The sequence below is a fragment of the Pseudoalteromonas lipolytica genome (assembly GCF_900116435.1).
Classification (GTDB): domain Bacteria; phylum Pseudomonadota; class Gammaproteobacteria; order Enterobacterales; family Alteromonadaceae; genus Pseudoalteromonas; species Pseudoalteromonas lipolytica.
Window position 1 is genome coordinate 1 of sequence record NZ_FPAZ01000004.1, and the last position, 57,671, is coordinate 57,671.

Below are 57,671 nucleotides of genomic sequence, written 5' to 3' on the forward strand. Positions count from 1 at the left end.
CTACTAATTTGTTTTTTCCAGGCAAGGATATGTCGAGTCTGTTAGCAATATCCCACACAGTTTCGTTTCGGAATAAACTCATTCCAATTACAGACCACATAATAGCTTCTAGCGGTAACCGCCTTCTGCGAACAGTGGCAACTCCCGCATGTTCAAATGCTTGTTCAAGAATATCTGGGTCAAGAACCTGCTTAAGTTTGTCGAGTGTATGTACATCATCTAAAAAGGAGGACATATCATCGAAGTGTTGAATTAGAGACATAAAAAAATCCGATACTATTTCTAATATCGGATTGTGAAGCTATGAAAAGATCAGTCAAGTGATCATAAAAATATGCTTAACTGATCTGCATTACGCGCAAAGCGGGCTTTTAAGTGGGGTATTAACCTTTATTACTCAGGTAATGTGAATGACACTGTTAGGTCTTCACCCGATGTAACGGTAACAGGTTTAATTTGATGAAGCGTAAATGCTTGGTCTTCTGCCTCTGCATCATCAATGTGTGCAGCGCATGTGTAAGCAAGTTGGTAATCACCAGGTTGAATGAATGCAAGTTCGAACTCGTATTGATTATCTTCACTATCAAAAACCACATTAGCCGTTGCGAGTGGTGCATCAGCCGGTGTTTCGTTCTCATTTACTTCGTAGTTGTCCATTGGCGTTTCTACGTCACTGCTGTATAGGTAAACCGCGTGGCCAAACGAGCCATCTTCAGCAGCAATAGCAATATTATCGGTTTCGCAGTTAGCAATTAATACGTCGCTTACTGTGCCTTCAATATCTTGCGATTCAGCCAAGTTCTCTAAACGAACACCACGAGGCTTAAGCACAATTTCAGAACTATTTTGCGGGTCAACTAATGATTTTTTAAGGTCAAATTCAATAACAAATTCGTTACCAGCTTGATTAAGTGTGAAGCCATCAAGTTGAATTTCACCCACACCGTCGTTGCCTTTACGTTTAACGATTAATGGTTCAATGCTGTCATCTTCATACACAACATGTGATGTCATTGTTAAGTCGTTTGTATCACCATTGATAACATCAGCACGGATCCACTGATACTCGCCTGCAGGCACTTCTTCATCTTCTAAAAGAGCGAAAACATCGTCGCCTGTGTAGTCAAGTAAGTTGACCATTTCAGGTTTTGTTTCATCATCGTCTTCACGCGTTTCAAAAGTGAATTCTTCACCGCCTTGCGTTCTCAGTGTGATTGAATCAAATACGACATTGACAGCTTTTAAGCCTGTTACTGGCGCATCAGATACACCAAGAGTGAATTTAGCCATTTGCGGCTGGGCTATGTTGTCATTTTTGTCGTTGTCTGAGCCACAACCAACGAGAGCAAGTAAGATAGCGCTGCTAAGCATTGTTGACTTAAAGTTCATGATTCATTCCTTTAGTGTGTTATGTGTATGCTAGGAAGTATAAGTAACAAAAACTTAATAGAACTTGAATTGTTATTAACTCGTTGCGTTTATCAAAAAAGCAGGATGAAATATGCAGCTATCTTACATATACAGTATATTAATTTAACAACTTATAATGGCTTTTCTGCTTTCGCTAAACTCATAGTGTGCGTATTTTTTACTATTATTGAAAAAAAGTGAATGTTCTCACCCAGGATAACAATGAAAAATTATGTCATTAGCGATTGAATTCGGCCCCATCAACGAGAGCCGATTTGCTTATAGAAATACACTGTTGCATCAAACGTACCCGCGGAACTTTTTGCAAAACCTGGGATTGAGCCCGCTTCAATGTAGTTAAGCTTACGATATAGAGTGGATGCGATATCCCCCATACGGGTATCAAGTACTAATAAACTAATCCCCATTGCGTTAGCATCGGTTTCTAGGGTGTTCATTAATTGTTTTGCAATGCCTTGGCCTTGATAGTCGGTGTGCACCATCAGTTTTTCTACTTCACCTCGGTGCATTCCGTTTGCTTTTGAACACAAAGATAATTGAACAGAGCCAATCACTTGCTCATCCTCCATAGCTAAATAAAGGCGTCGATATGGCGTGGCTAAGTCAGTATTAACGCCCTGCCAATAGTCATGAGCTGCGTGTAATGATAACGGTGCAATAAACCCGATGGATGCACCACTTTCTACACTATTAATGAGCAGGGTATTTAACGAACTGGCGACCCCTTTTATTGAATGTACTGCTTTAATTTTCATGACGTTATTGTTGTTGAAATGGATAAACAGAGCCTAAATTAAGTAATGAGGTAAGCTCATCAAGTGCCTGATAGCTCTCAGTTAAAAGCTGAGGATCAGCAAAGTCATTGCTCGTTAATGAATCGCGATAATGTGTGTTAGCCCAATTGACTAGTTGGTCATATTTGTCGTGACTAAAGCGCACGGCAGGGTTTACCGCGTTAAGCTCGTTGGCGTTTAATGCAACACGCAAGCGTAAGCACGCAGGGCCTCCGCCATTTTGCATGCTCTGCCGTAAATCAAAAAAACGGACATGTTGTATCGGGTTATCCGACAAAATTAATTCTTGAATATATTGATGCACAGCTAAGTTACGTTGGCATTCTTGTGGAGCGACTAACAGCATGCTGCCATCGGCAAGTGTAATAAGTTGGCTATTAAATAAGTAGCTGCTTACAGCATCGGTAATACTTACTTTTTGGGTCGGTACTTCAATAATATGCAGGGTTTTTTCACCGGTATAGGCTTTTTTTATTTCATCTAAGGCATGCGCTTGGTTTAAAAAAGCTTGCTCATGGCACAGTAAAACATTGCCATTTGCGACTGCAATAACATCGTTATGAAACACACCTTGGTCAATCACAACAGGGTTTTGTTGAATAAATAGCTGGCTGTGGGGTTTTAATTGGTGTAAACGAGCAACAGCCTGTGATGCCTCGAGTGTTTGCCGTGCAGGAAATTTACTTGGTTTGGGGAGTGCATTATTAAAGCTACTCGCACCAAATACAAATACCTCTAACCCCGTATCTGCATGGCTATCGCATAAACGATTATGATTGGCAGCACCTTCATCACCGAAAAAACCTTGGTCAGGCAAGTGACAGTGATGGCTAAAATAGTGGTCGTTGTTAAACATGGCTTTCAACAACGCTGTTGTCGTTGTCGGTTCTAATGAGCGGTGAAATTTGTTGTTTAAGTTTGCAGCTGTAAAATGCACTTTGCCATCAAGCGTATCAGCAGAGGGAGACACGGTTGCTGCGTTTGCAGTCCACATAGCAGACGCACTGTAACAGGCTCGCAATAAAATGGGATCGGCTTTAAATGCTTTTTCAATAATTTGCCTGTCGCTGCCAGTAAATCCCAAACGTTTTAATACGTTGATATCAGGACGAGCATGGGGTGCAAAAATACCTTGTTCTAAGCCGAGCTCATGCATTGCCTTCATTTTTTCTAACCCTTGCAATACGGCTTCTCTAGGGTTTGAATGTGATGAGGCATGACTTAATGAGGCAACATTGCCATACGATAATCCCGCGTAATTGTGTGTTGGCCCCACTAAGCCATCAAAGTTTACTTCTACTGCGTGCATACTCATTCCAATTTGTTAAATGCGTGTTTTTAAACCATACAGACTTTTTTTTAAACGAAGCGAGCCAACTCCATTTCAACATTACGAAGGTGTTGTTTAAGCCGTTTTTGTGTCGCAATTAAATAAGCTTTTTGCTTATTTAATTTTGCGTGCTGTTGCCTTACAGCGTTATAAAGCGTTCTTTTGGGAATGTCATACTGTTCAGCGGCTTCGGTAATTGTAAGATGATGAACAGATACCTTTTGCAGTGCTTCTATAAATTCAGGATCGTTATTTAACATAGCGACGCTCCCTATCTGCAGTGGTATGAGGATCGTTCGGTTCATGCACATGCCATGTGCTAATATCTAAACGCCAAAGTAAGTAAAGAGTGTGATAAAAGTTAGTCACGTTCGTCTCCTTTTAGGTGCAAGTTCCTTTTTCACTATTGGAAGAACTGTGCCACTCTTTATTTTTATTTTAAATTATTTAAAATCAGTGACTTATCTTTTGTGGGAATATTTGTAGCAATCTCTAAGCACTAAAATAGTGAAGCAAGTCTTAAAAACTGCACTTTTATGATGCGGTGGGTTTTATTATGGCAGTGCGTTATGAATATCGACAAAATAAAAAATGAGAAGAACATAATTAGCGCTAACTCGTTAGCGCTAATTAATGGCTATGTTAACGAAAGCTGGTAACGCTAAAATCCTTCAAGCACTAACTTACCGCGTGCTTGATGCGATTCTAAAATAGCATGGGCTTTGAGTATGTTCTCGACATTTATTTTTCCTAAATGCTCACCCAAGGTGGTTTTAATGATGCCTTTATCAACAAGCTCTGAAAGTGTTGTTAGTAGTTGGTGTTGAGCAATCATATCGTCGGTTTGAAACATTGAGCGGGTATACATAAACTCCCAATGAAGCGAAATACTTTTGCGCTTAAGCTTTAAAATATCGAAGCTTGCGGGGTCATCAATCAGTGCTAATTTACCCTGTGGTTTAATTACCTCGACAATACTATCAAGGTGCTTATCGGTATGCGTTAAACTGATTACATAATCAAATTCATCAAGTTCTGCATCAATACGTTGTTGATTGAGATCTTGGCTGTGATCTAGCACATAATCTACGCCTAAGTCGGTTAGCCATTGTACACTTTGCTGACGTGCCGCTGTGCCAACAACCGTTAAGTTTGTTAGCTGTTTAGCCAGTTGCACTAAAATTGAGCCAACCCCACCCGCTGCGCCAATTACCAATACTGAGGCGGGTTTGCTGTCTTTTGATTGCGTAATTTGCAGACGGTCAAATAACAATTCCCATGCTGTAATACTGGTTAGAGGGAGGGCGGCGGCTTCTGCATTGGTTAAGCTTGCGGGTGCTTTACCAACAATGCGTTCGTCAACTAGTTGCAACTGCGCATTACTGCCTTGGCGAGTTAAATCGCCAGCATAATAGACTCGGTCGCCAACGTTAAATAATGACACGTTTTCACCAACGGCTTTTACTGTGCCTACTGCATCCCAGCCAATGACTTTATAGCCGCTTTGGGGAGAAACGTTTGCGCGGATTTTAGTGTCAACAGGGTTGACTGAAATAGCCTCAACAGCAACTAAAATATCGCTGCCCGTTGCAACCGGATCTGGTAATTCAATTGCTTGTAAGGAATGTTCACCAAGCGTTGGGGTGGCTTTGCTATAACCAAATGCTTTCATAATCGTGTCCGTTTTAGTGGGTTTTACCCACTATAACGCATTTAAATCTATTAAAAAGCGGTGTAATCGAAATTCACTTTCAAATAATTTTTGTTAATCAAGATCGCTATTTACCAAATCGAGAAGCTGAATAAGTTGCAAAGCCTGTTGCTCATTGATGCTAGGAAAGCGACAACGAATTTGTTCAGGAATACTGGCAGCGTCATCTTGTAAGGCCTTACCCTTGGCTTCGAGTTGGACTAGGCGTTTACGTTTATCTTGGCTGTCTTGGTAAATACTCAATAACGACTTTTCGCTCATCTTTTTTAAAATTTGCGTCATAGCACCGCCATCAATGGCTGTTTTTTCGAGTAATTCAGCTATGCTGATCTTGTCTTTTTCCCATAATGCCATCATCACGACGTACTGTGGGTAGGTCAAATTTAACTGGTTGAGTGAATCACGGTACGCGCGAGCAATGCTATTCGATGCCATATATAAGCGATGGCAAAGTTGGTTATCGAGTTTTAATTGCGGGTACTTCATAGTGGATTCCTTATGATCAGTGAGTGTATTTTAATTTGCATACAAAATATTTGCAATATTCAAAAAGCTGTTCTAATATATTTTGCATGCAAAATATATTCACTCACAAAGGAGAGTAATCATGAAAGAACTACAAAGCGTTGCCTATACTGCAAAAGCCACAGCAACAGGTGGCCGTGAAGGTACTGCAAAATCAGATGACGGTCGTTTAGATGTCGCATTATCAACACCTAAAGGGTTAGGTGGTGATGACGGTCAAGGCACAAACCCAGAGCAATTATTCGCAGCGGGCTATGCTGCATGCTTTATTGGTGCACTAAAATTAGTGGCAGGCCAAGCTAAAGTTAAACTACCGAGTGATACACATATCAACTCTGAAGTATCAATTGGTCCAATCGAGGGCGGGTTTGGTATTGCTGTTAAATTGGCGGTGTCAGTGGGCGATTTAGACAAAGAAACTGCGCAAACATTAGTCAATAAAGCACACGAAGTGTGCCCTTACTCAAATGCAACGCGCGGCAATATTGCTGTTGAATTATCAGTGATTTAGTATGCTGATAGGTGGGCTTAAATAGCCCACCTCCTTCGTTAAGGCTTTACTATTTCAAACCAATAGTCAAAGTTGTCAATTAAGCTAATTAATAAGGCAAATTTTTGGATATCACCTTTGAAACTGGCTTTATTGCTTTCAAGTAAGCGCTTAAAGTCGACCTGTTTCATTAAAAGTAAATCTAAATCTGCACGATTAAGCGTTAGCGTTAAATCAGCATGCTCACTTTGTGTGTTTGCTAAGTTGTTTAAGTGGGCGTTGTTTAACTCAATAACGAACTGTTCTTGGGTATCGGGCAGCTGAATATTGATAATAAACTGATGTTGAGCCGCTTTTTCGGCATTTAATCTCACACCTAAATAGTCAAAGACGAGTTCAGTACTCATTGCTTTGATGATGTCTGGCCCAATTTCTGTTTTATTTACACTGCTTGGCATGCCATTTCTAAGCTCATAAGCTGCAGATAAGTATGCATTTCTCCAACCTGCATTTTCAGCTTGGTAGCCTAATTGCTCTAATGTGTCAGCTTGTAATGCAATGGCTGCTTGATTCTCAGGTTCCGCATAAACTAAGTGATTTAGCAGTTCTGCTACCCATCTATATTCACCATTATTAAATGCCGTTTGTGCCTCGTTTAGCATTGCCTTGCTACCGCCTGCGAGTTTTACGTATCGTTTTGCAGAATCGGCAGGGCTGAGTTTATTAAGTGTGGCAGGGTTCATATCAAAAAAGCCAAGATACTTATTAATAATGCCTCTTACGTTGTGGCTAACAGAGCCATGATAGCCGCGGTTAAACCATTCGTTCGATAAACTTTCCGGTACTGTAAATTGGGTATGGATTTCGTTTATCGTAACCCCTTGATTGGCTAAATTGAGAGCCTGATCATGCATGTATCCGTACATATCACGTTGTTTTTCAAGGTAATGAACAATATTCTTATTACCCCATCGAGGCCAATGGTGTGAAGCAATTAGTATGTCGGCTTGCTGAGCAAACTGTTGTAAAGTTTGGTTTATTTTTTTGCTCCATTGTGATTCATCCCTCGTTTCTGCCCCACGAATTGTATAAATGTTGTGCATACCTGCGACCGTGTTTTCGGCCATCCATAAAGTTTTAAATTGAGGAAACCAAGTATTCATTTCTGAAGGCGATTCGGTGTGCGGTGTGTTTTTCATTACCATTTCAATGCCGTCGACAACAATGGTTTCTTGAGGCTGTTCAATAATACGGGTAGGCGCGATTAAGCTAACATAGCCAAACGCAATCCCTTTACCTAGCGCACTATCAACTGTAGATAGTTCATTTTTACCAATAATACTTCCATATTGATACCCAGCGCGACGCTGCATTGCGTTGCCAGCCAAAACAGACTCTTTTACAACGTGTTCCATAAAGTGCGCGGGGGCAATTACCTGAACGTCGTTATTATCGACTTGTTGTTGACTAATAATGCCTTTTACCCCGCCAAAGTGATCGGCATGTGCATGGCTGTAAACAATGGCTTTAATGGGTCTATCACCTAGGTGCTTTGTTATTAAATCGTGTGCTGCTTTGGCTGTTTCAGGAACGGTAAGGGGATCAAATATAATCTATCCGGTATCGCCTTTGACATAAGTGACATTCGCTAAATCAAAGCCTCTTACCTGATATATATGCTCAGAAACTTTAAAAAGCCCGTAATTTAGATTAAGTAAAGCCTGGCGATGAAGGCTTGGGTTTATGGAGGGGATAAAGTCGTGTTCTTTTAAAAAATCAAATTGATTGAAGTCCCAAATAACTTCACCATTTGCATTTAATATGTGCTTATTTTGGGGTTTAGCAATGAGTCCTTTACTGGCAAGTGCAAAGTCAGTTTTATCATTAAAAGGGAGTGTTTGTAACAACTGTTGGTTTTTTTGAACGGTGAATTTACTTGCAGGTTTACTCGTTAGGTCACTTTCTGCTTGTGTGTAATGAGTACACATTACACACGCTAATAGGCTGAGATTTATTTATTTTGTTATCATTTTTGTGTCCTTGGTGTTGTTCTTTTTATACATTTTTTATTTGTGCCAATAAATCCCCCGAGCCTGTGAGTGATGATGTTTGACCGGCTAAAGGTTCGCTAAACGAAATGGGCTTGATTGTTTTTGCGCGTTGCTCATCAAAAACAGGTATTTGGCTCATCGCAAACTCAGAGAGGGCAGTAATGGTTAAAGAAGGGTTAACGCCTAAGTTACCCGGAATAATTGAACCGTCGATAACGCGTAGGTTTTTGTAACCGAAAACTTCACCAGAGGTGTCGACCACGCCTGTTTGCGCATCGGCACCCATAGCTACGCCGCTCATGATATGTGCCGTCATGGGGGCTCCAAATAACACTTCGGTTAATGCTGAGCCGGGTACGCCGCCCAATTTCTCCGCATAGCGTTTGGTGGCTTCTTCTGCTTTTGGAAATGAGACTGTCAGTGGGGTATCTTCGGCTTTTTGTACTGCGGTGATACCCTTTTTAAATAATCGATACCATTTTCGACGCCACTCAAGGTGGATAAAAGCTTCTGATTTTTGCATCACTAAGAACAAAATAGAGCTGCGAGCTTTTCCCTTCGGTCTGAGTACTTTGGCGGTTTTAATTGGATGGCGTACTGTGTTTAGTAAAAATTTTGCAATACGTTTAACTCCTGTGCCTGTCACCATTGGCACGTAAGGCAAATAGAGCCAGGTACCATCTGAGCCTTCTCGAAAACGACAAATCTCAATATTGGTGTCTTTATCTACAGAAATAAATGAACTGATTGCAACGCCGTCATCCACTTTTTTAGTTGTATTGTTTGCGGTTGTGAGCGTTTCTGAGTTAGTGCGAATTTGTTGCCCAAGCCATCGCGAAATATGGGGAAGTGTTTTATCTTGGTCGCGCATTTTCAATAGCAACGGTACTGTGCCCATTACGCCTGCACTTAGCACTACTCCGCGGGTTTTTAGGGTGTAGATATGGCTGTTTTTATGGCTCGTATCTTTTATTTTAATTTTATAGCCTGCACTGCCATCGTCATTAAGAGGCGTGATTTTAATGACTTCGGAGCTAGGTCTAATTTCAACCCCGTTTCGCTGTGCAAAAAAGAGGTAGTTTTTCATTAGCGTATTTTTGGCATTGTTACGACAGCCAATCATACAACTGCCACAGTAGTTGCAGGTGTGACGACGTGGGCCATCGCCATTAAAGTAAGGATCGGGTACTTCTTTATTGTACGCTTCACCGGGCTTGGCAAATAGCACTCCCGTATTGACGGTTTTAAATGAGCTGCCTTGGCCCATTTCTTCTGCCACATGTTTGAGTGTGTCATCGGCGACATTGGTGTAGGTGTTTTTGGCACTGCCGAGCATACGCTGAGCAAGCCCATAATAGGGCATTAAGCTTTCTTTCCAGTCTGGCTTTATGCGTGTCCATGCGGGAGATTGAAATACTTCGTCATCCGGTATTAAATGCACATTAGCATAAATTTGCGAACCTCCCCCGACACCCACACCGTGTAACACAGTGACTTTATTGGTAAACGAAAATTGAATACAGCCTTTTAAACCAATTTCGGGTTGCCACATGTAGTTTTTAATATCTAAATTGGTTTTTGGGAATGCTTTATCATCTCGGCGTAGGCCTTTTTCGAGTACTAAAACCCGATTGCCTTTTTCACTTAAACGCAAGGCACTCACGGAGCCACCAAAGCCTGAACCAATAACTATTTGGTCAAAATCAAAATTATCTTGCTGCATTGTTGTCACCTGTTGGGGTTTATTGTTATGAGTTTATTCGGGTTAAAAAGGCTAATAGCCGGTCAGCAAATTTACTGTACGGAGGTGCTAAAAACTTAATGCTAGTAAATCTGGCTTGATAAAACACCGGGCGTAATTTTGAGAACGTTAAAAACCCTTCGTAGCCATGATAATGCCCCATACCACTGGCACCGACTCCGCCAAAAGGTAAGTCATGTTGCCCAACATGAAATAACGCGTCGTTGACGCTAACACCACCAGACATAATGCTATCAATATAGTAGTTGATTAATGACTTGTCGTAGCTAAACGGGTAAAAGGCCAACGGTCTATCTCGTTCGCTGACGTAATCAACCACCTGTTGGGGAGAGTGGTAAGTTTTGAGCATTAAAATAGGGCCGAAAGTTTCGCGAGTATCAATGTGCATATTGTCATTACTATGCATAATGATCGTGAGCGGGAACTTTCGTGTTTTTGCATCGGCAGCTTGTTTACCCAGTGTGATTACTTTGGCACCGAGTTGCTGAGCGTCAGCAACGCAATCAACTAAACGCTTAAATGCGCGGTCATCAATAATGGCTGTGTAGTCTTCACTGTGAATATCGGGTAGGTGTTTTTTTGCCCAATGGGTCGCTGTTTCTATAAAGTGCTCACATTGCGATTGGTGCACGAATACATAATCAACATTAGTGCAAATTTGCCCTGCATTAAGCTGTTTAACATACATTATTCGTTCTACAGCCTTTTGCATTGGGTAATCCTTTGCAATGACAGCAGGCGACTTACCACCTAACTCTAAGGTAACTGGGGTCAAGTTCTTTGCCGCCGCTGCCATTACTTTTTTACCCGTTTCGCCGGAACCGGTAAACATTAAGTGATCAAATGGCAACTTTGAAAAGGCAATCCCTACTTCACCTGTTTCACAAAAAAAGGCTAATTTTTCAGGTTTGAAATAATGACCAACAAGCTCAGCGAGTAGGGCACTTAAATGACGGGAATTCTCTGACATTTTAACCATGGCTTTATTACCCGCGGCAAAGGCTGCTGCCAACTGACTAAATGCCAAATTTATTGGGAAGTTCCAGGGAATGATTAACCCAACCACCCCTAGTGGCTGTGGTATCACTCGGTTTTTAGCTCCAAAGTACATGCGATGATCTACATGACGTTTTTGTACTTTCATCCACTTTTTTAGTTGCTTGAGTGTACTGTTAATATCGGCACAGGCATTGATGATCTCTGCAAGCAGCGTTTCGTGGCGTGAACGATTACCATAGTCGAGATTAATAGCCTTAATAATACGTTCTTGGTTATTGGTAATTAAGGCTTTTAAAGCAAGTAAGTGCTCACGACGTTGTTCATAGCTTTCTATCCCTTGGGCTTTTGCAAAAGCGCGTTGCTTTGCAAGTGTGGTGTGCAGAATGTCGTCGATAATGACTGGATGTTTTGCAATGTTCATGTCGGTGCTCTAATAGCAAAGGTAACTGATAGCTTAAATAAAATACTTGCAGTTAATTTGACTTTTTAGGACACTAAAATGACTCTTTGGGACATATGGTATTTTTTGTGGAAAGTTTAATACGCTCATCAAGCTTGGCGGGCTTTGAAGGTTTAGTCAGGCGTTACGGGGTAAACCCGAATACGCTATTGGAACACGCGGGCATTTTACCTGCACAATTACGTGACCCCGACAGCTTTGTTGTTTATAGCCACTATTTACAGCTTTTAGAACTCGCTGCAGCAGCCTGCGACGAACCATGCTTTGGCTTAAAATTAGGGAGTCAACAAAGTATGAGCACCGTGGGCCTTATTGGGGCGTATATGTCGCGCCAGCCAACGATTCTTGATGCGTTAAACGTAGCCCAAAAATATATTTATCTACATGCAGAGGGCATTGTGCTTAACCTTGCTTTATATGGGCAAAATAGCTGCGAAGTACGATTTGTCCGTTTGTCTGATGAAAAGCAGGAATTTGTTCAAAAAGCGCAACTGGCCGTGTGTTTAGTCAACAAAGTAATGAAAGAGCTGGTGGGTCCCAAGTGGCGTGCCGATAAAGTATGCCTTCGGCAGTCGCCAGTGAGTGAACACACGGCCTTGTTTGCCAAGGTGCTTGGCTGTGAGGTTGAATTTAATGCTGATACTGATGCTATTTATTTTTCGAGTGCGTTTTTAACGTATAAACCAAAACTCAATGATGCCATTCTCGATACCCTCATTGCAGATCAGCTTGAGATGCAGCGTATAAATAAGCTCCCAGATGAAATGCTGCATATTGAAAGCGCCATGAAAATGCTATTGGCAACAGGGGACTGTAGTAAAGAAAACACAGCATTAAGTATGGGTGTTCACCCTAAAAAGTTACAGCGTATTTTAACTATGCATGAAACGACTTATCGACAACTGCTTGATGATGTTAGAAAGTCAGAAGCCGTTCGACTACTTCAACACGGTAATGTAAGTATGACCGATTTAGCCTTGCGGTTAGGTTATGCAGAATTGTCTATTTTTAGTCGTCGTTTTAAGGCCTGGTTTGGGGTATCACCAACACAATGGCAAACACAGCACGGGGTGTCATAAAACTTTAATATATGTTTTTTCATATATGAGTTTTTTATATTCGTTTTTCCATATATAGTAGCGTTATCTAACGAAGGTGATGCTATGAATAACTTAGAACCTACGGCTTTTTTTAAATGCTTAGCAGATGAAACACGCTTAAAAACGTTATTGCTGATCATGCATCAGCAAGAATTGTGTGTGTGTGAATTAGTGGCGGCTTTGGCATTGAGCCAACCGAAGATTTCTCGCCATTTGGCACTACTTCGAAAGTCAGGGCTATTATCAGATAGAAAACAGAGCCAGTGGGTTTACTACCAACTAAACTCAGATTTACCTAACTGGACGCAGCAAATTCTAAAAGCGACGTTAGACTCAAATTTTCAGCTAATCGACACTGACTTAACCCGACTTGAAACGATGGGGAATCGCCCCGAACGTCAAGCGCACTGTTGTTAAAGAGGACAGCACAATGACAATTAAAATAGGTATTAATGGTTTTGGCCGCATGGGACGCTTAACACTTAGAGCAGCACTGAATTGGCCTGAACTTGAATGCGTTCAAATTAACGACCCTGCCGGTGATGCAATTACCCATGCTCATTTATTTGAGTTTGATTCGGTGCACGGCCGATTACAGACGCCTGTCACGGTGGAGCACGATACCATTCGTGTTGCTCATCATACAATTGCTGTGTCTAACAACAAAACCATCGCAGAAACTGACTGGTCAAACTGCGATATCGTGATTGAAGCCAGCGGTAAAATGAAAACCAAAGCCTTACTCGATGAATACTTAGCGCAAGGTGTAAAGCGGGTTGTTGTCACTGCGCCAGTTAAAGAAGACGGCGTGTTAAATATTGTGATGGGGGTGAACGATCATCTTTATAATCCACAACAGCATCAACTTGTTACAGCGGCGTCGTGTACTACTAACTGTTTAGCGCCTGTTGTAAAAGTACTACAGGAAAAGGTTGGTATTAAGCACGGCTCAATGACCACCATTCATGACATAACCAACACGCAAACCATTATTGATGCGCCTCATAAGGACTTGCGTCGTGCGCGTTCTTGCGGCACAAGTTTGATCCCCACCACAACAGGCAGCGCTACTGCAATCACCCATATTTTCCCTGAATTAAAAGGAAAATTAAATGGTCATGCAGTGCGAGTGCCACTGACCAATGCATCAATCACCGACTGTGTGTTTGAATTAAAAGAAAGCGTGACTGAAAAACAAGTCAATGCGTGGTTTAAAGAAGCCGCCGATGGTGAGTTAAAAGGCATTTTAGGTTACGAAGAAAAGCCATTAGTGTCTATTGATTATAAAACCGATCCTCGCAGTGGCATTATCGATGCGCTCTCAACAATGGTTGTTAACGATACCCAATTAAAGCTTTACGTTTGGTACGACAACGAGTGGGGTTATGCAAATCGCACTGCTGAGCTGGTTCGTAAAGTGGCATTGTCTTAAGGTATTTTGATGCGTGAACAATTGGCAGCTTTGCCAAACGAATTAAAACAATACCTAATAATAACCGGTAACTACTGGGCGTTTACCCTCACCGATGGGGCGCTCAGAATGCTGGTGGTGCTGTATTTTCATCAGCTAGGGTATGAAGCATTAGCAATTGCCATGCTGTTTTTGTTTTATGAAGTATTTGGTGTAATTACCAACTTAGTCGGTGGCTGGCTCGGGGCACGTTTGGGGCTCAATAAAACCATGAATTTGGGATTATTGTTGCAACTTGTTGCGCTCGCCATGTTGTGTGCGCCCAGTCACTGGTTAACGGTCGGGTTTGTCATGACTGCACAAGCGCTGAGTGGTATTGCTAAAGACTTGAATAAAATGAGTGCTAAAAGTGCGATTAAGTATTTGGTACCTAAAGGCCATGAGGGAGAGTCAACCCTGTATAAATGGGTTGCTATTCTAACTGGCTCTAAAAATGCGTTGAAAGGACTCGGCTTCTTTTTAGGCGGCGTGTTACTCACATTATTTGGTTTCACAGGCGCTATTTTTGCCATGTTAGTGATGCTAGGAGTGGTTTGGATTTTAAGCCTGCTTACGCTTAATGCTGATATCGGAAAAGCTAAGAATAAGCCAAAATTCAAAACATTATTCTCAAAATCGCGGGCAATTAATTTACTTAGCTTTGCCCGAATGTGCTTATTTGCTTCGCGAGATGTGTGGTTTGTAGTGGCACTGCCTGTGTATTTGGCAACGCAGTTTGGTTGGCAACACTGGTGGGTGAGTGGCTTTTTAGCGTGCTGGGTAATTGGCTACGGTTTAGTGCAAACTCAGGCACCGCGTATCACAGGCCATAAAAAAGTAGGTTTTTTGCCAACACGCCAAGCTGCAATGTGGGTAACGGCATTAACACTATTCACCTGTTTGTTGGCTAAGGCACTGACATTAAACGTGTTTATGCAACTAAGCTTATTGATTGGTTTATTGATTTTTGGCTTCATTTTTGCGGTCAATTCATCGTTGCACAGCTACTTAATTGTTAGTTTCGCTGACAACGATGGCGTGTCGCTCGACGTGGGCTTTTATTACATGGCAAATGCGTTAGGACGACTAGTGGGAACGGTGCTCTCTGGCTGGGTGTTTCAGGTGTTCGGGCTGGTTGCGTGTTTATGGGTGAGTGTGGTTTTATTAGCAATGGCATCTGTTACGACCTGGTCGTTGAATAAAAAGTAAAAACTCATACTTTTTTTTATGTTTGTTGCTGTTAGTTTAGCAAGATAGTCTAAACTATTATCAAATAAACAATAAAAACGGGAATATTCAATGCGGCAGTTAGCATTAGCAAAAAAGCTTTTATGGCTTACCGTAGGAAGCATTTTTATTACAGTGTTTGTACTTTCTAGTGTGCTCTGGTGGCAGCTTTCACAAAGTAATGAGCAACTTGCTGGGCAGTCTGAAAAATTAATTGTTGCCGAGGTTGAAGATAAACTTTCTTCCAATGCGGCAGCATATGGCGAACAAGTCGCTGGCTTTATAAATGAAGCTTACCGTGTGCCTTATTCATTTGCAGCTATCCTCGGTGATGAACAAGCTGCAAATGCCATTACGCGTGATGCTGTGGTTGAATTAAACCGCGCATTATTAGAAAAAAATACACTTCTTTCATCTATCTATACCCAATTCGAACGCAATGGTTTTGATGGCCGTGATGCGAATTTTATAAGTGGTTATGATCATTCAGTTGCAGGGGCAGGTACCCTAGAAATTTATTTTACGCGTAATCGTGATGGTGCTATTGAGCAGCAAGTGGTTGAAGACGCAGAAGAAAAATATGTAGATAAACTGAGTGAATTCGGTCAACGAGAAGCCGAATGGTACCTTTGTGCAAAAGACACGAAAGTCCCGTGCATTATGGAGCCGTACCTATACGAAATTTCGCCAGGTTATTCAGAAATGATGACCTCACTTACGGTGCCTATTATTAGAAACAGTGAGTTCATTGGTGTTGCAGGGGTTGATTTAACGTTACCTGTGTTCCAAACAATGACAGAAAAACTGTCAAAAGAGCTGTATAACGGAAAAGCGCGCGTAACCTTATTAAGCTCGCTTGATTTGGTTGTAGGGAGCAGTCATCACAAAGATAAATTAGGCCGACCACTTAAAGAAGTCGTGCCTAAAAATATGCTTGATAACTACAACAGATTAAAAAAACAAAACGGAATTTTTAAGGTCGAGGACGAGTATTTAGTTAACTACCCCATCACTATTAAGCTTGCTAAAAAGCAGTGGAATTTATTAATCGAAGTGCCGACTGAACTTGCTCTTGAAGGGCCGCAAGCATTAGCTGACAGCATGAGCGAAAATGCTAATACGCTTGGAGGATTGATTTTAGTCACCGGAATTATTATCGCAGGCGCTGCTTTTGTGATCATGTTGCTGGTGATCCGTACGATCGTTGCTCCTCTTCAGCAAATACAGCAACGGGTTGATAATTTGGCAAGTTCAGAGGGCGATTTAACACAAACATTGCATGTTGATACCCATGAAGAGTTGATTGCGTTGGCAACAGGGTTTAATGCTTTCTTAGCTAAGTTAAGAGATCTTATCTGTGAACTGAAAAATGTTTCTGCGCAGACAAAACAACAAGCTGAATTAGCGACGCATGTGTCGGTAGATACAAAACACAATGTTCAATCACAGTTCCAAGAGATTGAAAGCGTGGTTACAGCCATGAACGAAATGAGTGCGACTGCCCTTGAAGTGGCACGAGCTTCTGAGCAATCGGCACTGCAAGCAGACGAAATTAATAGCCTTGTTGTAAACAGTGAGTCGAGCTTATCGTCGGCGGTAACTCAAGTTAAAACGATGTCGAGTGAGATTAAACAAGCGAACCAAGCCGTTGAAAAAGTGGCTGCGCGAAGTAATGACATTACACAAATACTCGATGTGATCAGAACCATTGCAGAGCAAACCAACTTATTAGCGCTCAATGCCGCAATTGAGGCTGCGAGAGCGGGTGAGCAAGGTCGAGGCTTTGCTGTTGTTGCGGATGAAGTGCGTGCACTTGCATCAAAAACACGCGCGTCAACTGACGATATTAGTGGTTTAATCGACAGCTTACAGCTAGAGGTCGGCAATGCGTCAAAAGTCATTGAGCAAGGGGTTGTGCGTGCTCAAACTGCGGTAGACGAAACGTCTGTTGCATTTGATGCGCTGCATGAAGTAGTTGTTAAAGTAGATGAAATTACGCAACAGATCACCCACATTGCGACAGCAGCTGAAGAGCAAAGCTCAGTAACCGAGGAGATTAACCGTAATCTAACCCTAATCTCAGATGCTGCATCGCAACTAGCCGAGCTCTCGACTCAAGCCGGCGACGGTAGTCAAACGCTCAATGCGCTCGTGGCACAGCAGGATGATGAGCTTAATAAACTTAAAACCAAATAGCGGTTGAGTCGCACACTTCAAGCCGTCAGATTACTGAGTAACTGACGGCTTTTGTTTTTATACCGTACTTTAGCGTTTACTATTTAGGCAATTTATTAGACTAATAGTTAATGTGTTCAATTCTGACTTTTTACTGGGTATTAAAATTTAAAAACACTGTCTCATATTAATTTAATCCATTTAAAATCAATTGCTTAAGTTTACTTTTTCTGTTGTGCTTTTTGCTTGAAAGGTGTTTTTCAAAATTCATACCCTACCTTTTGCCTAATCGTGTTTTGTGTCTTGCTGCTTTACCCTAAGTACAAAATAAATACTCACACAATTTTTCAAGATAAGTAGTAGGAGAAGTCATGAATATGAGGCAGCATGAAGCGTCAAAAACGCCTGCTGATCAGGAATCAGAGACGCTTAGTGGACAAAAAAGCTATCAAGCACTTCATAAACCCAGCAGTGAATTTTCAAGTCGCGATGAATACCTAGAACACGAACTACAAATTATGCAGCCAAAGCGTTGGCGTCCAAACTTACCCTTTAGGGATTATCGCTTTGAGCTCGAAGATTCAATTCCAGCAATGGCCGGTACAATCGGTAAAGTAGTGATGGTGGGAGCCATTGCAGCTACGTTTGCAGCACCACTTGGTCTTGGCGAAGGTTTTATATTAGAAAATGTGCGCTACGAGCTATTAATTGTATCCATCTTTATTTTATTGTTTTCAGGATTCTTTTTACCAACGGCAAACTTAGCTGGAACGCATGGACCACTTATTCCTTTAATTCCAATTGTTGTTGCTGCGGGAGGTCATCCCATGGCATTTGGTTTACTAATTGGGGCGTTTGGCTTGCTATTAGCGCTCAGTAAAGGGGGGAGTTTACTCGCTGGGTTAACCAGTCGCGGTGTGTGCGGTGGTTTGCTTCTTTACCTTGGTTTTATTGGCACTATTTCACAGGTTAAAAAGCTGTTTGCGTGGGCCGAAGGCATTGATATGACTCATATCGCATTTATCGTGATCTTATCAACCATTGTGCTTTATGCATTACTTGAGCATTATAAAAAGCGTTGGCTTGCTGTGCCATTAAGCTGTTTATTAGGGGGGTTACTTGCCTTTTCACTTGGCGCACCTTTTGAATTTAAAACAGCGCCGGGCTTGCCGAATATGAACCCAATGTATTGGTGGGGTGAAAATACAGGCTGGATGTTAGGCCTACCCACACTCGAAAGTTTTGTGGTGGTATTGCCATTTGCTGTACTGGCTGTGGCGATGTGGTCTCCCGACTTTTTAGGCCATCAAGTGTTCCAAAAAATTAGTTACCCAGAACGTACTGAAAAAGTACAAATGAATATTGACGACACAATGTTCAGTGCGTCAATTCGTCAAACGTTTGGCTCGCTTCTCGGTGGTTCGAACTTTACCTCTTCATGGGGCACCTATATTGTGCCAGCAGCCATTGCGAAACGCCCAATCCCAGCGGGTGCAGTTTTAACTGCATTATTTTGTATTATTGCCAGTATTTGGGGTTACCCAATGGATTTAGCTATTTGGCAACCCGTATTGTGTGTAGCCTTGATTGTTGGGGTATTTATTCCCTTACTTGAAGCAGGCATGGAAATGACCCGAGAAGGTAAAACCACGCAATCAGCAGCCATAGTGGTGTTTTCATCAACCTTGGTTAATCCAGCATTTGGCTGGTCATTAACGATGTTGCTCGATAATTTAGGTTTAATTGGGTGTAAAGAGCGAAGCGCTGAATTAAGCCAAATGAGTCGTTGGATTATTCCATTAGTGATGTTTATTATTTTAACGGGGGTTATGGCTCTTGTAGGAATGTTGCCTGGGATCCCTGCATTAATGGCTGATTTTAGACACTAACTGATTTACGGGGTAAGGCTAAGTCGCCTTACCCTAGTTTCTTTTAAATACTTAAATACGCGTTACTTAAATACCACCTGTTTATTACTACGGGTATAAGTGCGTGTTTCAGGTTTAGTCCATTGCCCTTTCTTAAGATACGATGTCGACACCACAAACTGGTTATCTTTAAATTCGCTGGTTGATTTAACTTTTGTAATTCCCTCTTTATTGCCAGTCACATTCTCGTAGGCAACAAACTGTGTCGGGCTCAAAACATTCATCGTACCTTGCGTGTAAAAACCTGCGGTGGTGAAGTAATAAAAAACCAGCGATTGTTTCTTGCTGTCCCAGAAAATCATCGATTCGCCACCGTATTCACCCTCGTTAATTGAGTGAAGTGTTTTAATGGCGGTGCCGTTTAGTGCTCGTTGCCACGTACTTACATCTTGTACTGCTGGTTTGCCAGCTGTTACGTTGAAGTCTGATTGCCAAGTGCCTAAGTAAGGCTCAAACACTTTTAGTTTTTCATCGAGAGGTTGCTCTGTTGCAAGTGCTGTTAAAGAGCAAAAGCACAGTGATAGTAAAAATGATTTTATATATGCCATAATACAGCCTAATAAATTTCGTTCGTTTAGCTGAGTATAGGCGATAGTTCATTGATTAAGAAAACATTAATTACATTTTCATTGTTGTTTTTAGCCTTGTTATGGCTCGCCTGTTGGCTGTTAAATATGCCATACCTTATCGCTGGGATTTACAGCGGTATAAGCTTAATTAGCTTTTTAGTGTATGGCTGGGATAAACGATTAGCAGTGCAACATGGTGAAGATGTGATCCGTGTGCCTGAACGCACATTACACCTCTTAGGTGTGTTTGGTGGCTGGCCTGGATCATTAATTGCGCAACAATGGTTCAGGCATAAATCAAAAAAGCGCAGCTTTATCGCCGTACTGTGGTTAACTATCATCGTTAACTGTAGTGCGCTGTTTTCACTGTATTATTTACAGTTAATTTAAATAGTCAGCGTAGAGAAAGACCATTGGCGTTAAAAACTTTAATCTCTTTCTAACAGCACAGCGCCGCTGTGCTCTTCGCCTAAATAATCGTCTTTATTGTAGATAGGGCATTTGGCCATTGATAAGCAGCCACAGCCGATGCAGCCATTAACGCGTTCGCGTAATCGCTGCATGTATTGAATTTTTTCATCTAATTGAGTTTGCCAGACTTTAGAAAGTGCTGCCCAATCTTGCTTTGTTGGCGTGCGTTGTTCAGGTAGAGTGCTTAATGTTTGCTTGATGTCTTCAAGAGTAATCCCCATGGTTTGCGCTGCTTTAATAACCGCAATTCGGCGCAGTACATCGGGCTTATAGCGGCGTTGATTTCCATTATTTCGCCAGCTGCGAATAAGTCCTTTTGATTCATAAAAATGCAAAGTCGATACTTTTACACCGCTGCGTTTTGCTACAAAGCCAACGGATAGGTTCGCTTCAACAAGTTTTTTCTCACACCCTGACATATTTTACTCCTAAGTATTGACCTAAAGTTAGCTTGAGGTTTTACGCTGCACCCATCATAAAAAAAGGAGTGACAGTAATGCAACAAAAACCGACTACAAACACGGTAATTATCTATTCAAGTGCCCGAAAACAAGGTAATACAAGTTTGCAAGTAAATGATTATAAAACACAATATGGTGGCGATGTGGTTTGCCTTGATGATTATAGTATCTCGCCATATTGCTATGACAAGCAGTACAAAAATGATGATTTTTATGCGGTGTTCGAGGCGTTATTAGGGTACGAGCATTGGGTACTTGCATCGCCTGTTTACTGGTATAACACGACACCCCAGTTCAAAGCATTTTTAGACCGCATAACCGATTATATGGATGACGAAACACTCAGACCAAAACTGAGAACACTGCGTGAAAAACAGTTTTCACTGTTATCAAATGCAGGCTCTGCTAAAGCGCCGAATGCGTTTATTGACATGTTTAAAAACACCTTTAATTATTTAGGTATGAGCTTTAAAGCACATCAACATATTGAGGCTAGTTAAACGCAGATAAACAGGGTAGGCTAGAGTAAAAAAGTAACAGGATTCTTTATGAAATCAACGCTATTAGGCTTATCGCTTACCTTGTTAACCACGTTTAGCCATGCCGAGCAAACTAAGCCTGCAATTGAAGGTTTTGGTTTTTATTATGATGTACCAAATCATGCGCCTATCGCAGAGCAAGCGACCTTCAAAGTCGTGTTTGATGTGGCCGATGCTGCACAAAAGGGTAAGCAAAATAATAGTATTAACTCGTTAGCACGCTTTATTAATATGCATATTGCCCATGGTGTAAAACCTGAAAATATTCAACTGGCTTTAGTTGTACATGGCGGGGCAAGTGTCGATCTACTCGAGAACAGTTTTTACAAGCAGCGTTTTAATAGCGACAATAAAAACCAGCAATTGATTTCACAATTATTAGCGCATAATACGGTTGTCTATGTATGCGGCCAGTCGGCAACCCATATGAAAGTTAAACAAGAGCAGCTGATCCCCGGTGTACAAATGGCACTATCAGCCATGACAGCGCATGCACTCTTACAGCAACAGGGTTATACCCTGAATCCATTCTAATGAATATTCTCTGTTTTGGTGACTCAAATACGTATGGGATCTCGCCTGTAGATGGCAAGCGTTTCAACGATAATGAGCGCTGGCCAAGTTTGCTGGGCATTAAATTAGGGGCGGGGTATCAGGTTATCGAAGCCGGACAACCTAACCGTACACTGACCAATGAGCCCCCGTTTAGTGGTGATAAATTAGGTGTGAAATATTTAGAACCTTACCTACGAGCCTATCATGTTGATACGCTTATTATTCAACTAGGTACGAACGATTTAAAGCGCCGATTTGCATTGTCGGTTGCTGATATTGCAAACGCACTCGACACGCTAATTATCGAAATAAAAAACCACTATCTGCACCGTGAATTGCCAAAAATTGTGGTGTTGAGTCCGCCAAAGATTTACGAGGTAGGGGCTTATCAGTCTATTTATGCAGGGGCTGCTAATAAAGTTAGACAATTGACTGCTGAGTATAAATTGATTTCTGAACGTCATAACTGTCATTTTATAAATGGCTATGAACTTATTTCCCCTTGCCCCACTGAGGGCATTCATTGGCCACAAAAAGAACATAAGTTACTTGCAGAACATTTATTTCAACATCTTTAAAGTAATGTTTGAGCAATTTCTTTAAAGGACTTACCAATTTTTAGAGTAGTGCCTGTGTTTAGCTCAACATGATCATGACTTATACTAATCACATTTTGATTGTTGACTAGTAATGATTTATGAATCTGGGTAAATGAATGAGATAGCTGTTCACTAAGCTGCTTAAGAGTGGCTGTCGCAAGTGTGACTTGCTGTGCTTGATGCAGCTTTACATAATTACCGTATGCTTCAATGTATTCAACAGAATTTAAATCAAACTTGCGCTTTTCTCGATCTACTTTAAGAGTAATATAGTTTGCGTTTGTAGCGCTGTATTTAGGCAAGCGATCACGCACTTTATTAAGCGCTTGATCAAGCCTTGGCGCCGACACTGGTTTCAATAGATAATCTGTTACATTCAATTCAAAGCCAGTTATAGCATACTCATGATAAGCACTCACTATGACGATTTGAGGTGGTTTAGCAAGTGCTTTTATCAACTCAAGCCCAGTAACTTCTGGCATATTAATGTCTAGAAAAACCATATCAACAGATGATTTAGCGAGTGCACATAAGGCATCTTTAGCACTATAAAATTGAGCAACTAACTTAATATCGGGGTGTTCTTGTAAGTGATGCTCAATAACTTGGTGGGCGAGAGGTTCATCGTCAATGATGATAGCTCTTATCATTTGATAACTCCAATATCAGTGTCGTTTGCCATAAATTTGATTGCTTTATAGTCGTGAGAGAATGTTTATTTGGGTAGAGTAGTTGAAGCCTTTTTTTTAAGTTGTTTAGCCCCAAACCCTGTTGATTTATTTTTTCTTTAACATTTATAGCGTTCTCACAGAAAAGTGTCAGCACATTGTCATCTACTGTGATTGAGAGTGTTATTTTTGTTTTATCTAATGCTGGTTCTACGCCATGTTTTATCGCGTTTTCTACGATTATAATTAGTAATAGAGGGGCAATATGCAGTGTTTCTAGTTTATTTGGCCATGTTAGGTTAAATGAGCATTTGTTTGAACTTCTAATTTTTTGTAGCTCAATAAAGTTCCTAATGTAGTTTAGCTCTTTCTCTAACAGAACATATGGTTTTTGGCCTTCGTATACTGTGTATCTTAATAAATCAGCCAAGTGCATCACCAACTGTGGGGCTTGCTCTGATTTTGTGAGTGTTAGCGCATATAAATTATTCAAAGTATTAAACAAAAAATGTGGATTCACTTGCTGTTGAAGAAGTTTTAATTCCATTGTGGTTTGTTGTTTTGCTATTTCATTAAACTTACTCTGCTGTTGTTGTCTTTCAAAAGCTAGGATTACTGGTGTGCTAATAAGTAAAAAGAAAAACATGAATTGATAATTATACTTAGAAAAAATGTTTTGGTTGCCACTCGGGGTCAAGTTTGCAATGTTATTTGGTAAATCATTAATGGGTAATGCTAATAAAATTGCAATAAGTAATGGGGTGAGAGTTACCATAAAAATAACGGATGCAACCACAAAAGTGAAAACGCCATAGTTTGCAAGTAAGTGGCGAATAAGTACGTAACGGTTGATTAAGTAGAGGCTATAAATAATGACTACATAAACGATAAGCTGAAGAAAATAAAATAAAAACTGATCAAATTCAGACAATAACTTACTGAAATCAAAAATTAATTCAAAAGGTTGATTTAATAATGGTTCTTCGTGACTATTTAGTATACCAGCTAGCAGGAAAGCCCAACATATGAGAATCGTTAAGGTTACGTTATCTAATGAAATGAAAGAGTTAAACCATTTTGTAAGGAAATCATTGTTCTTTACCATACCCTGTTGAGAAATAAGCCAAATCAGACTGGCTAATGTGCATAATAGCCAACATTCTACTCCGAGGTAATGCCACTGTGCATAGAGCGAAGAAATCATGCTAAGTGCATATACACTTAACGGATATAAAATGAATCCAGTAAGCCACACTAAAGTAGAGTTTTTAAATGTCTGCTTAAAAGTTAAAAAGTGAGCAGCTAAAAAGGGGGTGCATTCCAATAGTAACTGCATATTTATTTGCAAGTATAGAACTGGTGAGTCGAGTCTTAATGACAAGTAACGAGTATGACCTTCGAACAATATAGCTGCGAATAATGGCAGTAAGGCAATGAAGTACTTGCTATTAGTGCTATTCGACAGAAATGATAAAATAGCCCGCAAATGTCACCTCATTATCTTGTTTTAGCTTTTTAGTAATTACAATCTAGTAAACCTGCTTAGTACATCACGCCATACTAATATAGTCAAAACCATATTCATTTCAAGGCTTTATAGACTTTAAATCGAGTTTACTATTTTTGACCTTTATTGCACTAGTGTAATGATGAAAGTGTTATTTTTACTGATGAACGTCAAATATTGACTTTTATCCTGTGTTTTCTTGGGTTGATCATTACTTCCTCGCTAGTTTAGTAGCTGTTACTTAAGGTAACAGTCCGTTAATTAAGGAACGTAACTATGCTAGCACTAAAAAATATTAATAAGCGATATGCTGATGGTACACACGCATTAAATGACGTGACGATTCGTATCCCTAAAGGAATGGTAGGTTTACTTGGGCCTAATGGAGCTGGTAAATCGAGTTTGATGCGAACATTAGCGTGTTTACAAAACGTTGATAAAGGCCAAATAAACTTTGATGGTTTAGATGTTCTGAAGTATCCAAATGATATGCGTAAGCAGTTAGGTTATTTGCCGCAGCAATTTGGTGTGTACCCAACGATGAGTTGTCGAGCTCTGCTGGAACATATCGCTATTTTAAAAGGCCTTAATGCAAAGCAACGAAAGCAACAAATAAACGATTTACTGTCACTTTTAAACTTATCAACATTTGCAAATAAAAACGTAAGCCACTTTTCGGGTGGGATGAAACAGCGCTTTGGAATTGCGCAAGCCTTACTCGGTAACCCCAAGCTTATTATTTTAGATGAACCCACTGCGGGGCTCGATCCTGCTGAACGCGAAAGTCTTAATAATTTGTTAGTGGCTATTAGCAAGGAGCGTTTAGTCTTACTCTCTACTCATATTGTCGAAGATATAGAAAATCAGTGCCGATTTGTAGCAATGATCAATCAAGGTCATCTCATTCAACATGGAAATGTGGATGATTTAATAAATCAACTGGCTGGTAATGTCTGGTTATTGAAAAGTCTCCCATCAAATTTAGCTAAAGGTTCATTCGTATTAAGTCAAAGCTATCGATATGGTGAGCCTATTTTTCGTGTTTTTGCCTTGGAATGCCCCTCAGCCGAAGCAATAGCAGCAAAAGTGACGCTTCAAGATAAGTATTTTTATGAATTAAAATCACAAGAGGTAAAAAATGCTACTTCGTAATGACTTAAAGTATCTTTTTAGTCAGCCTATTATTTGGTTATGTAGTGTTTTTTCTCCATTATTTGCATTTACACTGTCTTCTGGTTTGGCTATTGAAGAGGGAAATACGCTTAAGCAGTTTTCTTTACACTTATTATCAATACAAATGATACAGCTCACTGTGCTGGTTGGAGTAATAGCCCCAGTTACTTTTTTGCGTGATCAAATACATAATATGGATGAGATTATCAGTACTACGCCTATCACATCTAAATATAGATCACTGCTTCGTGTAGGTAGCTTACTTATATGTCTTTTGATTATTTCAATGATGAGTTCGTTGGTAATTTGGCTCTATCAATGTCAAGTGCATGGCTTTGATTGGCAGGCAGTTAATCATCTATTTTTTAATAGCTTTTTTTTACTAATTCCAAATTGCTACCTTCTTATTGTGATTGCTTTTTGGATCTGTGACAGGTTTCAAAGTGCCTTGGTTAGCTATACTACTTTTGGCATTATATGGGTTGGTTACTTGTTTTTCGCTAGCATTACTGGCAATCCCATTTTGGCGGGTAGTGGGATCGTTAGCGAGTCTTTGTATCAGATGTCTTTATGGTTTGATCCCTTTGCATACACCGCTTTTATTGCTGGCTTTGCTGAGCCCCACCATTGGGAGCTTATAATTAACCGTTTGGTAATAATTGTACTTACAACGGTTATATATATCTGGGCAATACGCACCACTAAAAAAAATATAAATAAACCCGTACAGATCCGTGAGCCAGTATTGAATTCGGTTATGCATTACAGGTCCGTAGTGCCCAGAGGGAACGATTGGTTTATGCTGGGAACACTCTATCAGCTATCACTTGCATATATACTAAAACAACCAATAACGTCACTCATTTTATTTCTCTGGTCTGTCGTGGTATTTAACAGTGTCGCCTCATCATTTGAATATGCTGAAGCGATGAGTATTGTTAGCCCGACGAGTATAGATGCAATCAATCACTACGCATTTGATATGCATATACTTTTTGGTTGTTTACTGCTTGCTCTTTGGAGTTGGCAGGTAAGTTGTTATGCAAAACGATTTAATATGGCGGAGCTTATTGCCGCATTGCCTGTAAAAACAGTGACACTTTTATATAGTCAATTATTAGTGGTAGCTACTTTAGCGATAATATTTTCCGTGATGAGCTTTATCGGCACCTCCTTGGCAGAGTGGTTCAGTGGCAGTGAATATCAGCCTAGTCAGCATATTTATATATTAGCTTTAATGTTATTACCGCTTATTTTAGTTGCTTGGGTGACAGTATGTATTTTCAACATATGCTCTTCTTTAGTTGCTGGCTTATTTGTCATTGTTATCTTGTTGCTTAAATTTACGCCAGTAATGACTTTCTTTGGTTTCACTCATACTTTTTGGAGTTTAGCTTGGACACCTTTACAAGCGCCCAATGAATTTTGGGGATATCGTGCTAGTTTAAATAATTACTGGCCGTACATGAGAGTTTGGCTTATTGCAGTGTTTAGCTTTGTTGCTGTTAGTCAAATTTTTAACCACCGTGGTGTAGGGGTTGGTCGGCGACAGATAAAAGTAAAAGATACTTGGGTATTGGTTCCCATTTTTCTATCACTTAGTTTATTTGTGCAATTACACATAAATTTAGTTTCTGAAAAGCCGCTAACTAATTCTCATAAGCGAGAGTCATTTAAGGCAAACTACGAAAAAACTTTTGTTGATTGGAAGCATAAAAAGCAACCAGTTATTAGTCATATTGATGCTAATGTTGATTTTTACCCCTACAAGCAGTTTGCGCATTTTGAACTCACATATACACTTACTAATCCTCATTCAGTTGATATAAAACACGTTTTAGTTGGTAGATCTGGCTTTTATAAATGGGCAAACATAAAAATTGCAGGTGCAAGGCAAGTTCGCTTTTATCCAACATTGAATCAAGCAGTGTATGAGTTTGAGCGTGCTATTAAACCAAATGAAATACGGCAACTTTCGTCTCGATTTGAGGTTCGGCAAGCAAAGCTGTGGCCAGCAGTAGGACATCATATGTTAACTCCTGAGTTTAATTATATTCGCTCTGTGCCTATGCTGCCAACGGTTGGCTACCAAGCTAATTATGAGCTAATAGATATTAATCTTCGAAAACAATATGGCTTACTTGATAGGAACGTATCCCTCCCTTCTAAGCAGTTTGCTTCTGAGAAAAATAGACCAGATAGATATGATCACATAACAATGTCGAGCACAGTTTCAACTGCGGTTGGTTACCACGTTGTTACACAGGGCAAACAAATCGCTCATCAGCGTGAAAATGCTCGGGAAATTTTTAAGTTTGAAGCGGCATCAGCATTCAATAATTTACCAGCCTGGCTGTCTATTCCTTACTCACCAGTAATAGAGCAGTTTGGGGATGTTAAATTGCAGGTATTTGCAAAGCAAAAAACGTTACAACAGTCGCCAAATTCAATAGTCATTCATTTACAGGCAATGAAAGATACACTGACTTGGTTCAAAGACAATGTCGTTGCTTATAAAGCAAAACAATTGAGTTTGGTTGCAGCCCCTAAGTTTGGAGGAACTGGTTTTGCCTTACCGCAAATTATACTCATTGAGAATAAAGTAGGCTTTAGGGCAAGCCCAAGTATTGATGCAGGTTTTGATCAGCGATATCGACGTGCAGTGCATGAAACGGCCCATCAGTGGTTTGGTCACGATATAGGCAATAGCGTAAATGAAGATAGTGCCTTTTTAGTCGAATCAATGGCTAAATATATTGAATTAGTGATGATAGAAAAACGCTTTGGGAAAGCCGCTATGAATTCTCTTATTGAGTATGAAACTAGGCGATATGAGCAAGCTTTACGTGTGGACATTTCAGCTAAACAGTCGCTTGTAGACTCAACTAAAAGTTATGATCAATACTCTAAAGCAACGATAATCTTTGCAAAACTAAGAGATAGGGTGGGTGATGAAATCATTATTAAAGCACTCAAGTCAGTCTGGGAAAACTATGCATTTCCAAACCGACCTGCGACTTCTATGGATTTAATACGGGCTTTACAGTTACAAGTCAATACTCAGGATAAGGCACTGATTAATCAATTTTTCTTAGAGCCTTAAACACAAGATTTTATGGTCTTAAAATAACCCATTTAATTATGAAAATTTAAATAAATTGAGCAAAAAAGCCACAGGTAATGAAACACGGTGGCTTGGGCTTTAACCTTTAAATTGAAAGGGGAATAAACCATAAACCCAGATAACACTTTTTCTTCTGTGATATGTAATTACGATAGCTTATTGTTGGATAACAGTTAGAAAAATGACTTATTTTAGCTATCAATCTTTTATCCATAACTTTCTACTCAGTCGTTATATTTAGTTTTTTACACTGCTTATTTGTAATACAAAATGAAATTCACCTAAAAGCCATGTATAATTTGCGCCCTTTAAATAACCTCTGTGGCTTGTGTAACGTCATAGTGGGTTTTTCATTATATGGGGTCTTTTCGTGAAAACGTTGCTCAAGCAGCATGGTGTTATTTTTATTCTTCTCAGTATGTTAACAGGCTTAATGGGCGCGTTTGTAAACCCATTAATGAGTTTATTTATTGTTGAAGGCCTTAATTCGCCCCCTATATATTTAGGTGTTTACATGGTTGCGGTTACCTTAACGGGTATAGTGATTAGCCAATGGCTGGGCGGTTTGGCTGATAAAGGCACAAGCGCACGTTCACTGTTTATGGTGGCTGTTTCAGGAATGGTGTGTGCGCTCATTACATTTGCCAATGCAACCGCATTTTGGCAAGTAATGCTTGCTGGAGTGCTGTTTTTATCGATGGGTAATGCTGCAATACCGCAAATGATGACCGTCGCTAGGCAATGGGCAGCTCGACAAGATAACATTGATATAACAAGCTTTAATTCGCGTCTGCGTGCTGCCATTTCATTTGCTTGGGTCGGTGGGCCGCCCCTAGGTTATTTGTTAGCATCGGGTGGGCAATTTAGTTTGTCTTTTTATTTTGCTGCTGGGTGTGCATTACTCGCACTCATTTTTGCTTTTCTATTTATTCCAGACTACAACAACAAAAAGCGCACCGGCCTTGGTGAGCAAGCACCAGTGACCCCCAGTTCGTTTTGGTGTTTAGGTTTAGCCATTATGTTGGGTTCTACAGGCAACATAATGTATTCCTCAGCGCTGCCTCTTTACAGTATTAATGAACTGGGTTTTGCACAGCACACACCAGGCATATTTATGGGGGTGGTGGCTTTTTTAGAAATTCCAATTATGTTGTATAGCGCTAAACTTGCTAGAACACACAATAAAATAACATTGCTTGCAGGGGCTTTTTGCTGTGCGATCGTGTTTTATGTCGGTGTATTTTTTGCCTTTGAAGTATGGCACTTAATCGCTTTGCAACTGTTAAATGGTGTGTTTTACGGTATTTTTGCGGGGATTGGTTTAACGGTTTTACAAGACCAATTACCAGATCGTATTGGCTTTACATCTGCATTTTATACCAATGCAATTAAGCTCGGGGTAATGTGCGGGGCGGGTGCTACAGGTATTATTGCACAGTTTTATAGCTTCCGGTTTGCAACACTTGGCTCCATTACAACCGCATTGTTTGCTATGTTATGCCTAGCGCTTTTTAGGTTGCTGAAACAAAAAGAAGCGCAGACCGAAAAGCGGTTTGTTGAACACTCAGCAATTTAGTTAAGCGTCATGGTATTAAACTGAAAAAGCCCAGTAAATACTGGGCTAAAACAAGGGAGTGTTTATTAATTAAATAAATATTTTAATGTTAGTGATGTTGTACGGCCATTGATTGTACGAGCACGAATAATGTCGTTATCAGGCACTGACCCTTCTTCTGCTTCGGTAATACCCACTGTATCAAATAGGTTATTTACATTTAGCGATAAGTTTAAGTTTTCAGATAAGTCATAGCTTACAAAGCCATTTACTTGCGTGTATCCATCAAACTTCAGGTCGTTATTATCTTGTGCGTACGCATCCGTTGTGCCGATAAAGCTTAAGCCAGCAGAACCTTTATCAAAGTTATAACGCGCCATTAAAGAGTAAATTAGATCTGCTTGGCGACGCGGTGTATTACCAACAAGTTCTGGCGAAAGCGCGTCTTTTGCAATTTCGGCATCAGTCCAAGTTAAATTACCACGGAAATCCCATGCATCGATAAAGTAAGTCGATTCAATCTCAATCCCTTTAGCCTCGTATTCGCGGTCAAAGAACTTTTGTGATGTTGCTTCAAAGTTTTGCTCTTCGGTTTCAGCATAGAAAGCGGTTGCAAAGATTGACAGTGAATCAAAACGTTTTTTAACACCGATTTCGTACTGGTTTACTTCATCAATCGCGTCTTCTTTTGCAACTGAACCATCAGCTTGAACCTTACCAAATAGTAGACGGTCAGCATTCGCACGTCCGCCTTTGCTCAGGCGGGCAAAAGTCGCAAAACTTGGATCAATTTGATAGTTCGCACCGACAGAATATGAGCTGTAATTCCAGTCATAGTTAACGATGCTTGGGTTTGCGTTATCGATACCCGCTACATTTTGTTCTGGAATCGAAATAACGCCGTCATTATTCATATCGACAGTAGATGTTACAGCGCCGGCATAGTTACCACGAGCTTCACCGCTGTCATAACGAGCGCTTGCGTCAATACTTAAATCACCGAACTTGGTAGCAACGTTTATATAAGGAGCACGCGTTTCGTACTCGGTATCGTAATTACGTTGGCAGCAATTTCCCCAATAGGGTGTCCCGTATGCGTATAACCCGTTTTCTGAGTAATTGTCGCCATTGGCTGCTACCACATCAAGCAGGGCTGCATTATCGCCTTTAAGCTCCATAACATATGAGTTCCAAAGCCACGACATGTCAATTGACTGGCTAGATGCAAAGTAACCAAAAGTAACACTGGTGTCATCAGAGAATGACTTCGTTAGTTTTAGGTCATTAACGATAGAGCCCATGTCGTTAAGCGTTACATCAAATGTGTGGATACGCATGGCCAGATTATCACCATAGTTTTGACCAGCTGAGCCACCATTAGCATAAATCAGTGATGCTCCGTCGCCTGCAATGCTTGAAGCGATTGAGCTTGCGCTGGCAACTTCGGCAGGAATAAGAGAAATAAAGTTACCGCTAACAGATGATTTTCTAAAGCGATTTTCAATACGCCAATCGTTTTCTAAATCGAATGCAGCTTCAAACCCTAGCGATGTTACTTCAGGGTTCATACCATTTGTCATGTCACCGGTGCTAATTTGGTTATCACCATTTAGGCGCAAGGTTTGTGTAAATAATGCTGAATGTGGTGTGTCTGATTGTGCGTCAAAGCCTGGGATTGAGTCGCCATTTGAATACATTGGCATTGGCAGGTAACCCACGCTTTTATCATCTAAGTGCTTAAAGTATACACGCACGTACCCTGTATCAAACTCTTTGGTTAGGTTAGCCTTGATTTGACCGCCTTTGTTTGATGTGTAGCCAGTTTCTCGCGGACCTTCACCTTGGCGAATAAAACCACCAATATGATAGCGAACACTGTCACTTAGATAAGTACCGTATTCAAAGTCTGTGCGAATAGAGTCGTAATCAAGACCCACTGTCGTTGACACGCTGCCTGACTCATTTTCACCTGTTTTAGAAATAAAGTTAATAATACCGCCAGGGGCGTCACTTGCAGCGGTAGAGGCTGAGCCACCACGGATAGATTCAACGCTTTGTACGGTAGAATCTAAGCGCATGAAAATGTCTGCGTTACCAAAGGCAATATCGCCAAACTGCATAACGGGTAAGCCATCTTCTTGTAGTTGTAAGAACTTAGCACCCCCCGATGCGACAGGTAAGCCGCGAACTGCGATATTTGCATTACCTTCGCCACCCGTTGATTCAGAGCGCACACCCGGAATGGTTCTAAATGCTTCTGCTGTTGAGCGAGGTGTTGATACTTCAATTTCAGCCAATGAAACACTGCTGACCGAAGAGCTAGATGCCATGATGGTTGTGCGGCGGGGTACACCCGTCACAACAATTGTTTCAAGGCCTGTTTTTTTTGCTTCCTGCGGTGCTTGTTGCTCTTCAGCATACAGATTGTGGCTGATAGCAAGCGCTAAGGCGCTTAGAGTGTATAGGGCGTGTTTGTGTGTTGTCATAATGTGCCTCATCTCAATCCAAAGGTGACTTTGTTGTCTTAAAATTTAATCTTAATCGATTAAGTTAAGATAGCAATTAATTTACATAGTGCAAGTATTTTTAAACAAAAAGTTGCACGTTTTCTATTCAAACGTTGATTTTAAATAACTTTTTAATGGCTCAACGCGCTGTGTTGAGTTAAAGCGTGCTCTGCAGGGTTGCGTAAATAGTTATAGAGCATGGCTAAAAATAGTAAACATGCGAACCCTGTCGCTAAGTAAAAGCCATAGCGGATATGCCCGAAGTAATCACTGATCATGCCCATTAAAAGGGGGGCTGCGGCGGCTGATAGGGCGGTAAAGAATAAAATAACGCCAGCCACAGCTCCATGCTGCTGCACTGCAAAACATGAAATTCCCTTAGAGTTTAAAGTAGGGTAGATCATTGACATAAACAGGCCTGATAGTGGTAATAAAAACACAGCCCACTCAACGCCGCCTAAAATTAGCCCTATGTAACACAGTGCTATCCCTAAGCTTAAGTACAGCATAACTGCTTGCCAGCTAAAATGATTTAATAACCACACTGCCATAAAGCGCCCTGCGGCACGCAAAATAAAGAACAATGTAAGTGCATAGGTCGCTAACAATTGCCATGGACCCTGATAGTCACCTAAAAGTGTCGGCATCCAAACGTAAATCGCCACCTCGGTTGCAACATAAAGTGCAATTGCTAGCGAAAATCCTAGTGCGTATGGGTTTTTCATCATTTCCATGGTTGTCGCAAGTGAGGCTGGCTTTGCATGCTTGTCTTGCTTTTTAGGTTTAGGGTAGTCAGCTCGCCAAGCGGTAATCGTGAGTATTAAGCACATTATACCCGCGATAAGGTATAGATAGGTCCAACTGACTTTCTGGGTGATTAAAAAGCTAACTAACGCAGGACCGACAATGGCGCCAACACCAAAGAAACCTTCGACTAAATTCATTGTTTTGGTGTGTTCTAAATTATTTTTAGAAATATCACCTAATAAAGCCAGTGCACCTGTTTTAAATAAGCCTATTGCAAGGCCAATACAGCTTAACAACAGGACAAACACCATGAAATTACTGCTCACTGCAAATAAAAAGCAGCTAATTGTAAACAAACCCAGTCCTAGCATAATTGTTTGTTTACGGCCTAAACTGTCGGCAAGAAAACCTAAAAACAGTCCGCTAAACGCAATTAAAGCCATCGGTGCATAATGAAAAGCACTGGCTTGCGTCATACTGAGATCAAACTCTTTAATAAGCTCTGGAATGATCATACCGACGGCATCTGATGTCATAGCAAACATAAAAAACATCATATATGTCAGCCATCTAATCGTTTGCAAAGGATCGTGTGTTCTATTCATGGTTGTATCCTCACATGAAGGCTTGCGCCTTTACTATGTATCTTAGTGTATAAAAGTTATAAAAACTGCTTGAATAATTTGCTGTCGTGGTTAAAGATATAACTTAATCGATTAAGTTTCAACTTGGTATTAACAATTATGATCAACAATAAAGTGCAATTAATCACCTACGCAGACCGGATTACTGGTCAAGGTATTGATGAATTAAGTAATTTATTAAATGGCCCACTTAAAGATGTGTTTGCAGGTGTACACTTATTGCCATTTTATAACCCGATTGACGGCAGTGATGCTGGTTTTGATCCCATTGATCATAGTGAAGTGGATTCACGCCTTGGCAGTTGGCAAGACATTCAAGCATTAGGTGCAAATTATGACTTAATGGCTGACCTAATCGTCAATCATGTGTCTGCTCAGTCATATCAATTTAAAGATGTATTAGCGAAAGGCAAAGAGTCTGAATTTTGGGATTTGTTCTTAACCAAAGACGATGTTTTCCCAAATGGAATGTCTGAAACAGAACAAAAAGCCATTTATCGTCCACGCCCTGGTAGCTGTTTCACACCTATTAAGTGTGGTGACGGTAATACGTATGACTTTTGGACCACGTTTACCGATAACCAAATTGATATAAATGTTAAGTCATTAGCAGGTATTGAATACTTAAATAATGTATTAACTAAGTTTTCAGAAAACAACGTCAATATCATTCGTTTAGACGCTGCAGGCTATGCAATTAAACAAGCTGGCACAAACTGCTTTATGCTCGATGAAACGTTTGCTTATTTAGACAAGTTGTCTGCTCAGGCAAATGATTTAGGCATGGAAACCATTGCTGAAATCCACAGCCATTATCAAACACAGGTTGAAGTCGCTAAACGTGTCAATATGGTATATGACTTTGCTCTTCCACCTTTGATTTTACATAGTTTATTCAGTAACAACGCTGATGCACTCGTAGACTGGTTGGCTATTTCACCGCGTAATTGTTTAACCGTGCTTGATACACATGACGGTATTGGCATTATTGATGCGGGTCCAATGGGTGAAAAGCCAGGGCTATTAGATGCTGAACAAATTGATAATCTTGTTGAAACGATACATGAAAAAAGCAAGGGTCAAAGTCGCTTAGCAACCGGTGCGGCTGCAAGTAATGTTGACTTGTATCAAGTGAATTGTACTTATTACAACGCACTTGGCGCAGACGATTTTGATTATTTACTCGCACGTGCCATACAGTTTTTTGCGCCGGGTATTCCACAGGTTTACTATGGCGGATTATTTGCGTGTGAAAATGACATGGATTTATTGGCTAACACCAATGTAGGCCGTGATATTAATCGCCCATATCTGAGCGCGGCTGATATTGATAAAGCACTCGCTAAACCGGTTGTTAACGGACTGATCAAACTGATTAAGCTGCGTAACGAACATCCTGCATTTAATGGTGAGTTTAATGTTAAAGGCGAAGGCACTAGTTGCTGTTTAAACTGGCATAAAGATGAAAGTTCAATTGAACTTAAAGTGAATTTCGCCAGCCGAGAAGTCCTCATTATTGATCAGCATGATAATGAGCAAGTTTTAATTTCTCTGGCTGACTTTATCGCTTAACCGCTTTGGCCTATTTGCAGCTGGTAGTCAATCTGCGCTACTTGCTGTTCTTTTGATAAAAATAAGGTCGCTGCTAAGCGGCCTTTTTCTTCGCTATTTTGATGTACTGTTGTGAGTTTTGGCACAAATCGCTGGCCTTCATCGATACCATCAAACCCGACAATTCTGACATCGTTTGGAATAGAAAGCCCCATTTTGATAGCCTCACGCATGGCTGCTAAAGCAATTAAATCACTCATGCATAACAAGACATTAGGTCGGGGAGTGCTGCTTAATGCCTCTTTAGCTGCAATACTGGCGAAGCGTTCACTGCTTTCAGGAATATTCCACGTTCTATCATCGCTAAGTGTGACGCCCGCTTCGTTAATCGCTTGGTGATAACCCCGCAAACGTTGGTGCGCGATAGATTGCCCTGCTTCAAACTCATGATGTTCATATACTCGGCACAACACATTATCATTAAGGAGTCTGAGCCCTAAAATTGCCACCCGATCATCACTATTTTCGAGGGCATGCATGGCAATATCAAAACTTGCTTGTTGATTATTCACATTGACCGATGCTTCACGGCCAATGTCAAAGTCTACAGTAACGACATGTTTTGGTACTTTTTTTAACTGTTCGACTAGCTGTTTATTTCGGGGTCTACCATAACAAATAAAGCCGTCAACAAAGTCAACGACGCTGTTAAGGTTGTCGCTGTTGCCAGAAAATAACAGCAAGTTAATGCCATTTTTCTCGAGTACCGATGACACACCGCGCATAAAACTACTCGCCACTGGATCTGACACCATATACTCAACGCTATCAGGTAGCACTAAGGCAACAATATTAAAGGTGCCACGGCGCAATGATTGCGCGGCTTTATTTGGCCCGAAATACCCGAGTTTTTTACACGCTGCTAAGATTTCTTCTCGGCGTGCTTTCGACAGTTGATCTGGACGATTAAACGCATTTGATACGGTGGCATTTGAAACCCCTAATTCATTGGCAATACTTTTTAAGGTCCAGCTTTTAGGTTTTGACATGGTGGCAACTTAATCGATTTACTTATCAGTAAATTACCATAGAAAGACCCGAAAAAAAGTGTTTTTAACGATAAAAATAAGCGTAACATACAGATTAACTGACTTTTTGTTTACGAAGGTGATGAGGTTTGATTTCAAAATTACCAAAATGGGTAGAAGTTGGTGCATTGATTCTTGCGTTAGTCGCGGGGTTTGTCAATGCGATTGGGTTGCTTAGTTTTGAACATCAGGCAGTCTCGCATTTATCGGGTACGGCGACCTTACTTGGTGTAGGTATGATTAAGGGCAGTGTATTGGGTCTTGTACATGTGCTCGGCGTGCTTGTGTCTTTTTTAGTCGGATCATGCATTGCTGGTTTTTTACTGAACAGCTCGGCATTAAAGTTAGGGCGTCATTACGACACCGCGCTATTTATTGAAGCTTTTTTATTATTGGGAGCGTTATGGTTGTTGTCAGAGGGGTCTGGCTATGGGCACTTTTTGGCTTCGGCGGCGTGTGGTTTGCAAAACGCACTAGCGACCACTTACAGTGGAGCTATTGTTCGTACGACCCATGTTACGGGAATTTTTACTGATTTAGGTATTATGTTTGGGCGCTTTTTTCGGGGGGAGCCGTTAGATAAACGAAAAGCTAAACTGTTTTTGCTGATCATCGCAGGTTTTATCATCGGCGGCTGTTTAGGGGCCTGGTTTTTTATCCAGTTTGCCTTTTTAGCTTTGCTGGTGCCGAGTACGATTTGTATTTTGTTGGCTGTGACTTACCGAGTATATTCGCACCGTATTACAGAGTAACTTAATGGCTGGCAATGCTTTTAGGTGTTGCCCCAAAGGTTTGTTTAAACAGCCTGCTAAAGTGACTAAGGTTATTAAAACCAAGTTGATAACACACACTACTAATAGACTCACCTTTTTCTAAGCGTTTATAAGCCTTTTGTAATCGCAGCTGCTGTTGCCAAAGTGCGGGAGTAGAGCCAAAGGCTAGCTTAAATTGTTGATAAAATTTACTGCGACTCATACAGGCAATTTTACACAGTACATCAATGTCGATAGTGTGCGCTAAATGTTGCTCAATATACTGGATAACATGGCTTAGTGGTGTTGCAAGCTTGCCCTGTTTGCAACTCGCAATCATTAAATCACGGCTTTGTTGTTGTAATAGTCGAGTGATAAGTTCATTCAGTGAAAGATCGATTAAGTAGTCTCTGTGCTGCTCATTTTCACTAAATAAATTGATCATGCGTTCGAGTAGTTGTTGGGTTTGAATGTTGTGCTCTGCATGGACTAACTTAGGCTCATAATGAAAAAAATCATCATGGCTAATTTGCTGCTCAACATTCAATGCATCAACCACTTGGCTAATTTTGTCGGTACTAATTTCAATAGCTAAACAGGTCGTAGGCTGATTAAGAGATGCGTTTGGAAAATCAATTAATACCCCTTGCTTTGGCGCTAGTACAAACGACTGGTGTGGTAAAAACTCTTTGTGGTAGTCACTGTCGGCAACATGCATAATTTTTTTACCGCTGATCATGCCGCAAAATAATAGTTCGCTGGAATGCAGCGCGACTTTTTGTGCATCAAGGTAGGTGTCGTAAATGCTTAATTCGGCATGCTCACCGGCAAAACTTACCTTATTTTCAATTAGTACATCAATACGTTGGCGTTTTTTATCTAAGCGACTGTTGATTAGTGATGTGTTCATTGTTACCTCGTGTTTTCCCTTAAATTTGGACAAATAGTCAAAAAATCTGGACTGGGAATCAAATGTGTTTTGTTGAACTAGGCTAACTTCACTAGTTAGCGGTTAAATAAACAATAACCTACCGCCTAAATAAAATACAACAATTTGAAGAGAGAACACATTATGATCTATGCAAATCCAGGCAGTGAAGGTGCCAAAGTTAGTTTTAAAGCGCAATATGAGAACTATATTGGAGGCCAGTGGGTCGCCCCTGTTAACGGTGAATACTTTGACAATATTAGCCCAGTAAACGGTAAGGTATTTTGTAAAGTACCTCGTTCAAGTAAAGAAGACATAGAACTTGCACTTGATAAAGCCCACGACGCAAAAGCAGCATGGGGCACAACATCGGTGACAGAGCGTAGTAATATTTTGTTAAAAATTGCGGACCGTATTGAGCAAAACCTCGAAATGCTCGCAGTGGCTGAAACGTGGGATAATGGTAAAGCTATTCGCGAAACCCTTGCTGCAGATGTTCCACTAGCGGCGGATCACTTTCGCTATTTTGCGGGGTGTGTGCGTGCTCAAGAAGGATCAATTGGTGAAATTGATGAAACCACAGTAGCGTATCATTTTCATGAGCCTTTAGGGGTTGTCGGGCAGATTATTCCATGGAACTTTCCACTATTAATGGCTGCGTGGAAACTCGCTCCAGCACTTGCGGCGGGCAACTGTGTTGTTTTAAAACCTGCCGAGCAAACACCCGCATCAATCCTTGTTTTGCTCGAAGTGATTGGTGATTTATTACCAGCAGGTGTATTAAATGTAGTGAATGGCTATGGTAAAGAAGCGGGTGAAGCGCTGGCAACCAGCACACGTATTGCGAAAATTGCTTTTACTGGATCAACGCCTGTGGGTTCACATATTTTAAAATGCGCCGCCGAGAACATTATTCCTTCGACTGTAGAGCTCGGTGGTAAATCGCCCAACATTTTCTTTAATGATGTGATGGAAAAAGATGATGCATTTTTAAGTAAAGCCATTGAAGGGGCTGTACTTGCTTACTTTAACCAAGGTGAGGTGTGTACATGCCCATCACGTTTGTTTATCCAAGAAGATATTTACGAGCAATTTATTGAACGTGTACTGGCGCGCACATTACAAATTAAACGGGGTAACCCGCTTGATACCGAGACCATGGTAGGGGCGCAAGCATCACAAGCGCAGTTTGATAAAATTTTAAGCTATATTGAAATTGGTAAAAAGGAAGGCGCCGAAGTACTTACCGGTGGTGAAGTAGAGCAGTTATCAGACGAGCTTAACGGGGGCTATTATATTCAGCCAACGCTATTAAAAGGCACCAATGATATGCGTGTATTCCAAGAGGAGATTTTTGGACCAGTGATTTCTATGTCTACTTTTAAAGATGAAGATGAAGCATTAGCGCTGGCCAATAGTTCTGAATTTGGTTTAGGAGCTGGTGTTTGGAGCCGAAATATGAACCGGGCTTATCATTTTGGCCGCAAGATTGAAGCTGGCCGTGTTTGGACAAATTGTTATCACATGTACCCGGCACATGCGGCATTTGGTGGGTATAAAAAGTCAGGGATTGGTCGCGAAACACATAAGTTAGCGCTTGACCACTACCAACAAACTAAAAATCTATTAGTAAGTTACAGTGAAAATCCACTGGGCTTCTTTTAAAAGCAATTTCTTATTGTTGTCGAAACTACCCAAACGCCACTTTAGTTAGTGGCGTTTTTTTATCTATTTGTAATGCGCTTTTTCTGCTATTAATCAATTATTAATAGCAGGGAGTAAGTTAATAATGATAAGAAATACGACAATAGATGATAGCGAAGCGATTGCTGAAATTTATAATTTTTATGTTCTTAATAGCACCGTGACCTTTGAAGTTGAGCCGGTTACTGGGGGCGAAATTGCAAAACGTATACAGGCCAGTCTTGATTCTCATTTACCATGGTTGGTTGCTGAGGTTAACGGCAAGATCATTGGCTATTGTTATTCAACACCGTGGAAAGCGCGTAAAGCATATCAACACTCCGTTGAAGTCTCGATTTATTTAGATGCGCAGTGTCAGGCACAGGGAGTGGGTACACAACTTTACACTGCACTTTTCACACATTTAAAGACGCGTAATCTGCATGCTGTTATGGCAGGTATTGCACTACCTAATGCTGCCAGTATTGCATTACACGAAAAGTTTAGTATGAAAAAGGTTGCACATTTTCAACAAGTTGGAAGGAAATTTGATGATTGGATTGATGTTGCATATTGGCAGGTTATTTTATAGCTGACATAAAAAAGCCCAGCGAACACACAAGCTAGGCTTTCGACAACAATATGGTTGAGTGACCACGTGTGCAGTCACTCACAATAAAAAAGCTTAGAGAACACACAAGCTAAGCTTTTGACAACAATATGGTTGGGTGACCACGTGTGCAGTCACCTGGAATAAAAAAGCTTAGAGAACACACAAGCTAAGCTTTTGACAACAATATGGTTGAGTCACCGCGTATGCACTGACTCGGTATAAAAAAGCTTAGAGAACACACAAGCTAAGCTTTTGACAACAATATGGTTGGGTGACCACGTGTGCAGTCACCTGGAATAAAAAAGCTTAGAGAACACACAAGCTAAGCTTTTGACAACAATATGGTTGGGTGACCACGTGTGCAGTCACCCGGAATAAAAAAGCTTAGAGAACACACAAGCTAAGCTTTCGACAACAATATGGTTGAGTCACCGCGTATGCACTGACTCGGTATAAAAAAGCCCAGAGAACACACAAACTAGGCTTTTGTGACAACAATTCGGTTAAAGAGCTAAGTTTTGCTTAGCGCGGTTTAGGTTGTGATTAACTAAATCATTACCTGAGATTTTCACCGCTTCATAAAAATCTGCTAGAGCAGCCGTGTCGTTTTTCGACATAATGCGCGCAATACCACGGTTACTTAAAGCGAATGATGTAAGTTCACGGCGCTTATAGCCGCGTACTTCGCTTTTGTTAAGAAGCTCAATTGCTTCTGTGCAAAGTGATTCTGCGTGACTGAAGTTCTTTGACTTCACGCTTGCTGCACAACGATTAAATGCAAGTTCATATTGACGATTTAAGTCAGTTGATTGTGTTGTGTTTGCTAACACAGCATCATACTGGCCTTGCATAATGGCTTGCGATGAATCTGAGTCATTGATAACCATTAATTTATAGTCACTCTGATCAGCGATTGCGAAAGCTGAACAAGTAAGTAATGAGCTAAGGGCAAGTCGTTTTAAAAGTGGTTTAAACATGGTTAGTTTCCTCGTTAATCGCAGCATCGTTTGCTGATGAGTTAACTTTAGAGTAATCCATCTAAACCGACAAACGATTAAAATAAACCTGATAGATGAATTTTTTTAACTCATAGCCTGCTTGAGTAAAAGGGCGAGCGACATGAGTGTGTTTGATTTAAAGGTGAAATAAATAACGCTTGCAATTTCATATTTTAAATATACGATCTGTATATGTTTCATATATTGGTGATGTAATGGGTATTGTTAAAATTAGTGATGAACTGCATGAAGAAATCCGTAAAGCAAGTACGGCGATGGTGCGTTCAATAAACTCGCAATCAGAGTACTGGATTAAAATAGGTATGTTAGCCGAGCTCAATCCAACCATGACCTACAGTGACATTATTAAAGAACAGTTACGGCTAGCGGATGTTGCCGTTAAGGAAGGAATCGATGAAAAAAGTGGTAATTAAAACACAGGACGAGCTGGCGCTCATGCGTGAATCGGGGCGCTTATTAGCCAAGGTGTTCGCGTATTTAGACCCTCATGTCAAAGCGGGGGTAACCACAATGCAAATTAACAACCTTGTTGAGCGCTATATTGTTGATGAATTGCAGGCAAGGCCGTCGAGCAAAGGCCAGTACGATTATCCTTATGTGCTAAATGCCTCTGTTAACGAGGTGGTATGTCATGGTTTTCCAAATGAAAAGTGCGTTTTAAAAGATGGAGATATCGTCAATATAGATATCACACTTGAAAAAAATGGCTTTTTGGCAGACTCCAGTAAAATGTACATGATTGGGGCGGTTTCACCGCTGGCAACGCGTCTGGTTAATAAAACTCAAGAGGCGCTGTGGCATGCAATCAACATGGTAAAACCAGGTGTGCGGCTTGGTGATATTGGTAACGCCATTGCAAATTTTGCTCACCAACAAGGCTATAGCGTGGTGAAAGAATACTGTGGACATGGCATAGGGCAAGAAATGCATGAAGGACCCGATGTGCTCCACTATGGTAAAAAAAATACCGGATTAGTGCTTAAAGAAGGTATGACATTCACCATCGAACCTATGATAAATCAGGGAACGGCTAAAATAAAAACCAAACCCGATGGGTGGACGGTTGTTACTCGCGATAAAAAACTTTCTGCACAGTGGGAGCATACTTTGGCGGTGACATCTGCTGGTGTGGAGGTGTTGACCTTACGTGAAGAAGAGCAACACTTTTTAAATCGCCTAAGTTAGAACGACACTTCGGGTGTTGGCTCTTCGGATAACCAATTTAAGGCAGCCGTTTTTGATTTGAATATGTTCATTGTCATTCCGGCTTTTTTATATAAGTTGCGGTACGTTTCTCGAAGCAGGTTTGCGCCTTCAAGTTCATCTGAAATCACCAACGCGGTTTTTTTTGAGGCGACACCTTTACGTTTTAGTTCTGATAAATACACCATCAGTTTTTCAAGTGCCCCCGGTGTTGCCATACATGAGTTTTCAAATTCAACCAATTCATACCAGCCTCCGTAGGTATCAATCAATTTAGTAATGTAGGCTTGTTGTATAAATGAATGCGCGTCGATAATTTCTTCGTTAAACGGTCCAGTCGCTGTTGCAAAGAGTGTGTGCTGATGTTGATAAAACTCAACTAATCCATGAGGTTTAAAGTTTTTATACGGAAAATGTTTGGTCGAGGCTGTGCTGCGCATAAATTCAATCCCTGAAACACGAATATACTGATTTATTATTAGTTTATTGATAGTAGCAGTTAATTATCCAACTTCAACCTTTGTGATTACACCATTTTAAAACGTTAGATTTAAATTTTAGGTATAACTACCATGTTGAACCCGCCTGAATATAGATAGCATTTTGTTCTGGGCCATGCGCTACATCTAAGCCAATACTGATACCATAATGCTCGTCAATTAAGTAACGAAAGCCCGCGCCTACTGTATTTACGGTGTCTGCTTTTGATAAGTCAGAAAAATTATCGGCAGCCCAGCCCATACCCGTAAATGCATTTAATTTTATTTTATGAGTGACCTTATAACTGGCTTCTGCTTCAGTGACAAATACATTAAGCCCTTGGTAACGCGTAGCCGATACACCGCGCAAACCAATACTGGGTGGAATATATACGGGTAAGCGTTTTTCGCCTCGGTTATTAACCGAATCGTATTGCATACGTAATGCAAAGTTAAACTTATCGGTATAACGCCAGTAATTAAGAGCGGTTAGTTTTAAACTGGTGTAATCGACTTTACTGCCAATCGCCTCATCGAAATATAAGTACTCGGCTTTATAGTTAAAGCCACGCTCAGGGTTAAGCGGGTTATCTCGGCTATCGTACTCTAATAAGGGGCCAATACCTGAAGTATTTACATCGAGTGAAAGGTGTTCTTTGATGATGCCATTCTCAAGCAAAAAATCTTCAATGGGGTTCTCTGCCAAGCTAATGTCCACCTGACGATAAATTTGTTTGAAGCCATAAAAAAAGTTGCTGTCTTGATACCGAAGTTTTAAATTTTGAAATAGGGCAGGGCCTTCAATATTGAGAGAAAGTGGTGTGAGTAGTTTTATTTCGTCAAAGGTGTAAAAGTCGAGGTTTATACTCGCCCAACCAATAATACCTTGGTAGCGAATACGGTCTTCATCCCAAAAGGTAATATGCCCTATAGCGGCTCCTTTGGTGCCATTTTTTGTGCCCATAAGGCCCACTAAGCTGATGCTTTGTGGCAAGGTCGACCCTTCTTTTTTCTGCTTTTTTTTCTTCTTTTCGTTATCGTGAAAAAATAGCCCAACGACACCTAATCCTGGCCCGACGGCAGGCTCTGTAATAAAAGTTGGAATAGGTAAAAAAGAAATCGGTTCATCCACTTTTTGTTGCTGATTACTTAATTGCGTTTCTGCTGGCTTTATCGCGTAGTCATCATAGCTGGAAGCAACACTATGGGTACTCACGAACCATGCAGCCGCTAAATTTATTAGTACAACGTTTCTCACTTCTTTTTTACCTCAGTTTTGTGTTTTGCTTCCTTGGCGTTCGATTATCAATGTTTTTATAGCTGGTAGTTAAACTCCAAGCGATGGTCACCGTCCATGAAATCGACATTTTCATTCCAGTTTGCAAAATACCGCAGATTCATGCGTGGATTAATTTGGTAACTTGCAGCAAATTCGTGGGTTAGGATATGACTTTGATCAAGGCCATAATAATGGTCTTTGTAGGTATCACTTCCTCCAATGGTTGTTAACCAGAAGGGGTTGTAGTTCAGCCAGATTTTGTCGGAGATAGTGACTTTCGCGTACATACCTATTAACCCATACGCTCCCATAATTGAGTAGCCACTGTCTCGAGAACCATCGTCCTCACGTGCATTTTCACCCAACGACGCACCAACCCCAGCTAATGGATAAAACGAGAAACGTCCCATAGGTTTGAGTGCCTTAATATAGCTGTAAGATATATCCATACTTTCGTCGGCAACCAAATTCGCATTCAGGTTATAGGTTGCGTCTATTTGAGTGGCACTCATGGTGGTTAAATCAACAGAAAAATTACGGAAACGAAATGAATCGATTGAGTCTGTAGTTTTGCTATCACTGTCCCAACCTAATGTATCTCCGTAGATCCCTTTTACTTCAATGACATTCATTCCTGCGGTAGTTGCAATACCGGTGTCGTATGCTTGACCTATTTTAAGGTTAAGGCCTTTATTGGTTGCACCTATACCCACCTGCGTATAAACAGCGAGTGGATCCGACATATCCTGTACTGCTTTTTCTTCAGCGGCAACCACGCTAAGTGGCACACTCAATGAGCATAAAAGAACAGAAAAGTACTGTGAGTTCATGTGTTGTCCTTACACAAAATAGAGATAAAAAATAGGTACTTTAAGTACTTATAGTCTATTTGCTCGATGAGTTCAATAATCGAGCTGATAAAGTTAGTCGGTTACAAGCGAAGCATGGGATAGATCAATTTAGGGCAATTTATTCATGTAAAGAGCGTAAAAAAACCAGTAAAAAATCCCCTCACCACACTGCCTACACCAGAGCCTTAAGTGCACGTTTAGCCGTTTATAAATTTACAAATAAGGGCTGCTAGCAGCGATATCCACTGTGCTGTCTCCTTCATTTCATACTTGATTGCTTATTTGGTTGCTGAATAGGCATTTATAAATATTTAAAAGTTAATAAAATCAACTTATTAATAAGGGCTGTGTGGGTAAAAGAAAAGTTGATTTAAATCGTGTTTGCCTAATTTAGAAACTAGAAATGGTGGCTTTTTCATCTATACTGATTGTTGATTCATCATGAGACTATGATGTTATTAACAATGAAAAAGGATGATTTATGAAAAAACTACTCGCGGCGGTTATTTGTAGCTTGGTGTCCACCGTAAGCCTTGCTGCAGATAAACCAAACGTGTTGGCCATTATGGTTGATGACGTTGCCCCAATTTCACTTAGTGCATATTCGCATGGTATGACTTACCCGACCCCAAACATCGACCGAATTGCTAATGAGGGTGCGCTTTTCACAGATCATTATGCGCAACCCAGTTGTACAGCAGGGCGAGCGGCATTTTTAATGGGTCAGTTACCAATTCGTACAGGTTTAACAACGGTAGGCCAGCCCGGTAACCCGTTAGGAATTAAAGAAGCCGATCCTACATTGGCTGAATTCTTAAAAGACCGTGGTTACATGACTGCTCAGTATGGTAAAAATCATTTAGGCGATTTGGATGAACACTTACCAACTAAGCATGGCTTTGATGAGTTTTACGGTAACTTGTATCATTTAAATGTTTCTGAAGAGCCAGAACAAGCTGATTACCCTAAAGATCCGAAGTTTATAAAACAGTTTGGGCCACGAGGGGTTATTGAGTCATATGCTAATGGTAAAATTACGGATACAGGACCACTGACGCGTAAACGAATGGAAACGTTTGATGAAGAAGTGTTAGAGCGTTCGCTCAATTTTATGGAACGCGCTGTTAAAGCTAAAAAACCATTCTTTATTTGGCATGCCACTAGCCGCATGCATGTTTATACGCACTTAAAACCAGAAAGCCGTCATTTAGCAACCGATATTAGCTCGGAAGAAGATATTTTTGGTAGTGGTTTAATGGAGCATGATGGACATGTTGGCAAACTGCTGGACAAACTGGATGAGCTAAAAATTGCAGATAACACCATTGTTATTTACACCAGTGACAATGGTCCAGAGCAATCAAGCTGGCCTGATGCAGGCACAACCTCGTTCCGTGGTGAAAAAATGACAACCTGGGAAGGGGGTGTTCGCGTCCCATTTTTGGTTCGTTGGCCTAACAAAATTCCGAAAGGCTTAAAGCTCAACGGTATTTCATCACATGAAGATGTTTTTCCGACTATTGCCGCTGCGCTCGGTGAGAAGAACTTACGTGAGAAACTGAAAAAATCAGATAAAGTTTATATCGACGGTGAAAATAACCTTGATTACTGGACTGGTAAGGCTGATAAATCTGCGCGTAACTTTTTCTTTTATTACTATGAGTCGCAGTTAACTGCTGTTCGTTTTGGCCCTTGGAAAATGCACTTTGCAACGAAGCCAAAGGGGATTTACTACGATGATATGATCACTCACAGTATGCCCAAACTATTTAACTTACGTAAAGACCCTTTAGAGCATTACGACGGGGTAACGGGTTTTCACCAAATCATGCGTAAGAGTTGGTTATTGCAACCTATTATTGCCAAGTTAAATGAGCATGTAAAAACGTTTGTTGAGTTCCCGCCTCGCCAAGAAGCAGCCTCACTGAATGTAAACGAAGCAATAGAAAAAGCGAAGTCATTAAATTATGGCCACTAAAGCCAAACAGAGTCTGTAATAAATAGGGCCTTTTTAGGCCCTTTTTATGGCGTGTTTATTTACCAATACTGTTCATCATTTCTAGTTGTTGAATAAACTGTTGAACTTGCTGATTGCCCGGTACAAGGCGCGCTAAGTTTCGTGCATAGAAGAGTGCTTGAGCGTAGTTTTCTTCACCAGCATACCACTGGGCTAAACTGTAACTGATGTCTGGGTTATTTGGTGCGAGTGTGAATGCATGTTCAAGGGCTGAAATGGCATGTGGCATGTCACCCAAGTCTTGCAACAACAACGCATAAGTAAAAGAGTAATTGGCATTGTTTTTTGCAAAATTAGCGGCATTTTTTAAGTGACCTAACGCAGCCTCTTTTTGCTTGGTGCGAATTAAGCTCATTGCCAATGCATAATGCAAATCGGCACTTTCATTATTTACAGCTAAGCCTTGTTTCAAGGTTTTCTGGGCGGCCTCCTCATCTCCTTGATTTCGATATAAGTCGGCTAAGTTAACATAGGCAGGTGCAAAAATTGGCTCAATGCTGATTGCTTGCAGATAATGTGCTTTGGCTTCCTCTGGTTTTTGTAGAGTAAGGGCGAGATTACCTAAGTTGGTATGTGCGTACCCGCGCTCAGCTTGATACAGCTGGGTTTGTTTATATTCATTAAGGGCTTTATTCAGGCGCTCAGAGTCTGGTTCATTCAATCCACTTGGAAAAGCCTCCATTAGCATAGGCGCTAAGGCGCGGGCTGCTTCTGCTCTTATGGGAAGGTGCGTGTCATCAAGCAGTGGATTGAGCATTCGCCAGCGTTGGTTGATGTCAAAAGGCATTGCCGCTTCAATAGCTGCTTGGCGTTTCAGCGGCTCAGGATCTTTTACTGATCGCGCAATCGCAACTACGGCATTGTTATCGGGGCTGCTTGATAAACGGCTCAGTGCCGATGCGCGAATAATGTCAGGAAATGATTTGTCTTGCACAATTTTTGTCAGCATGGCTGATGCATTGGGTAACCCATTATCAGCGACATGGAACGCCTGTGAAAAGTGCTCTTTGCCTAAATGTGCCGAATTTGGGTGCCAGTTTCGTATCTGCTTTTCTGCCCACTGAGGTGTTTTATCTTCATGGCAGCTATTACAGGCATTGGGTGCATTGGTTTTAAGAGTTAGGTCTGGACGAGGTACGCGAAAACTATGATCGCGTCTGGCATCAACTTGCATGTACGTAGTAGCGGGCATATGACAATCAACACATTGGCTACCTTCACTTTCGAGTTTATGACCGTGGTGCTCGGGTGTGTCGAAATCGACTTGGCTGTGACACTGTGTACAGGTTTGGTTGCCGGGTAGTTTTAGCTTTCCTGAATGCGGGTTATGGCAATTACTACAGGTTACGCCTGCATTAAACATTTTACTTTGTAAGAATGAGCCCCACACATAATTTTCATCCCACACTTGGCCATCAACATGATAGAGCTCAGGCGTAAGCAGCGATCCGCGAAAATCCTGTAAAAAGCTATGGGGATCACTTCGGTCGTTAAGTTGCGAACGACGAGCATGACACGTTGCACAGACTTGAACTTGGTCGCTTTTTACGAGAGGTTGCACGCTTTTCATGCTGCCGTCTTTTTGGGTAGTGAACAACGGCGTTTGCGTATTTATATTGTTAGCAAAGCCTTTATCTGTTCTTTTTTTATCACCATTTGCCCATTTTAAGTGTTCAGTTGTATCGCCATGGCACGCTTTACAGCTGACGTTGATAGCGCTGTAGGTTGAATTAAAGCGGTTGGTGTTAAGATCGAATTGCTTTTTAAATTCAGTTGAATGGCAATCGGCACACATGTGATTCCAGTTTTGTCCTTTTTGTGACCAGTGAAATAAATCATGTTGTTTTTGCTCAGGATGAAGCACAAACCAGCGCTGCCCGCCGTTTTCCTTACTACGAGAATCCCACGCAAACGGAAAAAGCTGAATGTGGCCTCCTCCCATATCAAACATATATTGCTGCAGTGGCTCGTAACCAAATGTATATAAAACGGGATAGTCAGTCAGTGTGCCGTTAAGGTTTGGCATAGCAATAAATAGCTGTTGGTCGCGTGTATAAAAGCGTGCTTTTTGATCTTGGTATTCAAGTGTTTGATCATCAAAGTTGCCAAGCACTGTGGCCGGTGTGGCTTTTTCCATTGCATGAAAATGGTGTGATGTTTGCCAATCCTCGACCTGACTTTGATGACAATTAATACACGCAGGTTCTGCGAACACTTTCACAGCAACGAGACTGATAAAAATCCAGATTAGGCGCATCACTGAACAATTCCTTTTTATTTTTTTAGTAAACCTATTAATGAGTTATATCAGTTTGAGCTGCATAATCAAAGTACAGTATTAAATTAAAAACGCCCTGCTTTTTAAGGACAGGGCGTATAGGGAAGTGCTTTATTCTGCTGCTTGTTTACGTGCTTTTAATTTTGCAGCATGGTCAATTTCAAATTCAGGCATGTCTTTATTACCCTTCATTAAATAGTTATCCATCCAGCGCATTAATCGTAAGCTGTAATCGTATTGAGCAGCCACTTTTCGGTTGCCGTGGCCTTCGCCTGGGTAATACACCAAACGCACATCTTTACCTTGTACTTTCATGTAGCGATATAGCTCCATTGATTGAGCAGGGTGTACGCGAGGATCATCTTTACCGTGCATAATAAGTAGCGGTGTTTTAGATTGACCAGCCCAATATATTGGGCTGCGCTCTAAGTACCACTGCCATTTATCCCACGGGTAAGAACGCGCGTGAACAAGGTTCATTTCATTCGAAATATCAGTTGTACCAAACTTAGAGAGTTGATTTGAAACACCCACAAACATGACGCTGGCAGCAAAGTGCTCGGTGAGCTTAGTTGCAGCCCATGCAGAGGCATAACCACCGTAAGAGCCACCGGTAATACCCACACGTTTGCTATCAACTAACCCCATTTCAACTAAATGGTTTTTAAAGTCGACAAGGTCATCAAACTCTTTACCTGCATAGTCGTTTTGGCCAAGCTTAGAGTAGTCAACCCCTTTACCTGTTGAACCGCGGTAGTTTGGATAAAACACTGCATAGCCGCGTGCTGCACCCATTTGCCCTGGGCGAGAGTAATTGGTTAACCAGCCATTTTTGTCATGACTTTCAGGCCCACCATGCACCGACATAATGAGTGGGTAACGGGTTCCTTCTTGGTAATCTAGTGGGTAAATTAGTACCCCTTCAATGTCTACACCGTCGCGCGCTTTTAGCGAGATAGTCTCTTGCTTCGCAAAGCGTTTATCGCTTAACCAGCTGTTTGAATCGGTTAAGCGGGTGGCTTTATTACCGCGAATAATAAAGACTTCGTTCGGGTGCTGCGCCGTATTAGCGCGAACAGCAAGTGTTTTGTCTGAGTCAGATACGCTTAGGTTTGTGGCAATAAATTTGCCTTCTTTGATAATCTTTTTGTACTTATTGCTACCAGTTTTAATACTCGCAATAAAGCTTTCAGTGCCCACATTGGCTATAAAATTAAGTGTATTGCGTTTATGAGACCACTCAAAGTCAACAACATGCCCCATAAAGTTTGGCAGCCATTCAGTGATTTCGGCTGTATCAGTGTCGGCTATAAATAAGCGACCTGTGGCTGGGTCGTGTTTGTCTTCGGCCCCTAAAATAGCAATATATTTACCATCGGCAGACAGCTCAGCATCGCCTAGCTTGCCTTCTGTTTTAAAAGACAGAGTGACTTCATTGCTTGCAATATCATACAAGTGCCACATTGATTTAGTGTATTTATCATCAATAAGCGCTGTTGGTTGGGTTTTAACAAGTAGTTTTTGACCATTTGCAGACCAATTCATATCACTGACGTAGTCATTTACATTCAGTGCTGTAGGCTTTAATGGGGTGTTAGAGTTCGCTAAATCGACAATAAACAGCGCTTTATTATCCAGACCTAACTCATAAACTTCAGCCATAAAACCAAGTTTTTTTAGTTCTTTTTCAGACTTGTCTTTTGCTGGTAATGCCAAAATAGCCACATGTTGGTTATTTGGGCCTAATTTATAGCTTGAAATAGATGTGCCTTTTAACGACAACACTTTTTGCGCTTGGCCACCATCAACAGGGATTTGGTACAGTGAAGTGTATTCGTCATCATTCAATTTAGCTAAAAAGTACACCGTTTTGCTGTCGTTAGACCATTGAATGCTTTTGATATTGACCTTACCTGTAATGTAAGGACGTTCAACGCCTTTGTCGTCAACAATGAAAAGCTCACTGTAATTGTGGCCATTTTTATCTTTATATAATGTGCGCGGGACCGAGCGTGTAAAGGCAACATTATCGCCATCTGGGCTGACACTGGTTTGAACGACAGATTGAATCAATGGGATATCATCAATCGTGATAGTATCGTTGGCTACAGCAAATGTGCTAGACAAACCAACGGCTAAGGCTAAAACTGACTTTAGCATAGTGTTTTCCTTCGCTTGTTTTATTATTGTCACCGATTATAGCAATATGAAACAGGATTAGTAACGAATGCGGTTAATGACTATACCGAATGCCTAAATAGAAGCGACGACCATTTTTGTATATGCCTGTTGGAGCATACTGATTGCGCTCATAGGTATAGGTTGTTTCATTGGTGAGATTGATAGCATCAAAAATAATATCAAACTGTGTTGTCAGCTTAATAGTTAAGTTACCATCGAGTTGCCCAAAATTGTCCATTCTCTTGAATTCGAACTTATGTTTTATTATTTAGTTTTAAGTGCTTAGTTGCATACACAGAGCACTTAACGGGTGTCAAACTAACGCAACGTATAGCGTGTTAGTATTAATGAGTTAAATTTACTTATTGTTTTTTAGATAATTAAATAGCGGACATTCACAACTTTCAGATGAAAAAGTGGGCAAATTTAAAAACGATTCGATACTGATTAAAAGAAGCTGAGAATAAACACGAAGAAGGAAATTTTAAATTGTCGCGGGGCACCTAGGTATTTTGTTTGTATCAGTTATGCAGTAACCTCGTTTTTAATGCGAAGCTTTAATCCATGGCGAACTTGGTTTCCTTTAGAAGGGGGGGGGTCTTGACTTTACACGCTTGCTTACGACTGCCGATAACCAAAAAGCCCGAGTAAACTCGGGCTTATATAAATTACAAACTCTTTTTCGGTGGCAGCGCAACGTTGGCGAAAATTAAACCCGCTACTAACGACATAAAAATCAAGAATGTTTGCTGACCTATGTGCTCGGCGTACACAAAATCTTGACCTTCAATCAGCGAGTTTAGGCCAATGTAGGTCTTGCTCCCCGGGACTAACACGATTAATCCTTGCATGGCGACGATAGAAGCAGGTGCATTCGCAACACGGTTAAACAGGTTACTAAAAATACCAACCGATAATGCCCCTACAAATGTACCCAAGGTGTAGTCAAGATACATTGCTGAGCCAATGCTTGTACCATATGCAATAAAACCTGATGCAATTGACCATAGCGCATGTTTAAGCTTGGTTCTAAATATCACGATTAAGCTGCTACATAACATGAAAATAGCCAGCCATGCGGTCCACTTGGGTAATGGTTCTGGTTGCACAAAATCGGCTTGTCCGAAAATCGCAAACCCGATACCAATACCAATAAAAGCACCAAAATAGAGTTTAAACAGCAACATAAAGGAATCCATGACTCTGGCTGTTCCCGACACCAAATGCCTCGCTGCAAGTTCGGCAAAGCCTAACGCTAAAGCAAGCCCCGGTATAAACACAATAATGGCAGAGAGAACAACTAACCGAATATTAATTTCGGCATCGAGGTACACACTCACTGCACACGCTAAAATAGCGGAAACAATGGCCACTAATGGTTCAAGCATATGAGCAACGCGCTTAGAACGTGTTGACCAAAGAACAAATAAATACACCACTAAAGTCAGCAGTGCAGACCAAAATACATCATTCCAACTGGTGCCCATTAGCATTGCAAATGCACCACCTGATGTTGCAAACGCAACGCCAGTGGTAAATTTGTTGTAAGGGTTTGGCATGGTGTAAATAATGTCGAGCTGTTTATCAACCTCTTGCAAGGTTAAATCGCCATTGAGCATTTTATTTACCAGATCATCGGTATCAGCAAGCGAGCCTAAGTCATGATCACCCGGATCAACGCGTGCAACATGGGTGTACTCTTCTTCGTGGCCATCTGTCCAGATCACAAACGTCACTGAAGTAGGCGACATGACGAAGGAGGATTTTAGGCCAAGATATGTTGCGACTTCCATTAAGTGCGCTTCAAGTCGATATGCTGGTGTGCCATATTTATGGAGCATTTTACCCAGCTTAACGATAAATTTTCGTTTTTCAGTAAACGTTGCGTTTTTCAAAGGCGTTTTGAACCAAAGGTTAAATTGTTCAGTTAAGGATAGACCAAATTTCAATAAGATATAGTCTGCAAAGCAGACTATAAAGCTTAAATTTACCAGCGCGATTTTAGCGACAAACGCTACTATGTCTAGTGTTATTTAGGGGTAATTTACTTATTTTTTGCTTCAATCCATTGCGCCATATATTGTGTTGAACGCATTGTGTGATGTTTCAGCATTTGCCCTGTGAAATTGTTGTGTCTATGGCTTATCAGTGACTCACTGACGTGTTCAATTTTAGCCATTAATTGCGCTTCAAGTTTTGATTTATCATAATATTTTTGCAATAACTGTTTGCCATATTGCTGAGCTTGAATAAACGCAGATTCATCTTTGTAAAGTGCTACGGCGGCGTCGGCAAATTGCTCTGCATTTTCGCAAACTGTACCTGGCCACGGCTCGTTTAGGTGCATGCCTTCACTGCCAATTGGGGTGGTGACACTCGGCGTTTGCATGATCATCGCTTCCAGTAACTTACCTTTAATACCGGCACCAAAGCGCAGTGGCGATAAGCATACGCGAGCATCTTCCATCACTTTATAGGCATCATCTGCCCAGCCTTTTATTAAAAATCCTGTTTTAGGGTTATTAAGTGCCGTTGCTTTAGGCGGTGGGTAAGAGCCATAAATATGTAATTCGGCGTCAGGTAACTGCTTGCGGATCAACGGCCAGATTTGTTGTAAGTAAAGGACTGCATCCCAATTTGGGGCATGGCGAAAGTTACCAATCGTCATAAAATGCTGGCGCTCATTAAAGGGTTTTGTGTTGGTCGGAAGCGCTTTTAAGTCGACTAAAAATGGCAAGTGATGCAATAACGCACTATCAACGTTGAATACATCGTTTAGTAATTGCATTTCATAGTGCGAGATGATCAAACTAATATCTGAGCGCAAAATAGCGGCTATTTCACGTTTGGCAATATCACTGTGTAAGTCTGCAAAGCTGAATGCACGTCCTGCTTTATGTGCCTCGTGGCGAGCGTTTCTTAAGCATTGCAAGTCTTCTGTGTCGAGGATTTTTAAAGCATTGGGACAGTATTTATCTACACGCCAACCAAATTGCTCTTCCATCATGAAGCGATCAAACATCACGATATCGGGATTATAAGCTTGTACATACTGATCAAAGCTGGCGCAGTTTAGGGCAATGACTTGGCTGGTTATGCCTTCGTTTGCAAGGTCAATCATGTGCTCTGTTTTTTGCGCTGGGCTGGCAAACTCGACCTGCCAGTTTTGTGCTCGAAAGGCGCGCAATAGCGACATCATGTGGGTGCCGGCGGCAGAGGAGTTTGGCTCTGGCCATACATAGCCGATCACTAACACTTTTTTCATTGACTTGAGTCTCGTATTTGTAAATTGACATCCACCAAAGTGCGGACAGGTGGTGTCGATTGATTAAGAAGTTCTTTTAAAACTTGGCAAGTGCGCTTACCAATTTCATCGGCATTTATTGCAATGGTTGAGAGCGATGGTAGCATTAATCGCGAATCTTCAAGATCATCAAAGCCAACAACTTTAATGTCTTTGCCCGGTTCTAATCCATGTTGGCGCATTGCTTCAATGGCACCATAAGCAATCACATCGTTAAAGCAAATAATCGCTTTGATATGCGGGGATTTTTTGATCAAACTGTTGAAGGCTTCGCGGCCACCTTGACGATTTGTTTGTGCCTGAATAACACGTTTGTCTTCGCTTATATTAAATTGTTTAAGCGCCGATAAAAAACCACTCAGTCGCTCATGGTAGTCTGATATTTCATCTACACCACCTAAAAAAGCAATTTCTTCAATACCTTGCGACAGGATATGGCTGGTAGCAATATGAGTGCCTTTTTTGTTGTCGGGTAAAACGCACGGAGCTGCCGAAAAGGGAACCTCACGCATTATATTAATTACAGGAAAGCCGCTATTAATCAGGTCATCTTGCCAGCTTTGTTCGGTGCCAGGGGCCGGGCACATAATAAAAGCAGACACATTGTATTCTTTTAGAGTTTTTACAACTTGCTTTTGTCTTTCTACACATTCGGCAATATTTACCAACATAGGCAACATCCCTAAATCGTAAATATGCTTCTCCAAGCCTACTGCTAGTTGCGCTGAGTAGGGGTTGGTTAGGTCATTAATTACCAGTGCGACAAGATTCGAGCGCTTACTTCGAAGTGCTGCGGCGTCTCGGTTATATACATAACCAAGCTTATCGATGGCAGTCAGCACTTTTTCTTTACTTTTATTACTGACTTTATCACTGTTAGTGAGAACCAAAGACACGGTAGATTTTGATACTTGCGCTTCTTTGGCTACGTCCCAAATAGTGACTTTGCCCGTTAATTTTTTCATTTTTGTCTAGCGAAAAGTAGCGAATATAGTGTGCTTATATTAGCGTAATTTAGTGATTTAAGTCACTGATTAGCTGCCAAAAGAGTCGAAACTCTTTATAAAATGTCTTAAACTATTTTCTTAGTCGGAAATAAAAACGAAAAAAGGAACTAACATGAAAGCATTAAAATTGCTTTTTACGCTGATGATTGGCGTGTCAGTTTGTACTTCAAGTTTTGCCAATGAAGGGTATCAAACACCTTCACCTGCCTTGGCTTCGGTTGTTGATGCTAAATTAGCCCCCAGTAGTTATTTATCAAATGATGCCGAGTGGTTGGCATTATTTGATAGAAAACGTATTGATACCCTGCAAGATCTTGCGAAAGAAGAACTAAAACTCGCCGGAATTAAACTCAATCCTGCCAATTTTTCGCGCTCACGTGAGCGCGCTATATTTACGTCTCTGGTGCTAAAGCATGTTGAAACAGGGAGTGAAATTACGGTATCGGGTTTACCCAATGGTTTAATTCGCTCGCCCAGTTGGTCAAGTGATAGTCAATACTTAGCCTTTGTAATTGAACAAAAAAATAGTGCCAATTTATGGGTTTATAACGTCAGTACAAAACAAGCAAGGCAACTCAGTGATACGCCGTTAAACTCAGTATTAACGCGTACTCCTTACATGTGGTTACCCGATAGCAGTGCTATCGTTGCAAATGCGGCTGTTAATTTAGGTAAAACTCGTTTAACCAATGACAGCACGGCTGTCGTGCCGGTAATTCAACAAAGTACAGGTGAAAAAGCACCTGCGCGCACTTATCAAAATTTATTAAGCAGCCCCTTCGATGAAGCGCAGTTTAAGTTTTTTGGCCAAAGTCAGCTTACTTATATTCCATTGAGCGGCCAAGCGCAGCCAATTGGTCAAGCTGGGTTAATTAAGTCGTTTTCA

51 protein-coding genes (1 of these 51 running past the window's edge) are annotated in these 57,671 nt (G+C 41.0%); 22 read left to right on the forward strand and 29 right to left on the reverse strand.

Annotation, left to right across the window (positions count from 1 at the left end):
• From BM378_RS04495 to BM378_RS04525, 7 genes are all read right to left on the reverse strand, one after another.
• Positions 1 to 262 (reverse strand): transposase domain-containing protein (locus BM378_RS04495; protein ID WP_177222571.1); only part of this gene is annotated, 262 nt, incomplete at its 3' end.
• Positions 263 to 393: 131 nt separating this feature from the next.
• Positions 394 to 1,389: a DUF4382 domain-containing protein gene (locus BM378_RS04500; RefSeq protein WP_074988705.1), complete on the reverse strand. Its 996-nt coding sequence runs from the start codon at positions 1,387 to 1,389 to the stop codon at positions 394 to 396.
• Positions 1,390 to 1,670: 281 nt separating this feature from the next.
• Positions 1,671 to 2,186: a GNAT family N-acetyltransferase gene (locus tag BM378_RS04505; protein WP_036972348.1), complete on the reverse strand. Its 516-nt coding sequence runs from the start codon at positions 2,184 to 2,186 to the stop codon at positions 1,671 to 1,673.
• A gap of 4 nt (positions 2,187 to 2,190) precedes the next feature.
• Positions 2,191 to 3,534 carry an N-succinylarginine dihydrolase gene (gene astB / locus BM378_RS04510; RefSeq protein ID WP_036972347.1) on the reverse strand — a complete coding sequence of 448 codons (1,344 nt, stop codon included), beginning with the start codon at positions 3,532 to 3,534 and terminating at the stop codon, positions 2,191 to 2,193.
• A 50-nt stretch (positions 3,535 to 3,584) separates the two neighbouring features.
• A complete protein-coding gene (locus BM378_RS04515) occupies positions 3,585 to 3,815 on the reverse strand; it encodes a helix-turn-helix domain-containing protein (RefSeq protein ID WP_036972346.1) in 231 nt (76 codons plus the stop codon).
• Positions 3,816 to 4,216: 401 nt separating this feature from the next.
• Entirely contained in the window at positions 4,217 to 5,227 is a 1,011-nt protein-coding gene (locus BM378_RS04520) for a zinc-binding alcohol dehydrogenase family protein (protein WP_036972344.1), read from the reverse strand.
• 93 nt (positions 5,228 to 5,320) lie between these two features.
• A complete protein-coding gene (locus BM378_RS04525) occupies positions 5,321 to 5,752 on the reverse strand; it encodes a MarR family winged helix-turn-helix transcriptional regulator (protein WP_036972343.1) in 432 nt (143 codons plus the stop codon).
• A 121-nt stretch (positions 5,753 to 5,873) separates the two neighbouring features.
• Here BM378_RS04525 and BM378_RS04530 point away from each other — a divergent pair, with 121 nt between their 5' ends.
• Positions 5,874 to 6,302, forward strand: coding sequence for an organic hydroperoxide resistance protein (locus BM378_RS04530; protein WP_036972342.1), 429 nt, complete (start codon positions 5,874 to 5,876; stop codon positions 6,300 to 6,302).
• A gap of 38 nt (positions 6,303 to 6,340) precedes the next feature.
• On the opposite strand, the gene BM378_RS04535 is transcribed toward BM378_RS04530, so the two are convergent.
• The 4 genes from BM378_RS04535 to BM378_RS04545 all read right to left on the reverse strand — a co-directional run bounded on the left by BM378_RS04535 (position 6,341) and on the right by BM378_RS04545 (position 11,514).
• Positions 6,341 to 7,894: an alkyl/aryl-sulfatase gene (locus BM378_RS04535; protein ID WP_305954737.1), complete on the reverse strand. Its 1,554-nt coding sequence runs from the start codon at positions 7,892 to 7,894 to the stop codon at positions 6,341 to 6,343.
• On the reverse strand, positions 7,895 to 8,269 hold the full coding sequence (locus tag BM378_RS20525; protein ID WP_218158189.1) for a hypothetical protein: 375 nt from the start codon (positions 8,267 to 8,269) through the stop codon (positions 7,895 to 7,897).
• Positions 8,270 to 8,336: 67 nt separating this feature from the next.
• Positions 8,337 to 10,055, reverse strand: coding sequence for a GMC family oxidoreductase (locus BM378_RS04540; RefSeq protein ID WP_065978936.1), 1,719 nt, complete (start codon positions 10,053 to 10,055; stop codon positions 8,337 to 8,339).
• A 25-nt stretch (positions 10,056 to 10,080) separates the two neighbouring features.
• The gene (locus tag BM378_RS04545; RefSeq protein ID WP_083422871.1) at positions 10,081 to 11,514 is read right to left on the reverse strand and encodes a coniferyl aldehyde dehydrogenase; all 1,434 of its coding nucleotides are present in this window, start codon (positions 11,512 to 11,514) and stop codon (positions 10,081 to 10,083) included.
• Positions 11,515 to 11,621: 107 nt separating this feature from the next.
• Between BM378_RS04545 and BM378_RS04550 the strand changes: the two genes are divergently transcribed.
• From BM378_RS04550 to BM378_RS04575, 6 genes are all read left to right on the forward strand, one after another.
• A complete protein-coding gene (locus BM378_RS04550) occupies positions 11,622 to 12,632 on the forward strand; it encodes an AraC family transcriptional regulator (RefSeq protein WP_036972338.1) in 1,011 nt (336 codons plus the stop codon).
• Positions 12,633 to 12,716: 84 nt separating this feature from the next.
• Entirely contained in the window at positions 12,717 to 13,070 is a 354-nt protein-coding gene (locus BM378_RS04555) for a metalloregulator ArsR/SmtB family transcription factor (RefSeq protein WP_036972337.1), read from the forward strand.
• A 13-nt stretch (positions 13,071 to 13,083) separates the two neighbouring features.
• On the forward strand, positions 13,084 to 14,085 hold the full coding sequence (locus tag BM378_RS04560) for an ArsJ-associated glyceraldehyde-3-phosphate dehydrogenase (RefSeq protein WP_065978938.1): 1,002 nt from the start codon (positions 13,084 to 13,086) through the stop codon (positions 14,083 to 14,085).
• 9 nt (positions 14,086 to 14,094) lie between these two features.
• Positions 14,095 to 15,312 (forward strand): organoarsenical effux MFS transporter ArsJ, encoded by a 1,218-nt coding sequence (gene arsJ, locus BM378_RS04565; RefSeq protein WP_074988706.1) that lies wholly within the window; start codon positions 14,095 to 14,097, stop codon positions 15,310 to 15,312.
• Between the two features lie 90 nt (positions 15,313 to 15,402).
• The gene (locus BM378_RS04570; RefSeq protein WP_074988707.1) at positions 15,403 to 17,526 is read left to right on the forward strand and encodes a methyl-accepting chemotaxis protein; all 2,124 of its coding nucleotides are present in this window, start codon (positions 15,403 to 15,405) and stop codon (positions 17,524 to 17,526) included.
• 350 nt (positions 17,527 to 17,876) lie between these two features.
• Positions 17,877 to 19,394 (forward strand): DUF3360 family protein, encoded by a 1,518-nt coding sequence (locus tag BM378_RS04575; RefSeq protein ID WP_036972331.1) that lies wholly within the window; start codon positions 17,877 to 17,879, stop codon positions 19,392 to 19,394.
• A 62-nt stretch (positions 19,395 to 19,456) separates the two neighbouring features.
• Here BM378_RS04575 and BM378_RS04580 read toward each other — a convergent pair whose 3' ends face one another.
• Positions 19,457 to 19,981, reverse strand: coding sequence for a hypothetical protein (locus tag BM378_RS04580; protein WP_065978941.1), 525 nt, complete (start codon positions 19,979 to 19,981; stop codon positions 19,457 to 19,459).
• A gap of 51 nt (positions 19,982 to 20,032) precedes the next feature.
• On the opposite strand from BM378_RS04580, the gene BM378_RS04585 reads away from it, so the two are divergent.
• Positions 20,033 to 20,392, forward strand: coding sequence for a DUF1294 domain-containing protein (locus tag BM378_RS04585; protein WP_036972329.1), 360 nt, complete (start codon positions 20,033 to 20,035; stop codon positions 20,390 to 20,392).
• Positions 20,393 to 20,430: 38 nt separating this feature from the next.
• On the opposite strand, the gene soxR is transcribed toward BM378_RS04585, so the two are convergent.
• Entirely contained in the window at positions 20,431 to 20,892 is a 462-nt protein-coding gene (gene soxR, locus BM378_RS04590; protein ID WP_036972328.1) for a redox-sensitive transcriptional activator SoxR, read from the reverse strand.
• A 77-nt stretch (positions 20,893 to 20,969) separates the two neighbouring features.
• On the opposite strand from soxR, the gene BM378_RS04595 reads away from it, so the two are divergent.
• Genes BM378_RS04595 through BM378_RS04605 form a run of 3 tightly spaced genes read left to right on the forward strand, consistent with a single transcriptional unit; the run spans position 20,970 to position 22,606 of the window.
• On the forward strand, positions 20,970 to 21,434 hold the full coding sequence (locus BM378_RS04595) for a flavodoxin family protein (RefSeq protein WP_036972327.1): 465 nt from the start codon (positions 20,970 to 20,972) through the stop codon (positions 21,432 to 21,434).
• Positions 21,435 to 21,482: 48 nt separating this feature from the next.
• Positions 21,483 to 22,007: a DsrE family protein gene (locus tag BM378_RS04600; RefSeq protein WP_036972326.1), complete on the forward strand. Its 525-nt coding sequence runs from the start codon at positions 21,483 to 21,485 to the stop codon at positions 22,005 to 22,007.
• Positions 22,007 to 22,606 (forward strand): SGNH/GDSL hydrolase family protein, encoded by a 600-nt coding sequence (locus BM378_RS04605; RefSeq protein WP_074988708.1) that lies wholly within the window; start codon positions 22,007 to 22,009, stop codon positions 22,604 to 22,606. Before BM378_RS04600 ends, BM378_RS04605 begins: the two co-directional genes overlap by 1 nt.
• On the opposite strand, the gene BM378_RS04610 is transcribed toward BM378_RS04605, so the two are convergent.
• Both BM378_RS04610 and BM378_RS04615 read right to left on the reverse strand, forming a co-directional pair.
• Positions 22,603 to 23,277 carry a LytR/AlgR family response regulator transcription factor gene (locus BM378_RS04610; RefSeq protein ID WP_036972324.1) on the reverse strand — a complete coding sequence of 225 codons (675 nt, stop codon included), beginning with the start codon at positions 23,275 to 23,277 and terminating at the stop codon, positions 22,603 to 22,605. The genes BM378_RS04605 and BM378_RS04610 overlap by 4 nt on opposite strands.
• A complete protein-coding gene (locus BM378_RS04615) occupies positions 23,255 to 24,631 on the reverse strand; it encodes a sensor histidine kinase (RefSeq protein WP_081759758.1) in 1,377 nt (458 codons plus the stop codon). The genes BM378_RS04610 and BM378_RS04615 overlap by 23 nt, the downstream gene beginning before the upstream one ends.
• A 447-nt stretch (positions 24,632 to 25,078) precedes the next feature.
• Between BM378_RS04615 and BM378_RS04620 the strand changes: the two genes are divergently transcribed.
• From BM378_RS04620 to BM378_RS04630, 3 genes are all read left to right on the forward strand, one after another.
• Complete coding sequence (locus BM378_RS04620) at positions 25,079 to 25,954, forward strand: ABC transporter ATP-binding protein (protein WP_036972323.1); 876 nt, start codon at positions 25,079 to 25,081, stop codon at positions 25,952 to 25,954.
• Positions 25,941 to 29,078, forward strand: coding sequence for a M1 family aminopeptidase (locus BM378_RS04625; RefSeq protein WP_036972322.1), 3,138 nt, complete (start codon positions 25,941 to 25,943; stop codon positions 29,076 to 29,078). Before BM378_RS04620 ends, BM378_RS04625 begins: the two co-directional genes overlap by 14 nt.
• 391 nt (positions 29,079 to 29,469) lie before the next feature.
• Entirely contained in the window at positions 29,470 to 30,675 is a 1,206-nt protein-coding gene (locus BM378_RS04630; RefSeq protein WP_036972321.1) for a sugar efflux transporter, read from the forward strand.
• A gap of 65 nt (positions 30,676 to 30,740) precedes the next feature.
• Here the strand turns inward: BM378_RS04630 and BM378_RS04635 are convergent, their stop codons facing one another.
• Together BM378_RS04635 and BM378_RS04640 are read right to left on the reverse strand one after the other, a co-directional pair.
• The gene (locus BM378_RS04635) at positions 30,741 to 33,140 is read right to left on the reverse strand and encodes a TonB-dependent receptor (RefSeq protein WP_074988709.1); all 2,400 of its coding nucleotides are present in this window, start codon (positions 33,138 to 33,140) and stop codon (positions 30,741 to 30,743) included.
• A 152-nt stretch (positions 33,141 to 33,292) separates the two neighbouring features.
• A complete protein-coding gene (locus tag BM378_RS04640) occupies positions 33,293 to 34,513 on the reverse strand; it encodes an MFS transporter (RefSeq protein ID WP_074988710.1) in 1,221 nt (406 codons plus the stop codon).
• A gap of 138 nt (positions 34,514 to 34,651) precedes the next feature.
• Here BM378_RS04640 and gtfA point away from each other — a divergent pair, with 138 nt between their 5' ends.
• Positions 34,652 to 36,124: a sucrose phosphorylase gene (gene gtfA, locus BM378_RS04645; protein ID WP_074988711.1), complete on the forward strand. Its 1,473-nt coding sequence runs from the start codon at positions 34,652 to 34,654 to the stop codon at positions 36,122 to 36,124.
• On the opposite strand, the gene BM378_RS04650 is transcribed toward gtfA, so the two are convergent.
• Positions 36,121 to 37,152 carry a LacI family DNA-binding transcriptional regulator gene (locus tag BM378_RS04650; protein ID WP_036972316.1) on the reverse strand — a complete coding sequence of 344 codons (1,032 nt, stop codon included), beginning with the start codon at positions 37,150 to 37,152 and terminating at the stop codon, positions 36,121 to 36,123. The genes gtfA and BM378_RS04650 overlap by 4 nt on opposite strands.
• Positions 37,153 to 37,280: 128 nt before the next feature.
• On the opposite strand from BM378_RS04650, the gene BM378_RS04655 reads away from it, so the two are divergent.
• Positions 37,281 to 37,943, forward strand: coding sequence for a YoaK family protein (locus BM378_RS04655; RefSeq protein WP_036972315.1), 663 nt, complete (start codon positions 37,281 to 37,283; stop codon positions 37,941 to 37,943).
• A 1-nt stretch (position 37,944) separates the two neighbouring features.
• Here BM378_RS04655 and BM378_RS04660 read toward each other — a convergent pair whose 3' ends face one another.
• Complete coding sequence (locus BM378_RS04660; RefSeq protein ID WP_036972314.1) at positions 37,945 to 38,853, reverse strand: AraC family transcriptional regulator; 909 nt, start codon at positions 38,851 to 38,853, stop codon at positions 37,945 to 37,947.
• A 162-nt stretch (positions 38,854 to 39,015) separates the two neighbouring features.
• Here BM378_RS04660 and exaC point away from each other — a divergent pair, with 162 nt between their 5' ends.
• A complete protein-coding gene (gene exaC / locus BM378_RS04665) occupies positions 39,016 to 40,536 on the forward strand; it encodes an acetaldehyde dehydrogenase ExaC (protein WP_074988712.1) in 1,521 nt (506 codons plus the stop codon).
• A gap of 124 nt (positions 40,537 to 40,660) precedes the next feature.
• Positions 40,661 to 41,146 carry a GNAT family N-acetyltransferase gene (locus tag BM378_RS04670; RefSeq protein ID WP_074988713.1) on the forward strand — a complete coding sequence of 162 codons (486 nt, stop codon included), beginning with the start codon at positions 40,661 to 40,663 and terminating at the stop codon, positions 41,144 to 41,146.
• Between the two features lie 524 nt (positions 41,147 to 41,670).
• On the opposite strand, the gene BM378_RS04675 is transcribed toward BM378_RS04670, so the two are convergent.
• On the reverse strand, positions 41,671 to 42,144 hold the full coding sequence (locus tag BM378_RS04675; RefSeq protein ID WP_036972309.1) for a tetratricopeptide repeat protein: 474 nt from the start codon (positions 42,142 to 42,144) through the stop codon (positions 41,671 to 41,673).
• 236 nt (positions 42,145 to 42,380) lie between these two features.
• Here BM378_RS04675 and BM378_RS04680 point away from each other — a divergent pair, with 236 nt between their 5' ends.
• Together BM378_RS04680 and map are read left to right on the forward strand one after the other, a co-directional pair.
• Positions 42,381 to 42,599, forward strand: a complete 219-nt coding sequence (locus tag BM378_RS04680) for a ParD-like family protein (protein ID WP_074988714.1) — start codon at positions 42,381 to 42,383, stop codon at positions 42,597 to 42,599.
• Positions 42,580 to 43,371: a type I methionyl aminopeptidase gene (gene map, locus BM378_RS04685; RefSeq protein ID WP_074988715.1), complete on the forward strand. Its 792-nt coding sequence runs from the start codon at positions 42,580 to 42,582 to the stop codon at positions 43,369 to 43,371. Before BM378_RS04680 ends, map begins: the two co-directional genes overlap by 20 nt.
• On the opposite strand, the gene BM378_RS04690 is transcribed toward map, so the two are convergent.
• The 3 genes from BM378_RS04690 to BM378_RS04700 form a co-directional block, all read right to left on the reverse strand.
• Positions 43,368 to 43,829: a hypothetical protein gene (locus BM378_RS04690; protein ID WP_036972305.1), complete on the reverse strand. Its 462-nt coding sequence runs from the start codon at positions 43,827 to 43,829 to the stop codon at positions 43,368 to 43,370. The genes map and BM378_RS04690 overlap by 4 nt on opposite strands.
• Positions 43,830 to 43,956: 127 nt before the next feature.
• Positions 43,957 to 45,126: a BamA/TamA family outer membrane protein gene (locus tag BM378_RS04695; RefSeq protein WP_227006883.1), complete on the reverse strand. Its 1,170-nt coding sequence runs from the start codon at positions 45,124 to 45,126 to the stop codon at positions 43,957 to 43,959.
• A gap of 56 nt (positions 45,127 to 45,182) precedes the next feature.
• On the reverse strand, positions 45,183 to 45,977 hold the full coding sequence (locus BM378_RS04700; protein WP_074988716.1) for a hypothetical protein: 795 nt from the start codon (positions 45,975 to 45,977) through the stop codon (positions 45,183 to 45,185).
• Positions 45,978 to 46,479: 502 nt separating this feature from the next.
• On the opposite strand from BM378_RS04700, the gene BM378_RS04705 reads away from it, so the two are divergent.
• A complete protein-coding gene (locus tag BM378_RS04705) occupies positions 46,480 to 47,976 on the forward strand; it encodes an arylsulfatase (protein WP_074988717.1) in 1,497 nt (498 codons plus the stop codon).
• A 55-nt stretch (positions 47,977 to 48,031) separates the two neighbouring features.
• Here the strand turns inward: BM378_RS04705 and BM378_RS04710 are convergent, their stop codons facing one another.
• The 6 genes from BM378_RS04710 to BM378_RS04735 all read right to left on the reverse strand — a co-directional run bounded on the left by BM378_RS04710 (position 48,032) and on the right by BM378_RS04735 (position 56,743).
• Positions 48,032 to 50,272: a tetratricopeptide repeat protein gene (locus BM378_RS04710; RefSeq protein ID WP_074988718.1), complete on the reverse strand. Its 2,241-nt coding sequence runs from the start codon at positions 50,270 to 50,272 to the stop codon at positions 48,032 to 48,034.
• A 132-nt stretch (positions 50,273 to 50,404) separates the two neighbouring features.
• Positions 50,405 to 52,453 (reverse strand): alpha/beta hydrolase family protein, encoded by a 2,049-nt coding sequence (locus BM378_RS04715; protein WP_036972302.1) that lies wholly within the window; start codon positions 52,451 to 52,453, stop codon positions 50,405 to 50,407.
• Between the two features lie 73 nt (positions 52,454 to 52,526).
• A complete protein-coding gene (locus BM378_RS04720) occupies positions 52,527 to 52,712 on the reverse strand; it encodes a TonB-dependent receptor (protein ID WP_036972301.1) in 186 nt (61 codons plus the stop codon).
• A gap of 430 nt (positions 52,713 to 53,142) precedes the next feature.
• Positions 53,143 to 54,369: a threonine/serine exporter family protein gene (locus BM378_RS04725; protein WP_074988806.1), complete on the reverse strand. Its 1,227-nt coding sequence runs from the start codon at positions 54,367 to 54,369 to the stop codon at positions 53,143 to 53,145.
• Positions 54,370 to 54,518: 149 nt separating this feature from the next.
• The gene (locus BM378_RS04730) at positions 54,519 to 55,739 is read right to left on the reverse strand and encodes a glycosyltransferase (RefSeq protein ID WP_074988719.1); all 1,221 of its coding nucleotides are present in this window, start codon (positions 55,737 to 55,739) and stop codon (positions 54,519 to 54,521) included.
• The gene (locus tag BM378_RS04735; RefSeq protein WP_065978959.1) at positions 55,736 to 56,743 is read right to left on the reverse strand and encodes a LacI family DNA-binding transcriptional regulator; all 1,008 of its coding nucleotides are present in this window, start codon (positions 56,741 to 56,743) and stop codon (positions 55,736 to 55,738) included. Before BM378_RS04735 ends, BM378_RS04730 begins: the two co-directional genes overlap by 4 nt.
• A gap of 184 nt (positions 56,744 to 56,927) precedes the next feature.
• Here BM378_RS04735 and BM378_RS04740 point away from each other — a divergent pair, with 184 nt between their 5' ends.
• Positions 56,928 to 57,671 carry the 5' portion of a S9 family peptidase gene (locus tag BM378_RS04740; RefSeq protein ID WP_405127526.1) on the forward strand. The gene runs 1,680 nt beyond the window's last position, so the window shows 744 of its 2,424 coding nt (coding positions 1–744); its start codon is at positions 56,928 to 56,930; the stop codon falls past the right edge of the window.

Excerpts from the sequence above, each read along its gene's own strand:
- BM378_RS04675 (WP_036972309.1), bottom strand. The coding sequence starts at position 42,144 with ATGTTTAAACCACTTTTAAAACGACTTGCCCTTAGCTCATTACTTACT.
- BM378_RS04730 (WP_074988719.1), bottom strand. The coding sequence starts at position 55,739 with ATGAAAAAAGTGTTAGTGATCGGCTATGTATGGCCAGAGCCAAACTCC.
- BM378_RS04690 (WP_036972305.1), bottom strand. The coding sequence starts at position 43,829 with ATGCGCAGCACAGCCTCGACCAAACATTTTCCGTATAAAAACTTTAAA.
- BM378_RS04545 (WP_083422871.1), bottom strand. The coding sequence starts at position 11,514 with ATGAACATTGCAAAACATCCAGTCATTATCGACGACATTCTGCACACC.
- BM378_RS04540 (WP_065978936.1), bottom strand. The coding sequence starts at position 10,055 with ATGCAGCAAGATAATTTTGATTTTGACCAAATAGTTATTGGTTCAGGC.
- BM378_RS04680 (WP_074988714.1), top strand. The coding sequence starts at position 42,381 with ATGGGTATTGTTAAAATTAGTGATGAACTGCATGAAGAAATCCGTAAA.
- BM378_RS04530 (WP_036972342.1), top strand. The coding sequence starts at position 5,874 with ATGAAAGAACTACAAAGCGTTGCCTATACTGCAAAAGCCACAGCAACA.
- BM378_RS04720 (WP_036972301.1), bottom strand. The coding sequence starts at position 52,712 with ATGGACAATTTTGGGCAACTCGATGGTAACTTAACTATTAAGCTGACA.
- soxR (WP_036972328.1), bottom strand. The coding sequence starts at position 20,892 with ATGTCAGGGTGTGAGAAAAAACTTGTTGAAGCGAACCTATCCGTTGGC.
- BM378_RS04635 (WP_074988709.1), bottom strand. The coding sequence starts at position 33,140 with ATGACAACACACAAACACGCCCTATACACTCTAAGCGCCTTAGCGCTT.
- BM378_RS04595 (WP_036972327.1), top strand. The coding sequence starts at position 20,970 with ATGCAACAAAAACCGACTACAAACACGGTAATTATCTATTCAAGTGCC.
- BM378_RS04525 (WP_036972343.1), bottom strand. The coding sequence starts at position 5,752 with ATGAAGTACCCGCAATTAAAACTCGATAACCAACTTTGCCATCGCTTA.
- BM378_RS04560 (WP_065978938.1), top strand. The coding sequence starts at position 13,084 with ATGACAATTAAAATAGGTATTAATGGTTTTGGCCGCATGGGACGCTTA.
- BM378_RS04705 (WP_074988717.1), top strand. The coding sequence starts at position 46,480 with ATGAAAAAACTACTCGCGGCGGTTATTTGTAGCTTGGTGTCCACCGTA.
- BM378_RS04580 (WP_065978941.1), bottom strand. The coding sequence starts at position 19,981 with ATGGCATATATAAAATCATTTTTACTATCACTGTGCTTTTGCTCTTTA.
- BM378_RS04620 (WP_036972323.1), top strand. The coding sequence starts at position 25,079 with ATGCTAGCACTAAAAAATATTAATAAGCGATATGCTGATGGTACACAC.
- arsJ (WP_074988706.1), top strand. The coding sequence starts at position 14,095 with ATGCGTGAACAATTGGCAGCTTTGCCAAACGAATTAAAACAATACCTA.
- BM378_RS04625 (WP_036972322.1), top strand. The coding sequence starts at position 25,941 with ATGCTACTTCGTAATGACTTAAAGTATCTTTTTAGTCAGCCTATTATT.
- BM378_RS04570 (WP_074988707.1), top strand. The coding sequence starts at position 15,403 with ATGCGGCAGTTAGCATTAGCAAAAAAGCTTTTATGGCTTACCGTAGGA.
- BM378_RS04500 (WP_074988705.1), bottom strand. The coding sequence starts at position 1,389 with ATGAACTTTAAGTCAACAATGCTTAGCAGCGCTATCTTACTTGCTCTC.
- BM378_RS20525 (WP_218158189.1), bottom strand. The coding sequence starts at position 8,269 with ATGTGTACTCATTACACACAAGCAGAAAGTGACCTAACGAGTAAACCT.
- BM378_RS04735 (WP_065978959.1), bottom strand. The coding sequence starts at position 56,743 with ATGAAAAAATTAACGGGCAAAGTCACTATTTGGGACGTAGCCAAAGAA.
- BM378_RS04670 (WP_074988713.1), top strand. The coding sequence starts at position 40,661 with ATGATAAGAAATACGACAATAGATGATAGCGAAGCGATTGCTGAAATT.
- BM378_RS04615 (WP_081759758.1), bottom strand. The coding sequence starts at position 24,631 with ATGCAGTTACTATTGGAATGCACCCCCTTTTTAGCTGCTCACTTTTTA.
- BM378_RS04515 (WP_036972346.1), bottom strand. The coding sequence starts at position 3,815 with ATGTTAAATAACGATCCTGAATTTATAGAAGCACTGCAAAAGGTATCT.
- BM378_RS04600 (WP_036972326.1), top strand. The coding sequence starts at position 21,483 with ATGAAATCAACGCTATTAGGCTTATCGCTTACCTTGTTAACCACGTTT.
- BM378_RS04660 (WP_036972314.1), bottom strand. The coding sequence starts at position 38,853 with ATGAACACATCACTAATCAACAGTCGCTTAGATAAAAAACGCCAACGT.
- exaC (WP_074988712.1), top strand. The coding sequence starts at position 39,016 with ATGATCTATGCAAATCCAGGCAGTGAAGGTGCCAAAGTTAGTTTTAAA.
- BM378_RS04520 (WP_036972344.1), bottom strand. The coding sequence starts at position 5,227 with ATGAAAGCATTTGGTTATAGCAAAGCCACCCCAACGCTTGGTGAACAT.
- astB (WP_036972347.1), bottom strand. The coding sequence starts at position 3,534 with ATGCACGCAGTAGAAGTAAACTTTGATGGCTTAGTGGGGCCAACACAC.
- BM378_RS04555 (WP_036972337.1), top strand. The coding sequence starts at position 12,717 with ATGAATAACTTAGAACCTACGGCTTTTTTTAAATGCTTAGCAGATGAA.
- BM378_RS04505 (WP_036972348.1), bottom strand. The coding sequence starts at position 2,186 with ATGAAAATTAAAGCAGTACATTCAATAAAAGGGGTCGCCAGTTCGTTA.
- BM378_RS04610 (WP_036972324.1), bottom strand. The coding sequence starts at position 23,277 with ATGATAAGAGCTATCATCATTGACGATGAACCTCTCGCCCACCAAGTT.
- gtfA (WP_074988711.1), top strand. The coding sequence starts at position 34,652 with ATGATCAACAATAAAGTGCAATTAATCACCTACGCAGACCGGATTACT.
- map (WP_074988715.1), top strand. The coding sequence starts at position 42,580 with ATGAAAAAAGTGGTAATTAAAACACAGGACGAGCTGGCGCTCATGCGT.
- BM378_RS04710 (WP_074988718.1), bottom strand. The coding sequence starts at position 50,272 with ATGCGCCTAATCTGGATTTTTATCAGTCTCGTTGCTGTGAAAGTGTTC.
- BM378_RS04640 (WP_074988710.1), bottom strand. The coding sequence starts at position 34,513 with ATGAATAGAACACACGATCCTTTGCAAACGATTAGATGGCTGACATAT.
- BM378_RS04575 (WP_036972331.1), top strand. The coding sequence starts at position 17,877 with ATGAATATGAGGCAGCATGAAGCGTCAAAAACGCCTGCTGATCAGGAA.
- BM378_RS04605 (WP_074988708.1), top strand. The coding sequence starts at position 22,007 with ATGAATATTCTCTGTTTTGGTGACTCAAATACGTATGGGATCTCGCCT.
- BM378_RS04700 (WP_074988716.1), bottom strand. The coding sequence starts at position 45,977 with ATGAACTCACAGTACTTTTCTGTTCTTTTATGCTCATTGAGTGTGCCA.
- BM378_RS04650 (WP_036972316.1), bottom strand. The coding sequence starts at position 37,152 with ATGTCAAAACCTAAAAGCTGGACCTTAAAAAGTATTGCCAATGAATTA.
- BM378_RS04715 (WP_036972302.1), bottom strand. The coding sequence starts at position 52,453 with ATGCTAAAGTCAGTTTTAGCCTTAGCCGTTGGTTTGTCTAGCACATTT.